This window comes from Candidatus Tisiphia endosymbiont of Mystacides longicornis (assembly GCF_964031095.1).
Taxonomy (GTDB): Bacteria; Pseudomonadota; Alphaproteobacteria; order Rickettsiales; family Rickettsiaceae; genus Tisiphia.
In genome coordinates this window covers 1614803-1672473 of sequence record NZ_OZ035004.1, presented here as the reverse complement: position 1 = coordinate 1672473, position 57671 = coordinate 1614803, and the positions used below count along the sequence as shown (strand labels likewise).

The window sequence follows — 57671 nt, the reverse complement described above, 5'->3', positions numbered from 1 at the left end:
CCATCTGTACTTTCCCCCCACTGATAGCTTTTGGTTCTGCAAGACCTATATTGTATTCCCACCAATGTTTTGCTACCCATGGTGTTAATTGGGAATTCTCTCTATGTATGCAAGGTTCCCCACTACACCTAGTATTGATAGTATCCTTACTTCCTCTATTCCAGCTACTTCTATACAATCCAACAAAAAAGCAATTTTCATTGTCTAAATCCACGAAGCTGCTAATTGGTATATCTCCTGCAGCCCGAGCACTCCTATGATGAACTACATTAGAATTCTCTGTATCAAAATTATCTGCGTTAGAGTTATCTGGAGTATTAAATGTAACATGGCGGTATGCATGGGCAGCATGTGATGTTGCTAACAAAGTAGCAAAGAAGATATGTCCTTTAGGAATAGATGAAAAAGCATTAGCAACAGTAGTAACCCAGCTATTATCTGGATTAGAATTATCTGGATTAGAATGGTCAGTAACAAATCCAAAATTTTTGGCTGCCTCTAGTTGTTTTCCTTCTAGGGCTTCTTTGCCGTATTCTGCCATAGTTTCTGCCAGATGAAGGAATTGTAATGTAGTAGATAAATTTGCAAAGTTCTTATCATCATCATAATATTGGCTATTTAAGCACTCAGGATCTTCTGAATCACGATAATAATCAATCAGTATTGTTTTTGACATAAAAATTTATTTCCTATTTAATAATATTGGTTAATATTTTTTTTAACAAGATAGTTAATATAAACTATCGAAATTGATAAAATAGCTTTTTCATAAAGAAGTCAAGATTTAATTTTAAAATTGTTTGATAAAAATAAAATAGTGAAATCTGGTTTTTTTGCCATTCTTGCTTCTCCTTGTCATTCTCGCCCACTATTGTCATTCCTGCGTAGGCGGGAATCTAGACCCCTGCTTACGCATAAGCGTTAGTTTAAGAAAACAATAATTGAGAAATCGTCATTGCGAGTAAGACCTTAGGTCGACGAAGCAATCCATAAAAGTAACCAAAAATGGATTGCCACGCCACCTACGGTGGCTCGCAATGACGAAAAAGTGATCTAAAACCCGTTCTACCTTCTAACTTTCAACAGTTGTGGTATAGCATTCTACGCAGGGATGATATAAAATATAAATATTTTTCAAATTAAATTGCATGAAAAGCTTAGTGTTAGGTATTTTTAGTGTATACTCAAAATGGAAGTTAATGGTTATAGCTATCCCGAATAGTATTACTTAGTCATTGCGAGGAGCCACTTTAGTGGCAACGAAGCAATCCAGGAAAGTGATTAGAAATGGATTGCCACGCTCACATACGTTCGCTCGCAATGACAGCATAATACTAGTCGAGTTAGCTATAAAACAAATTTGGAGTGGTTAGTATGAATTATGATTATCTTAAAGAAATATCTGTTGGAGAGGATGTTTATAAAATTTTTGATATAAATAAGGCGGCAAGTGATATTGGGCTTGAGTTAAAGCGTTTACCTTATAGTTTAAGGATATTATTTGAAAATGTTCTGCGTCTAACTGGTAGCCAAGAGAAGTTGTTGCTATTTAAAGAATGGCTTAAAGCAAGGAAATCCGAGGCTGAGATACCATTTATGCCAGCTAGGGTACTGATGCAGGATTTTACTGGTGTTCCGGCTATTGTTGATTTAGCTGCTATGCGTGATGCTATGAAAAAACTAGGGAAGAATCCATTAAAGATTAATCCTTTGATACCTGTTGATCTGGTAATAGATCATTCGGTACAAGTCGATTATTATGGAACAAGTGAAGCTTTTGATAAAAATGTTACAATGGAAGTAGCTCGGAATATAGAGCGTTATGAGTTTTTAAAATGGGGGCAGGAAGTATTTGATAATTTTAAAGTAGTACCCCCGGGAACAGGTATTTGTCATCAGGTTAATTTGGAATATTTAGCTAATGTTGTGTGGACTAAACAACAAGAAGGGGGAACTTTTGCTTATCCGGATACATTGGTTGGTACAGATAGTCATACTACGATGATTAATGGTCTGGCAGTTCTTGGTTGGGGAGTAGGGGGGATTGAAGCTGAGGCGGCAATGCTTGGTCAGCCTCTATCAATGATTATACCTGAGGTAATTGGCTTTAAATTGACTGGCTCTTTAAATGGGATGATTACCGCTACAGATTTGGTGCTAACCATTACCCAAATGTTAAGGAAGAAAAATGTCGTTGGCAAATTTGTCGAATTTTATGGAGATGGATTGGACTTTTTAACATTGGCAGATAGGGCAACTATTTCAAATATGGCTCCTGAATATGGTGCTACTTGTGGCTTCTTTCCAATTGACAATGAGACTATCAAATATCTTAACTTGACGGCTAGAGAGCCAAATCGCATAAAATTAGTAGAGCAATATGCTAAGCTACAGTCATTATGGTACGAATCGACAATTATTCCAGAATATACTGAGACATTAGAGTTGGATTTATCTACTATCGAAGCTTCTTTAGCAGGACCAAGACGTCCGCAAGATCGAGTTAACCTAAGAAATGCCGCTAGTAATTTTAACAGTGAACTAGCTTCTTTAACCAAAGGTGATGTTAATATTGATAAAAAATACCCTGTGACTGATGAATATGCAATTAGTCATGGTGATGTCGTAATAGCGGCAATTACTAGCTGTACCAATACTTCCAATCCTAATGTAATGGTTGCTGCTGGCTTGCTGGCTAAAAAAGCAGTAGAACTTGGATTAGTGAAAAAGCCATGGGTTAAGACCTCATTGGCTCCTGGTTCAAAAATAGTGACAGAATATCTGAAGAAAAGTGGGCTTGATCAATATCTCAATGATTTAGGTTTTAATCTTGTTGGCTATGGTTGTACTACATGTATCGGTAATTCTGGGTCACTGTTGCCGGAAATAGAAGAGACTATTACCAAAAACAATCTGGTTGTTGCTTCGGTATTATCTGGTAACAGAAATTTTGAGGGTAGGGTACATCCTCTAACCATAGCTAGTTATCTTGCCTCTCCGCCGCTAGTTATTGCTTATGCTATCACCGGTACTATCAACATTAATCTTGAGACGGATGTGATAGGAAAAAGTTGTGATGGTAAGGATGTTTATCTTAAGGATATTTGGCCTACTCAACATTCGATACAGAAAATAATTGAGGAATCTATTGACTGTAAAATGTTTAAGGAGAAATATAGTGATATATTCTTAGGTGATAAGGAATGGCAAAATATTAAGGTAACTAAAAGTGATACTTATAATTGGAATAAAAATAGCACTTATATCAATAATCCACCTTATTTTGAAGGTATCGAGCATATATCGAGTGAATTGGAGGATATAGAATCTGCTAGGATATTAGCCATCTTTGGCAATTCTATTACTACTGATCATATATCGCCAGCCGGAAATATTAGTAAAACAAGCCCTGCTGCTAAATATTTAACCGAGCAGGGTATTTTACCAGCAGATTTTAACTCTTATGGATCACGGCGTGGCAATCATCAAGTAATGATGCGTGGGACTTTTGCCAATAATAGAATTAAAAATGCTATGTGTCCTGGAATTGATGGGGGGATAACGATCAATCAACGGAATGGTCAACAAATGAGTATTTATGACGCTTCTCAGGATTATAAGGCTCATTCTATCCCTTTAGTAATTTTTGCAGGTAAAGAATATGGCTCTGGTTCGTCGAGAGATTGGGCAGCAAAAGGTACTAGTTTACTAGGAGTAAAAGCGGTAATTGCTGAAAGTTTTGAAAGAATTCATCGGTCAAATTTAGTTGGTATGGGTGTGTTACCGCTTGTACTCACTTCTACTACGGTAAGTGATTTAAAACTTGATGGTTCTGAATATATTGCAATTACCGGCTTAAGTAATAAAGTAGAGCCTTATGCACAACTTCGTTGTATTATAAGTAGAAAAAATGGTATAGTTGAAACTTTTGAAGTAATATTACAAGTTTTTACAGAAAATGAGATAGATTATATCAAATATGGTAGTATAATGCACTTAGTTGTTAAGAATTTTGGTTTTCTTGGCAATGATGGCGGTTTATGATGAATAAATACTACTAGTTAGCTATAAATTTAAAGGGGGTTTTATGCAAGTATCAGTATCAGGTCAACATATTTCTATTGGCAATTCTTTGCAAGATTATGTAAAAAGCCGTACTACGCAAGTAGCAGCAAAGTACTTTTCTACTATAATTAATGCAAACGTACATTTCTCTAAACAAGGATTTCAACTGGTTTGCGATATTGTAGTGAATGATGGTACCGGCAGACATATAATATTGAAAGGTAATGCTGCTTCAGATGACATATATTCAGCATTTGATGCTGCTCTTTCTCGACTTGAAAAGCAGCTTAGAAAGTACAAATCTAAACTCAAAGATCGTCATGATAGAATTAAAATATCCGAAGCGGCACCTAAAGCAGTCAAGTATATTATCACGCCCCATGAACATGAAGACGAAGATAATGTACCAGCCTCTGATAATCCTGTAATTATCGCAGAAAAATCTGTAGAAATATTAATTTTATTAGTAAGTGAAGCCGTTATGAAAATGGATCTTGAAAACCTGCCTGCTTTAATGTTTCAAAATAGTAATACTAATCGTATTAATATAGTTTATTACCGTCGAGATGGCAATATATCTTGGATAGATTCAAAATAGACTAATTTAAATTTATTCAGTAAATTTAGGCTGGGTAATTAAAAGTCGTATGTGGTCAACGTCTATAGTCAATTGATGAGAAGTTGGTGGCGTCGTCACACTCCATCACTCCTGCTACCCAATTCTCTTGAATTGGCTATATCCGTCATTGCGAGGAAGACCGTAGGTCGACGAAGCAATCCATAAAAGTAACCAAAAATGGATTGCTTCGTTGACCTTACGGTCTCCTCGCAATGACGCTTGGTGATCAGGTTTTTTTATTCATCACAAAAAAATAGCAAAAAAATCGTGAATGCTCACATCTAAACTACAACTGTAGTACTAGGAAACCAATAAAATAAATAACCACCATAATATTATTCTTTTTTTAATTGTTTATTTGCTAAATTGAGTAATTTTTGATCAAAAGAAAGAATGGGTAAATCTGTAGTAACTGCTTTAGCTAGAAGAATACAATCAACTATATGCAAATTATATTTTAAATAATAATCTAAAGCTAATAAAAAATAGTTCTTATCACTTTGAATTCCTTTATAAGTTAGCATCTCAGATAAGGTTAAAGTTATTTTATCCCTGGGAACTTTGTATACTTGCAGCAAAACTGCATAACTTTATCTAATTTTTTTGTTAGTATGAATTTTTTATACATTTGGGTTTCATACTATGCAAATACCATCGATTACTATTGAGCAAGTAGCTCAGCAATTTAAAGCTTGGCGTCAAACTAAAACTAATAAGTTTGATCCTATACCAAACCATCTAAAGGAATTAGTTCACCAATTACTCCATCATTATTCTTACCAAGAGATAGCTAAACATCTTAATATTAATAAAGCAACAATTAGTTCAACTAAAAAAGCCCATGAACCTACCATCAAAACTTCTTCTGTCTCAACTTCAAATCAATCCCTACAACAAAATATTAATTTTCTCCCATTTCAACTAGTAAATTCTATAGATACCGATCCTGTAGCTGCTCCCAAGCAAAATCACTATACTTGTCACATTATTAAACCAAATGGTACCAAGCTTATTATCCAAACACTAGAGCCAAAAACTATAATTCAGACATTTTTATGCTGCAACTAACCCCGGCGTCAGTTATTTTTGTTGCCACTATTGCCATCGATTTTCGCAAGGGTATCGATGGCTTAATCGCTGTTTGTAGACAAAAACTTTCTTCTGACCCTCTTAATGGTTCCTTGTTTTTATTCTATAATAAAAACAGAACTGCCATTAAAATTTTGTCCTTTGACGGTCAAGGCTTTTGGCTATGCTCTAAACGCCTATCCAAAGGTAAATTTACGGCAAAACTTTTCCCATCTGATAATTCATCTTACCAAATTTGTTATAGAACCTTACACATTCTTATTCATAATGGCGATCCTAGTTCTGCCAAATTCTCTAATGATTGGCTTCCTGTCGTTTAAGCTGCTGTCTCGATTAATTCCGTATTATTCATATATCTTGCATAGGCAAAAGGCGTATAATCCTCAGGATGCTTCTTTGCTTTGCTACTATGCTCTTGTAGCCAATTTAAATATTTAAAGGCATTGATCTCGTTCTCACTACAAGTCTTTACTATACTATACAGACCACTATGTATCTCAGCACTATTGATTGTTTTAAAGAATAATGAATTCTTCCTTTGTAAAATAATGGTACGCAGTGATCTCTCAGCCCAATTATTATCAAGATTGCTAACTGGGATTTTTAAAAATTGGGTCAAACCTTCTTTATTATTTATCCAATATTTCATAGCTTGTCCAAGCCTACTATTAGGCTCAACTTTCTTGTCGTTAAATAATTCGTCTATTTTGTTATATATGTTTTCTATATATTTACTGCTATGTTCCTGATGATACCCAAGTTTCTCTTCAGGACTCATCTCTTTACATTGATGTTCATTGTGGTAAATCCCACGTGTTTGTTTGAGAAAATATCCGCATTCTTCAGGGTAATATAGTTCATTTTCTGTAAATTTTCTCTGACCATGTGACAAACAATTGATCATCACTATTATTGCCAGTAATTCTTTATCTGCTTCTGATAATACCGGGTTATTATTGTTACTTGCGTCAGTCATTAATTGGATAGAATCTGTTCTATTCTTACGATTCTTTAGTACGTTACCTATATTTTCTCCACCATGCCTATTACCGGTAAAATATAAAACTATTACCTCATTATTTGCAGTCTTAGCACATATTGTAGTAGTATAACAGCTGCGTCCTTTCTTATTTTGAGTACGTAATTTTTTATTGGCTATAGTAATTTCTAAAATCCTAGCTCTAGTATCATCAAGGTTCAGTGAACTACATTCGGCAGCCATTTCCAATAATACCCCGTAAATTTCAGCTCCACCACCTTCTTGCCAAACATCTAAATATTGTTGCCAGAGCGAGCTGTATGCTATAGGAACCCCGCTTAAACTCTGTAGCCTAGATAAACGGTAGAAAGGAGTACCATAGGTCTTTTGTAACACTATTGCACTTCTGCTACTATTTGTCCATTTGTTGATATTTTTATTGTTCATAACTGTATAATCGCAAGCATTACAGCGTAACGTTTTCTTTACATATCTGTTGACTGTAATTGGAGCATTACCTGTAAATTGTAGCAATTTTCTAGCTTCACTATTATATAGTTTGCCATTATAGCAGTGAGGACAGCTATCACCACTACAAAAATTCTCAGGAGTTAAATAGCTGGTATTCGCATCCTTATAATCATCAAACCCATATTTACCTTGCCAATTACTACGATCTATCTTTTTGGGCTTATCGCACTCTCCTTCATTACCACCATTCCCGTTATCAGATTCACCTGGCGGTTCTTTTAATGAATCTGAACTATCTTTTTTTTGTGATCTGCCTTAAAACCAATCAGCATTTCCTTAAGCTTATTTATACTGATATTTGATGATGCTAGCTTGTCTATTAGCTCGTTACAAAATTTCACAAGCTCTACTATCGTTTGCTGTTCATCTCCCGTTAATGAACTTTCCTTGACATGCTGTATTAGTTCTTCTCGTTCTTCAGCACTTAAGGTCGCTACTTTTGGTTTTTTCATTTGATTAATTATCATTATTATTAATATTTCAAATATTATAATATGACTGCTACTTTTTCAACTAGTTTTTTTATTAATCTGTTTTTTATTAATCGGTGATATTTGCATAGTAGAAATCCAAATTTATACAATAAATTCATACTAGCAAAGAAATTAGATAGTGTTACGCAGTTTTGCTGCAAGTATACGGAACTTTATAGAAAGAAGATAAGACAAATATTACTTCCGTAAATACTGTTTGTTCAATTATAAGAGTAATATGACCGGTTTTAGCTTGTTCAAATATTTCTTTGGTTTTACTAAACATTTCTGGATTATCGGCAATAAGATAACGAAGGATAAAGTTGCTATCACAAATATATTTCACTTCACTACCTTATTAGCTTCTTTAGAATAGGTATTATCAAGCCATGCTTGTTGTCTGATTTCATCAAATGAAGGCTCTGAATCTTTCCGATAAATAGAAAGAGCTCCCCCAAGGTCACAGACAGGGGATAATATTAATTGATTATTATCATTAACCTCTAAGGTAACAATGTTAGATTTTAAAATATCTCTAACTTTCTTTGGTAAGACAATCTGCCCCTTAGAACTAATAGTAAACGTATTAATATACATTTGGATAATACCTAAATAGTTAATTTATATAATATTTTATTATAGTAAAATAAATTACTAAATACAAGTATTTTCATATAAAGTAAGATAGATTATAAAAGTACACAACTTGTGCAAAATTAATATTAAATTGTTTTCATATTTAGATCAGTTAATTTCTTACTTATAGATTTAAGGATGTATTTAGTAATTATTACTAAATAGTCAATTGATGAGAAGTTGGTGATTTCTTTACCCTGTCATTCCCGCGTAGGCGGGAATCTAGACCCCTGCTTACGCAGGGGTGACAGTACTAATGATTGTGAACTAACTCCTCGCAATGACATCTTAAACTTTTAAGCTATTTCCCTTATGATTTTTAAATTGCCCTGAAATCAGCTCGTTTGTTTTTTTTATTTGACAATTTGCTATAAATGTGTATTATGCGATAACTTTCATGGAACTTAGGTTTTAAATAATAACTATAGGTTGTGGTGTCTGGTTTACTCAATAACGCATAACAAATCACATTAATTCGGTAACTATATGAATGAACTTACAAAAAATGATCCAAATTTTCAATTAATTGAAGACATAAGAACAACTATTTATAAAATTGGTAAAAGAGGGTCAATTGAAGAACTGAAGCTGCTGTTACAAAAGGATACTACAGGAGCCTCTTATAAGTGTTTCTTTGGTACGGAGGATCAGGACACTTCTTGGGATAATCCTAAGGGGAATAATCTACTTTTATTAACAATAGCTGCTGCGGCAAGCTCTTTAGAAGAAGGTAATAAAGAGATTGCAAGGCAGTTGACTGGTATTATATTAAAGGACGCTCAAGACAAATTACAAAAAGAAGAGTTTGCTGAATTTATTAATTTTCGTTATGGTAATGGTACTCCGGAAGCTTATAATAACTACAGCATAGATTATGATAACACTCCCTTAACTTTAGCCATTAAAGTGGGGCTTCTCTCTGTCGCTAGTGAATTAGTAAAATTGCAGGCTAAAGTTAACGTTTCTTGTGGTTATGCTAATTTTTCACCGCTACATTTAGCGGTTTTACATTATGCAGTAAACCCGACTGATTCTTCAAATAAAAAGTTAATTGAAGAGTTAGTAAATAATGGGGCATATATTACTGCTAAAGATGAATATGGGCATACTGCAAAGGACTTGCTTGAATATGAAGGCTTGGGAATAGAAGATTTTCATTTATTCACTGTTAACGACCAAGATCTTAAAAAAGAGCTCAACCCAGAAGTTGGGCGAAAATATTCTTTTAAGGAGTTAGCAAAAAATGAACTTGTAGTAGAGTTTTTTGCAGATAAAAAATTTGATAAATTTAAAGCTAATTGGACTAATACAAATTTATTCAAGCAATTCTTAAACGAAAACCGAGAAGAAAACGGTAATAAATATATTATTGCTAGAAATGGTATTGATGAAGGAGATACTTCAGCAAATGCTTCAGAAGATAATTTTGCTGCTGCAGTGTTACACGTCCTTGGTTTTGATACTGATCCTATTATAAGAAAATTAGTTAATAATTTCTCCAATGTTCTTTATGGGATATACGATCTTAATGATGCGATTAATGGTGTTTTAGATAATCTTCCGCATCGTTCATTTGTTGATCTTTCTAATAATTCTGATAGTCTAGAGATAAACGAATTGGCTAAGTTGTTGGGTGACGTATCTGAACACTAGATATGCTTATTATCAAGGTAATCTTTTTTCAAATTTGCGGGGTATATGAATCGTTTAATATTATTAATTTTGTTTAGTATTTCTTTTTGTTTAATTGGACAAAGAGTTCTGGCTGCTGAAATAAGAATAGGGGTGCTAAAGCAGGACGTAAATTTTCGCTATGAAAAAGGCATTGCCATTAATCTCGAGTATTTATTTAGTGAAAAATACAAATTTTGGGGTGGTTATCCTCATATAGGAGCGGATATTAGCACTGGTAGATATACAAGTAGTTTTTATAGTGGGCTTACTTGGCATTTTGATATGACAGAATTTATATTTTGTGAGCTAAGCCTTGGAGGGGCGTTTCATAATGGGGAATTGAAAAAATCACCAAAACAACGAGCCTTGAAAAAACGTCCATTAGGATCAAGGCTGTTATTTAGAGAAAGTCTTAGTTTAGGGGTAAAGCTTAATGAAATACATGCAATTTCACTAATTCTTGACCATATTTCTAATGCTGATATTGTAGGGCCTAATGCAGGGTTGACTAATTTAGGCATACGATATGACTATAAATTTTAAGCAAGGCAATCCAAAATAATCATTTTCTTGGATTGTTTTGTTGCTAAAGTGAATTAACTTGAATTGGCACGTTATAAATCCGATTTAGCATCAGCGTCATTGCGAGGAGCCACTTTAGTGGCGACGAAGCAATCTAAAAAAACGATTAAAATGGATTGCTTCGGGCTATGTTTCCTCGCAATGACAGCATGATGGGTGCTTATTCGGCGTTAATTCACTATACAAGTATCCTCACAATGATGTTAGCTCTAAAATATAATGGAGTGGAAAAATGAAAGATATTACTACTGATTATTCAGAGTTAAAGGTAGAGAGTATAAGGGATCATTTGGTTGAGCGTGTTGAATCACTGCCCATAGACCCGCCTGATACTAAAAAAGCTCTTATACAAAATATACTCAACACCCCTAAAAGCTCTGTCAACCCAAAAGATACTTTGCAGAAAGCTGCTGTAATAATAGACATAATGGCAAAAGTTGTATTACCGCATTCGAGTGATTTTCTACAAGGTGCCCATATAATAGTTGAAGATAATGGGAGTATGTATGATAAATTAAAAGATCTAGGGCTGGTTAAAGAACGTTTTTCTTCTCACCATAGGGGCAATAAGGCTGAGTCCGATGCGTCAATTCAAGCTGGCGAAATATTTAGAGAATTTTTAGTTGGCAAAACAAAAGATGGTAAGACATGGTTTCAGTTAGAAGCTCATTCTATCGGTGGGATTAAAAATTTTGTAAAACACATGGTAGATTATATAACTTACGTATTAACTGGTAAAAATGTCGGACAATACGGTTTATCAGAGCATGTAGATAGTAATCCTATTGTATTGGATGCTAAACAAGTTAATCAAAAAACTAAAAAACAAGCCTCTCTCACAACTAGCAATTTTGTAAAAAAAATAGAAGAAGAGCGGCATAGAACTAAATCAGGACTATCAAAAAATACGGTTGAACGTTAGTCTGATAACTAACCTGATTGTATAGTCAATTAAACTCGTCATTGTGAGCGAATGTATGTGAGCCTGTCACCCCTGCTTTGGTACGGGGTCTAGTACTACAGTTGTAGATTGAATGTGAGTGTTCACGGAAAAAAGGTTAAAGTATAAGATGTCATTGCGAGGAGGTTGCCAGACCGACGAAGCAATCCAGGAAAGTGATTAAAAATGGATTGCTTCGTTGACCTTACGGTCTCCTCGCAATGACGTTAGTTTATTATGGATATATGTGGTTATTTTGTTTTGCTGCTTTGAGGGTATTCTTCAGCAAGAAAGCAACGGTCATTGGTCCAACGCCGCCTGGAACTGGTGATATATATCGTACTTTATCTACAACATTTGGAAAATCAACGTCTCCAACCATTTTGTCACTATTGGCAAGTTTACTAATACCAACGTCAATCACTATAGATTGTCGGTTAAAGTATTCTTCTGTTAATGTTAAAGGTGAGCCGATAGCTGATATTACTATGTCGGCACGGGAAGTTATAGAATGTAAGTTTTGAGTTTTTGAGTGACATAAAGTAACAGTGCAATCTTCTCTAAGTAATAAAGCTGATAATGGTTTTCCGACAATATTAGAACGTCCTATAACTACAACATTCTTGCCAGCTAAATTTTTCTCAACTTGTTTAAGTAACTCAATGCAGCCAAGAGCTGTGCAAGGTATAAAGCTGTTACCTAAGTTACTATAGTCAATTGATGAGAAGTTGGGGACGTTGTCGCTCAATGCTCGCCTATTACTTATAGGCGTCGCTCCATCGTTCCTAGCCCCAAATTCTCCTGAATTGACTATATGTAGATAACCAACATTTATGGGGTGAAAACCATCAACATCTTTGCTAGGATCAATAGCAGATAAGATTAAATTTTTATTGATATGCTTAGGTAAGGGGAGTTGTACGATAATTCCAGAGATATTTGAATTATTATTAAGTATATTGATTTCATTCAGTAGATGGTCAATTTGAACTTCATTCGGCAAATTTATTTGCAAAGCATTCATACCAATTTTTGTTGCTGCTTTGAGCTTATTTCTTACATATATACTACTAGCTGGATTATCGCCCACTAATATAATAGCAAGAGTTGGTATCAAATTATGTTGTTTCTTGAGTAAATTGATTTCTATCTTTAGTTTAGATAATATTTGTTCTGCAAAATATTTACCGTTGATTATATTACCGTATTCATTCACTATTTATTTGCTCTCTATTTATGTTAGGCGATGCACAAAAGGTTCTGCAGCATTATTGCACATATAGTCAATTGATGAGAAGTTGGTGACGTCGTCGCTCAATGCTCACCTATTACTTATAGGCGTCGCTCCATCGTTCCTGCTACCCAATTCCCCTGAATTGACTATAGGCGTTAGTTTAAGAAAATAATAATTGAAAAACCGTCATTGCGAGGAGACCTTAAGGTCGACGAAGCAATCCAGAAAAGTGATTAAAAATGGATTGCCACGTCACCTACGGTGGCTCGCTAATAGACGACTTATAATTGCTTCAGCCACTAAAGTGCCTCCTCGCAATTTGACTATAATCCTATTCTTTAGAGGTTTTTTCTTCTTGTTGGGGTAAAAATTTTGCTTGCTCAATATTCTTGTCTAATTCCACTTGGCTACAAATTCCAAGTAATACTGGATCACGTGGGCGAATATTCTTCATGTTCCAGTGACTACGATCACGAATAGCATCTATGGTAGATTTGGTAGTACCAACTAACTTAACAATTTGATTATCTAAAATTTCTGGACAATTTTTAAGTATCCAATATATCGCATCTGGTTTATCTTGACGTCTAGCAATAGGAGTGTACTTAGATTGTTGTTTTTTCTTAGTATTTATCAAATCATATGCAGCATTAACAGAAATCCTTAAACTACTAGTTGAATCTTTTGTACAACGTATGATTTCTTCTTTGGTTAATTGTCCGCCAGCGATTGGGTCTAACCCCTTAATACCGTGAGATACTTCGCCATCAGCAATGCCTTTAATTTCAAACTCATGAATTCCACAAAAATCAGCTATCTGCTTAAATGTTAATGCAGTATTATCAATTAACCAAATAGCAGTTGCTCTAGGCAGTATAGGTAATTTTTGTTGTGAACTCATAGTAAACTAATATAATATTAATATGTGATTTTCTAAAAAATATAATCTCTTCTAGCTGATAAGTCAACAATAGACTTTTAAATCGCCCTGATATAGTCAATTCAGGGGGATTTGGTGCTAGGAACGATGGAGCGACGCCTATAAGTAATAGGCGAGTGACGACGTCACCAACTTCCCATCAATTGACTATACCTAAAACCTAAAACCAACGCCTATGGCAATCATTAACGGATTAAACTTTACCTTAGAGGAGATAGCTTTTCTTACTAAAGGAGATTTATACTCAACCGTGGTATTAAGAAAATACTTTTTTACATCTAAGTTAACAAATGTATCATCCTTAGCATATAAATCGACTCCAAGCTGTAACACAGCACCATGACCATTTCTGACCGTACACCCTTTAGAGCTATTAACAAAATAAGCTCCATGGTAACCAACACCAATATAAGGTCTGATAGCACCAAAAGGAGCTATATGGTATTGTCCTGTAACAGTTAATGGAATCATATAAAGAGCTCTTCTTTTGGCAACTTCTTCTGGATTGGTGCCATAATTATAAGCCACATTCTTTAAATTGCTATTTTTATTACGTAATACATCGAAACCTAAAGATAACTCTGCGGCAACATAATTAGCAAAAAATACTGAGGTGGAAGCCTCTATACCATAACCATTTTCGGCAAAGGTACCAATCGATACTGGGTCTTTGACAGTAGCCTTAGGAAAATCTGTTTGCTTTGCACTAGATTTTATACCAATTGCTCTCATCCTAAATACTAAACCACCATCATTCTCATAATAATTAGCATTATAGTCAGCACCATAATCATTATCAGCTGAATCATTATTAGCAAAGCTAGAAATACTAGCACAACTTACCAACAGAAATATCCCTAATTTTCTTGCAACTTTTATCATAACTACTAAACCTTCTCTTGCTTTAAATATATTGCTGTACTATATATATTCTTCTTATCTGAAAATCAAATGATAATAAGATTTTTTAAAATTGTCTAACAATGATGATACTATAACACTAAATATAAGAAACACTAAGTATAAAAAACAAATAAACTAAAAAATTTTAGGTCTATATGAATAATAAATTAAACACTTATTTTATTGGTATTGGTTGGTTTGTATTAAGTATGCTTACTAGTGTAACTAATGATATAACGGCAAAATATCTTGGATTCAGGTTACATAGCTTTGAGGTAGCTTTTTTTCGCTTTCTCTTTAGTGCATTAATTCTTGTACCGTTTATTTTTTATTACGGGAAACAAACTCTAATTACTGATCGTCCTTTTGTCCATATTGCAAGAGGAGTTTTGTTATTTTTTGGTATGACATCTTGGACTTATGGTTTACAGCTTGCACCAGTTACTACTGCTACAATTGTTAGCCTGGCTATACCTTTGTTTACCTTGGTTTTGGCAGTATTCTTCTTAAATGAAAATATTATTTGGCAAAGATGGGCAGCAACTTTATTCGGCTTTATTGGCATTGTTGTTACTCTGAAACCGCATGCTAGTGATTTTAATCCACAAATATTGATTTTTGTATTAGCTGCTATATCTTTTGCCATGTTAGATATTATCAACAAGAAATTTGTAGTAAAAGAATCAATGATTAGCATGTTATTTTATTCTGCTCTAGTAACCTCTTTAGTATCAATACCACCATCAATAATGTATTGGAAAACCCCTAATGTTTCAGAATTTATTTTGCTATTTGTCCTAGGAGCAGGAGGTAGTTTGATTTTATTCTTTCTATTAAAGGCTTTTGCTCTAGTTGATGCTACTGCCATCGCCCCTTATAGATATTTAGAGTTAATCATTTCAGCATTAGCCGGATATCTTGTTTTTAATGAAATTCCTGAAAGTAGTACTTTATATGGAGCATTGATAGTAATTCCTGCAACATTATTTATAATATATTCTGAGAAAGATAATATAACCCAAGATGATAAAATATCGCATGAATAAACGTAAATTAGTTTTTGCAAGCGGTATAGCAAATGCATTTGAATGGTATGATTACGCTCTATTTAGTCTTTTTGCCCCTATAATAGGGGCAAAATTCTTCCCTGGATCAAACCCTAGCTCGTCTTTACTACATGCTTTTGAGGCATTTGCTCTTGGTTATCTAATGAGGCCAATAGGTGGGGTGTTTTTTGGAGTGATTGGAGATCGGTTTGGTAGAAGAACTGCTTTAAGTGCATCTATATTTTGTATGTCTTTGCCAACAGCTTTAATTGGTATGTTACCAACTTATGACGAGATAGGTATTACCGCAACTATATTGATGATTTTAGTTCGAATGTTGCAAGGTTTATCAATGGGCGGGGCACTTACTGGCTCAATTTCATTTGTTATTGAACATGCAGGTGTAGCCTATCGTGGGTTTAGTAGTAGCGTATCAATGTCCAGTATTTGTATTGGTTTATTGTTTGGTTCAGGAATTTCACAATGCATACAAAGCTTTTTATCAGCAGAGCAATTTGATGATTGGGGGTGGAGAATACCATTTTTATTAGGAATTTTTATTTTATTTGCTGGACTTTATATCAAGAAATATACAAGTGAAACTCCTAGTTTTCAAAGTATGAAGGAAGATGGTGGAATATTAAAGTCTCCTCTAAAAAAAGTTGTCTCTGTCTATTGGTTTGATATGATAATATCCATCTTTATCAATTCCACAGGCTCAGTACTATTTTATTTACAAGCTACTTATCTCATGTCATTTTTGAAGATAAATCGTAATTTTACTAATGATGAAGTTAATAACTTAGCTAATTATTGTTATATAATCATGGCAATTGTTACTTTATGTTCTGGCTATTTGTCGGACATAATTGGTCGCAAGAAAATTTTTGTGTTCAATTTATTGGTAATTATTTTAGTTATCCCATTTTTGATACAGGCAATTGAAACTGGCGATTTTTGTGTTATAATTATATCTCAAATAGTATTATCAATTTTAGCTGCCTGTTATATTGGTCCTGAACCTGCACTGCAAGCTGAATTTTATCCAACCAATGTCAGAAATACGGCTTTATCATTATCTTATAATATAGCAACTAGTATTTTTGGTGGTACAACGCCTTTAGTGATAGCATATCTTGTACAGGAAACTGGTACAATTACTTCGTCTATTTATTACATAATTGCTTGTGCTATTTTAAGTTTAATAGCTCTGTATTTTTATAAGGATCGTTCAACGGCGTAATATAGCTAATCCGACAGTTTCCTAACGTTACGTTAAATTCACAGCTGTCATGGCTCAGAGCCACTTTAGTGGCAATAGACCTTATATCTTGAAAATGTGATATAAGGTCTATTGAAGCAATCCCAAAAAAACGATTAGAATAGATTGCTTCGAAGGCTTACACCTCCTCACAGTGACGAATGATTAGAATTGTTGTTTAAGCATTTAGACACTTGATTAATTATTTTTAAATATTGATTATAAAATAAATCACTATTGATATTAGTCGCTTGCCAATTCTCACTTTCAACCTCCACTACTTCTACTTTAAAATTTTTATAAAGAGCAACATCTTGCTCTGTACTTAGTAATAAACATTTACTATTGGACATGCTTAATAAATGCTCAAGATTACTGATATATCTCAGGCTTTTCTGATCAGAGCTATATAATCTTGCAACATTTTTTTGGCTATTATTAAAAAAATATTCTAGACTGTCACTAAGTAAGATAACGTCTGTTAAAGACGTTAATCTTTGATGTTTGATTTTCGTAAGCTCCTCTATTTGTTTTTTTGCTTCTTCAAGATTTTGGTAAATAGCTGAACTAATCTCAGGAAATCGTTGAGATAATACCTGAAATAATTGTTCTAATAATAGTTTTACATTGTCTAAATCAAGCCAAATATGCCAATTATCATAAGAATTATTACTAATAACTCTTAACCCATTAAAATTACTAATTTTAATGACATTTTTACTATGACCATTCATTAATTTGCCAGCAAAGCCATCAAATTGCTCATCTATATAAAATACAATATCTGCATTTTTAACTTTTTTAAGATCACTAGGTCTTAAATTATAATGATGCGGACAATCATTGTTATTGGCAATAGCAACAATTTCTGCCTGGTCTTTCACTAACATCGCTATAATGCTTGCTAGTGGGGTGATACTAGTAACAATTTTCACCTTACTTCTACTGGCAAAAGCTCCATAATTAAATAATATGATAATTATAGCAATAAAAATGCTAGCACTAATATTAATTTTCATTTTTTTTTAATTTTTTATGATGAATAAATAATTTGTTCACTAACAGACTTTAGTTTACTACTATAAACACTGATTTTTATCTGTATAGTCAATTGATGAGAAGTTGGGAACGTTTGTCGCTCAATGCTCGCCTATTACTTATAGGCGTCGTTCCATCGTTCCTAGCCCCAAATTCTCCTGAATTGACTATAAAATGATCATGTGTAAATAACAACAACATATTATTATCAATATTATCCTTAAGAGGAGAACAGGTGATCAAATCATAAACTTGTAAGTCTATTTTGATTGGTAAATTACTGTCATTAAGTAGCGTAAATATACGATCCATAGTCTTCTCATCAAGTGAGCCATAAATTACTAAGTCAATATCGGAGTTAGGACGGTAAAGACCAGTAGCACGTGAACCAAATAAACCAACACGATCGATTTTCTCTGAGAAGGGCAACAAAATACTACGCAGTGTATTTAATTGTTTTGCACTTAATCCATGGTTAGACATCTTTACCTTCTATATTCTGCTGCAAGTTCCAACATTTTTAGATTCATGCTCTCTAATTCAGGATAATAATTTTTTTCAATATCTATAATAATCTTCTCAAATTTTTTGAAGTCATAAGTATGTGACATTTTATTACGAGAATCTAGAGCATCCATCCATATTTCACCATTGTTGATTAAGTTAGCAGCTATTGATGCTTTAATTACAGCAGCTGGGGTAACGGTTTCCAGTACAACACCTTTATATTCCAGATAATCTTTAAGCACTTTCCATGTCAATTCCCATGTATATTCGAAACGTTGAATAATTCCTTCTTGTTCTAACTGGCTTACCTTACGTTCTCGCATTATATATATAGCCTCACGTAATAAAGCAAAAGCACGTTTAAAATTATCAAAACGATATAACCAACGAGGTTTTTCTAAGTTACTAAGTATAGTCATATTAACTCTGTATCTAATAGCTTAATTCTTTTGAAGTTTTTATTTTAGACATGTTCAATCTTCTCAACAATTTCTTCCAAGTTATCTTTTGGTTGATTTCTTTCTGCCCACGATAATGCTTTATCTATTTTAGTCAAGGTATTTCCTTGATATAACCACTTTTCTGAGGTTGGAATAAATTCTCCTGTCTTAATGATCCATGTACCATTATCTAATTGTTCGATTAATACCATTTGTCCTGCAAATACTTTGCCAAGCGATAGTTGACCGTTGTTACCTATTACTTTCACTTGTTGATTTTGATTCATAGCATTTTCCTAATTTAGTGCCTTAAGAATTTATTGTATGATAATTATTCTAATTCTTCAAATCATTTGAGTATAATTCAAGTAATTGATGCTTATTAAGCGTAAAATCACTTTCTATCCAGGATTTTTTTAATTTACCTATCACTGTGCCAATATCTTTACCATGAATATTTATTTTCTGTAAATCATGCCCATTTACTGGAAATATTGGTCGTGGTTTGGATTTATATGTATCTAGAAATTTATTTGCTGTAGCTCTGTTTAATTTGCTTAATGATAGCAAGATATTTATACATTGTAGATAATTAGCAGGATAATCTGCAGTTTCCCACCAAATTTCTCGTAATGTAAATTCGTTGATTTCTTGATTTATAAACCTATATATAGTAATGATTTTGTTTGCTTGTTGCCGAGAAAATTTTAAATTTAATAAATCACTTAGTGATAAGTTCTTTATGTGGTAGAATAAAAGTGAATATCTAGCGTAAGGCTCTAAGGAATCGCAATTAATTGCTTCCATCAAAGGTTTTTTATCAAACTTACTAACTGGTAATATTATTTGCAATATGCCATTATCAAACATTTGCTGCAAAATATTTGGACTATTATCTGAGATAATCAATTTGTCCATCTCCCATTTTACCCGTTCTTTTGATAATAATTTAAGATTTTCTCGCAATTTAATACAAGCATCTAACCCATTAAGGTCTAATTGTCTTGCATAATAGCAGGAAAAACGAAAAAAACGTAAGATACGTAAAAAATCTTCCTGAATTCGTGCAAATGCTTGTCCGATAAATATTACTTTTGATTGTTGTAAATCATCTATTCCACCAAAATAATCATAAATTTTATGCTCAAATGGACAATAACTTAGTGCATTAATAGTAAAATCTCTTCTAGCAGCATCCTCCATAAAATCGTCAGTAAAAACAACTTCCGTGTGCCGACCATCACATTTCATGTCTTTTCTAAGTGTAGTAATCTCAAATGTTTCATTATTTAATAAAGCTGTAACTGTACCGTATTTTATGCCAGTTGGGATAACCTTAATGTTGGCTGCTGATAAAATATCTGTTACTTGCTGCGGTAATAAATTGGTTGCTATATCAATATCATAATTGACAACATTAAGGATAGCATCACGAACAGCTCCCCCGACAACCCTTGCCACTCCACCACCTAGTCTAATTATTGACAAAATTTCTTTGTAATAATTGGATTGAATAGATAATTCTCTTGTTATAATATTCATTATAGTTCCACTATTGTCATTCTCGCTTCGGTGTGGAATCTAGACCCCTGCTTACGCATGGGTGGCAGAAAAATGGATTGCATTGTCGGCTTCTCCTTCTCGCAATGGCATTAGTTTGTAGTCAATTTAATCACAAAATTTGGTATTACTCCCTGCTCAGTTGCGGCAATTTGCAGATGCTGTAGTTTTTTTTCAATAGTAGGATGTTGGTTGTGAAACTTTGTCGTATTACCTGTTAATACTAAAGCAGAGTCAATTCCCAGGTTATTCGCTCCTAAAATATCAGTAAAGAAAGTATCGCCTATCATCAGAATCCGGTTCAATGGGACACCGGGTAGTTGGTTTAATACGGTATGATATATTTCTAGATGTGGCTTACCGCTGTAAATTACCTTTCCACCAAATTGCTTTATTTTTTCAGCAAAATATCCAGAACAATATCTTTGTACACCCTGTTGCATAATTCCAAGATCTGGGTTAGCACATATAGTAATTATGTTTCTTTTTACTACAGTTTTAAATAAATCATCAAACTCATCTAAATTTAAATTTTTTCCTGCATCGCGATGGAGCGTTAACAAAAAGATATTAGCTTCATCTATGTTTGTAGTAATAGGTGTCTGCAATTCATTCAGCAAATCATTGTCATCTTGACCAAGATGATAAACCACAGGGGTTTTGATACCAAATCTTTTATCACTTTCTAGTATCATATTGATGGCTACTTCACCAGAGCTAAAAACCATTTTTTCCGTTGTGTTAATACCCCAAATCTTATTAATCTTGTTAAATAAGAAAGCTCTGCTGCGTGGAGCATTAGTAACAAAAAAAACCTTCTTTTGCTGTTTAATTATTTTGTTAATATTGTCAACTACCCCAGGGTAAATCTTATTGCCTTCTACTACCACTCCCCAAAGATCAAATAAAAAAACATCATAATCATCCATTGTAGATGGAACGTCTCTAAAAGTTAGTTTTGTCATTATTGTGTACACTCTATATGAAATTTTTATAGCCTCGCTATTAGCAACGAAGCAGTTGTAAGTTAAAAGTATGATATAATAGATATTAAAGTCAATGTAAATAATGATTTATACTGCTTTTAATGGGGCGTTCAGCAATAGCCATAATAATGACTATTGCTTTGCGAGCGTGAGCAACCTTGTATAGTAAATTCAGGGGAGTTTGGTGCTAGGAACGATGGAGCGACGCCTATAAGTAATAGGCGAGCATTGAGCGACGATGTCACCAACTTCCCATCAATTGACTATAGCAATTGGTTTTAAGACCGAATGGATCTTGGTACTCTTCAAACCCCCGAGACCTTTTTATAGTTGATTGGGATGCTTTTGCACGCCCACTTACAATCGTAAACATTAAATATATCGAGAGATATATGCTATTATATAATAATTTTATTAGTCTTGATACAGGAAAATTCAATTTTGTTGTTGCTATAGTCAATATATATGCTGCTTAATGATTCCATCATTTGACAAAGTGCTGCAAAGCTGTTAAGCTATTCTTTGAGTATAACCACGAATAAGCATGGAAAAACACTAAATTACGTAAATCCTTTAGATCAAGAGCAATTTAATTACTAATACTTCAAAAATGCTGATTATTGATAATCAAAAAATATTAAACGAATTTTGTCGGCAGTTATTGGATTGTAAGACTATAAGTGTTGATACTGAATTTTTGCGTAAGAATACTTATTTTGCTCAGCTTAGCATAATACAAATCATGACTAGTAGTCACAAAGTGATAATTGACACTTTATGTGATTTGGATCTTTCGCCTCTTAACGAAATATTTTTGAACGAGAAAATTCTTAAAATATTTCACGCTCCTAGAGAGGATTTTGAGATATTTTATCATTTATTTAAGAAATTGCCAAGAAATGTTTTTGACATACAAATTGCTGCTGGTATTTGTGATTTTGGTAAACATTTAAGTTATTCGGATATATGCAGTAAAATTTGCTTCGTTCATATTGATAAAACTTACCAAAGATCTGATTGGTTAAAACGTCCCATTAGTGCTAATCTGCTAGATTATGCTATTAAAGATGTTGAATATTTAGAACCGATTTACAAAATATTACAATCAATAATCCAAGATAATAATCTGCAAAATGAATATGACGAGCAAATAAAATCTTTGCTTAATATTGAAAATTATATTGTTGATACAAAAAAGGCTTGGCAAAAAGTCAGATTCCATAATCATTCAGAGTTTTTTATTAATAAAATGAAAATTATGGCAGCTTATCGGGAAGAACAAGCAAGTACCATAGATTTACCAAGGAGACATTTTATTAGTGATGAGGAATTAGTAAAGATTTGTCAACATTTACCTACCAGTAACAAAGATTTTGAAAATCTTAAACTAAATGGTCGCTACCTTAGTAAGCAAAAATATAGAACTCAATTAGCAGATCTGTGTCTTGCAATACAAGAATTAGGTGAATAAAGACACTTTATTTATATTAATTGTAAAATAAAATTGCTATTTTCTCAAAGGTTGACTAAAACAGAAATCTTATATATTCTGGCTTTATTGCATGGCAATGTTTAGTATAGTTTTTTTTAAAACCATTTCTGTCTTACTGAGTGTAGTAATTGGTTTCCTAGCAGGAAGATATTCTAAAGTTGAAAGAGATAGTATAGCTTCGTTGTTATTCTATTTTATATCTCCTATTGTTTTTTTTGCTATTCCTGCCAGTACTACTTTAACTTTATCATCATTAAGCGTTACTGTAGTTATTTTTTTTATTGCTACTTCCTTATCAATATTTTCCTACTATTTTTTTGGACGATATTGGTCTGATCATACACGAAACATTATAGCATTATCTGCCGGTACCGCTAATGGTGGTTATTTTATGTTACCAATAGCTGCTGCTCTCTTTGATGATTATGTTTTAAGTATCTATATGATGGCAGTTATAGGTGTAAATATTTTTGAATGCTCGGTGGGATTTTATATTTGTGCCAGAAGTTTTGCCAATAGTAGTGAAAGTATCTTGAAAGTTGTAAAGCTACCAATTTTAAATGGTTTTTTACTTGGTTGTTTATTTAGTTTCGCTGGCTTTACTTTACCTGATTTTTTAGATGATTTTATATATAATATGCGAGGGTCATTTTCTATACTTGGTATGGTTATGGTTGGTTTAGCTCTTTCAACTTTGCAAAAATTTGAAATAGACATAAAGTTTACTGTTGCCACTTTTATGGCAAAATTTCTATTTTATCCAATAGGAATTAACTTATTTATCCTTTTAGATAAATTTGTTTTAGGATGGTATGATGAGAATTATTACAATGCTTTTAGGCTTCTTGCCACTGCCCCTATGGCAGCCAATCTGATTGTTATAGCAAGTCTACAAAAATTCCATCCAGAAAAAGTTGCTACTACAGTATTCCTTTCCCTAATTTTTAGTGTAATATATATACCATTTATGGTAAGTATATTTTTAAGCGATTTGAATTAATTAGAATAGATGATACAAAAATTCATCCAAGTTGGACCGTATATTAATTGGTTTGGCTCACAATATATCCCATCTCATAAGCTGGCTTATCTTGAATTTGGCAACCCTAATAATAAAAATGTCATAGTCTGTGCCCATGGCTTGACTAGAAATGCTCATGATTTTGATAAAATTGCTATGGCATTAAGTGATAAATTTCGAGTAATTGCTATAGATTATCCAGGGCGTGGAAATAGTGATGTTTTTAAAAAGAAAGAGCATTATAACTATCCAGTATATATAAAAGATACAGTACTGTTTCTAAGGAAGTTAGGTATTAAGAACTGTATTTGGCTTGGTAGTTCCATGGGCGGAATAATTGGTATGGTTCTAGCTAGTCGATATAACAAACTTATCAAAGCCATGATTGTCAATGATATAGGTCCTTTTATTCCGTCATCCCCTTTAGTTAAAATTGGTCTATATGCAGGTCAAGTACCCTTATTTGTTGATTTAGCTAGTGCCAAGCAACATTTAAAGCTAATATATAGCCAATTTGGTATTAGTAGTGAGGAAGATTGGGATTATCTTACCAAATATAGTTTTATAAAGACTCAAGATGGAAAATATAAAATGAATTATGATCCTAACATAGTACATGGTATGAGTGCTAATACGAGTAAGCAAAAAAATGTTGATATGTGGGCTATATGGAATAAAATTATTTGTAAATTATTGGTTATCCATGGAGCTAAGTCTGATATTTTACAACAATCTACTATTGAGCAAATGAAAAAAAATAAAGAGCTGGAACTTTTTGTTGTTGATTATGCTGGTCATGTACCTTCGTTAATGACTAGTGATCAAATTAACTATATAAAATTCTGGTTAGATGGCTTGGCTAGATAATTTTTGACAAGGATATTAATTATGACTATTTCTACTAAAGTACTTATTATAGGTTCAGGTCCTGCTGGCTTAAGTGCGGCAATCTATACAGCTAGGGCAGCACTAAATCCGATATTATTACATGGTATGCAGCCAGGTGGGCAGCTAACCATTACGACAGATGTTGAAAATTATCCAGGTTTTGCTGATCCGGTGCAAGGTCCTTGGTTAATGGAGCAAATGACTCAGCAGGCAAAAAATGTTGGGGCAGAAATTATCTACGATTATGTAGAAAAGGTAGATTTATCAAAAAAACCCTTAGTGGTGACCACTGGATCTGGTATAATTTACTGGGCGGATAGTCTTATAATATGTACCGGGGCGGAAGCAAAATGGCTTAATATTCCTTCCGAAGGACAATTCAAAGGATATGGGGTCTCAGCTTGTGCCACTTGCGATGGTTTCTTTTTCAAAAATCAGCACGTATTAGTTATTGGTGGAGGTAATAGTGCTGTTGAAGAGGCATTATATTTAACCAATCATGCATGTCAGGTGACTATTGTGCATCGCGGGGATAGTTTTAGAGCCGAGAAAATTTTACAAGACAGATTATTTAAAAATCCTAAAATATCTGTCGTTTGGAATCATAGACTGGTTGAAGTTATCGGTACTGATAATCCTAAATCAGTTACCTCAGCTAGGCTAGAAAATACCCAAACAGGTGAGGTTAGCTCAATTGACTGTACTGGTATATTCATAGCGATTGGGCATATGCCAAATACTAGTTTGTTCAAAGGACAACTAGATATAGATAGTGATAATTATATTATTACTAAACCAAATTCAACGGAAACCAGTATTAGAGGTGTTTTTGCCGCTGGAGATGTACAAGATAAAATTTTTAGACAAGCAGTTACTGCTGCTGGTACTGGATGTATGGCAGCTTTAGAAGCAGAAAAGTTTTTAAACCATTAAATTTATGGCTCGTAGTAAAGCGATTGATAAAGCAGATAAGTTAAACGGCTCGAATGAGTCAGGTATAGTCATGCCTGTTGCTCGAACTTTACCGGAAAACGTTCAAGCTGAGCAAATGTTAATAGGAGCAATTTTAGTTAACCATGATTACTACAATATTGTTTCAGAATTCCTAAGACCAAATCATTTTTTTGAGCCACTACATCAAAAAATCTATAATTCTATTGAAGTTATTACAGAAAAAGGCTTAATCGCTACTCCAGTAACGCTTAGAAGCATGTTAGAAAAAGATGAATTATTTCAGCAATTAGGTGGTAGTGACTATTTAAATAAATTAGTCACTCTGTCAATGATGGTAATTAATCCACTAGATTACGGAAAAATAATCTATGATTTGGCAATAAGGCGTAATTTAATTCAGATAGGGGAAGAGGTAGTTAATAATGCTTATGATGCTTCTTTAGAATATGATTCAAGTCAGCAAATAGAACATGCAGAAGGTAAGCTTTATAACCTTGCTAGTGAAGGAGTGAATGATAAGAGCTTTGTTAAAATTGGGCTATCTCTCTCAGAGTCTCTAGCTAGTATTAACAGAGCCATGAAGAATTCTAATCATGTAATAGGTATTTCTACCGGCTTAATTGATTTGGATCATAAATTATCAGGTTTTCAGAACTCAGACTTAGTTATCATTGCTGGACGTCCATCAATGGGGAAAACAGCTTTTGCTATGAATCTTGCGATAAATACTTGTAAGGCTATACATCTGAAAAATAACGGACAAGAAAAAGAAGGGCAATCAGTAGGGTTTTTCTCTCTTGAAATGTCATCTGAGCAGCTTACTACTCGTCTTCTTTCGATGCATACTGAAATTGACTCATCGGCTCTTCAATCAGGTCATGTGACGGAAGAGAATTATAATCGATTACGCAAGGAAGTTATCACTCTTTCTGAATTACCATTTTTTATTGATGATACACCAGCTTTATCCATTGCGGCCATTCGTACTAGGGCTAGAAAAATGAAGCGTAAGCATAATCTTGGTATATTATTTATCGATTATTTGCAATTAATTAGAGGAATAAACAAGTCAGATAATAGAGTAAATGAAATTTCGGAAATTACTCAAGGATTAAAAGCGATAGCCAAAGAATTAAACATTCCAGTAATTGCTTTATCACAATTATCTAGAGCTGTTGAACTTAGAGAAGATAAAAAGCCGATGTTGTCTGACTTGCGGGAATCTGGATCTATTGAACAAGATTCTGATATAGTAATGTTTATCTATCGAGAAGAATATTATTTGACCCGTAAAGAACCTTCGGCGGGTGATGCAAAACACGCAGAGTGGTTAAGTAAGTTAAATCAGGTATATAATGTTGCGGATATTCTAATAGCAAAACATCGTAATGGTCCTGTTGGCAATGTTCAGCTTCACTATAACAATCGATATTCAAAATTTAGTAATTTAGAAAAAAAATTACATGGACAGCAAGTATCCAATGATCTTTGAGCATTGGTATTATTTTTTATTTTGAATTTAACTATTAATAATAATTAATTAGGTTAAATTATACGTATGATGTAAAAAATTTATCTCCAATATTCTATTCGCTAGGATAGCTTGCTTGTGCTATTATTTACTTAATAAAGTTTATAATATATTTCTAATATGACAGTAGAATTTTTTGATAATATATCAACCAAAGAAACTAATATTGTTAAAAATAACAATAAACCACTGAGAATGAGGATAGGTACCGATAATTTTGAGACGTTATTGCTAAATAGTGATGTATTTGTTGATAAAAGCCTAATGATCAAAGAATTATTGGAAGATAGTGGAGAAGTAATCCTAATCACCAGACCAAGGCGGTGGGGTAAGAGCTTGAATATGAACATGCTCCAGAAATTTTTTGAGATAGAGGTGGATGAGAGAGGTATGCCTTTACCTGAAGAGGATAGAGTAAATAACAAGCTATTTACAGGTGGTACAGTAGATTTAGGCATTAAAGGAAAAAGGACTTTAGAACCTTTAAAGATTAACGGTAATGAATTTGCCATGATTCAACAAGGTCAATTTCCAGTCATCTCTATAAATCTTAAAGATGTTAAAGGCAGTAACTACCAGGAAATTGAGAATGGAATAAAAAATCAAGTAACTAATCTGTTTACAAACCATCGATACTTAAAGCGTTATATAACAACAGATGAAAATTTACTAGATGAGGCACAAAAGGAAAAGTTAAATCGATATTTTACAGGAAAGCTTGATAAGGAAGACTTAAAAGATAGTTTACGGGTTTTGAGTGAAGTATTGTACAAACATTTTGGTCAAAAAGTTTATATATTGATCGATGAATATGACACACCGATCAATAGTTCGTACATTAAATTTGGTAACAAGCCAGAAGAGTTTGAACAGGTACTTGAAATGTTTCGCGGGATGTTTGGCAGTAGTTTAAAAACTAATCCTTATTTAGAAAAAGGGGTAATTACTGGTATATTACGGGTTGCTAAAGCTAATTTATTTTCGGATTTGAATAATGTTAGTGAGTATAGCTTGCTTGATGAAGAATTTTCTAAGTTCTATGGTTTTACTCAAGCAGAAGTTGATGAATTGTTAGCAAAAGTACCAACAGCAACTAATCCTGAAAAAATTAAAGCTTGGTATAATGGCTATAGTTTTGGTGGGGAGATCATCTATAATCCATGGTCAATTATGCAATGTTTGGCTCATAAAGGCAAACTTGATCATTATTGGCTTGATAGCGGTGGCACTGGGCTTGTTGATAAAGCATTGTTATCAGATGAGATGCAGGAAGATTTACAGAGCTTAGCTGCCGGAAAGGCTATTATCTCACCGATTGTCAAACAAATTAGTTTTGCTGATATCAACAAACCAGTAGGATTATTTAGCTTGTTGTTATTTAGCGGTTATTTAAACCCTGTTGCTAAAAAACCAGAAGAAGATATTTACGAATTGTCGGTACCAAATAAAGAGGTACGATATATATATAATGCCAGAATGCTCCAATGGGTAACTGATCAGTTACAAATTGATCATTTTCGATATTATTCTTTTGCTACTTTGTTGCCGGCAGGTAAAATAGAACAGTTTAAAGAAAGATTGCAAGAATTATTGTTAAATGCTACTAGTTTTTATCAAACAGGCGAGAAAAAAGCTGAGCTATTTTATAGTGGTTTTATGCTAGGTTTGATTAATACCTTAGCTTCTGACTACATAATAGACAGTGAAAGAGAAACCGGTAGCGGTAGGGCGGATATTGTGCTACTACCCAAGATAGGTAAAAGTGACAATGCTATTATTATTGAATATAAAATATGTAAATCTCCTGATATTTTAGAATCTGTTGCCAGAGAAGGGCTAGAGCAAATAGCAAAAAAACGATATGAGGCTAAAATAAAAGAATACTCTCATGTTCAGAAAATCATCAAAATCGCTATGGCTTTTTGCGGTAAGGAAGTGGCTCTAGAATATCAGAATGATAAAATTTAATAGTGGTGATTATATATTTTCCCCTATATCAACCAGGATTACATAAACAGGAACAGCAGGGAAATGCCTTTTTAATCTTTCAATATCGTAAACAAGCTGTTCTCCATAAGAAACACCTGTTGACATTTGTTGTTGTAAACTATAGTCAATTTAGGAGGATTGGGTGCTATGGCTATGGGCAATCTATTTCAGTATTTTTGGATTGCTTCGTCGCTACTAAAGTAGCTCCTCGCAATGACATATAAGCCTATAACTCGTCATTGCGAGCGAACGTATGTGAGCGTGGCAATCCATGAAGTCATATATTGCTTCGTTGACTTACGGTCTTCCTCGCAAATAGACGTTGACCACATACAACTTTTAAACTGCCATGATTACCTCTAAAATCTCTTCCAACGAAGTATGTAAAAAATACCTGAATAAAAATATTTTTTATAAAACACTTAGTGTACATTATAATTAGTATATACTCAAATCATTAGAGTAAACATGACCCAATTTTTTAACTATAACCCAGATAATAAGGTAGCCGTTCTTGCTCTTAAGGTTAAAGCTAATGCAAAGGCAGATAAGATAGGTGAGTTTATGATAATTAATGATAAACATTATCTAAAATTATTTATAAAATCAGTTCCAGAGGATGGTAAGGCTAACCATTCTATTATCAATTTTCTATCTAAAAAATGGAAAATTAATAAAAATAATTTTGAGATAATATTAGGTTGGACTAATAGCTTAAAATTATTAGCAATAAAAAATATTGAATTAGACTATTTAAATTTGCATTTAAAACACTATATTAATAACATTAAATAGTATTATAGGACTTGACTATGACCCAAGAAAAAAAGAAGTTTGACGCTGAAGTTGGTAAGATTTTGAACTTAATGATCCATTCTCTTTATACTAATAAAGAGATTTTTATGCGTGAGTTAATATCGAATGCTTCTGATGCTTGTGATAAATTAAGGTATTTAGCACAAAGTGACGCAAAACTTATTGCAGATGATCCTACCTTTAAAATTACTGTGAGAATTGATAAAGATAAAAAGCAGATTATTATTAGAGATAATGGTATTGGTATGAACCGAGAAGATTTGATCGATAATCTAGGAACTATTGCAAAATCTGGTACAGGAAATTTCTTAAACAACATGTCTGGAGATGCTAAAAAAGACAGTATGTTGATAGGGCAATTTGGCGTTGGGTTTTATTCAGCTTTTATGGTTGCTGATAATATTACTGTTACCTCAAGAAAAGCAGGAGAAGAGAAATCTTATGTTTGGCAGTCAGATGGTCTTGGAGAATATATGGTTGATGATTTTGACCATGATTTTACCAGGGGAACTGAGGTGGTTATTCACGTTAAGCCAGAAGAAGATAGTTACATTGATCACTTTAGATTGAAGCATATAGTTAAAAGCTATTCTGATCATATAGCCATACCTATATATTTTATTGATGAATCAACTAATAATGAAATACAACTTAACTCAGCTTCAGCATTATGGACAAGACCTAAATCTGATTTGACTTTTGAGCAATATAAAGAATTTTATAAAGCTTTGTCTTATTCGATGGATGATCCTTGGTTAACTATTCATAATAAAAATGAAGGTACGGTTGAATTTACTAATTTGTTATTTATTCCATCAACTAAGACTTTCGATTTATTTCACCCTGATCGTAAGAGGAGAGTGAAATTATACATCAAGAGAGTTTTTATTTCTGATGAGAATGTAGATTTAATACCTTCTTACCTAAGATTCCTAAGAGGGGTAGTAGATTCAGAGGATTTACCTCTTAATATTAGTCGTGAATCTTTGCAGCATAATAGTACTTTAGAGAAGATTAAGTCAGCAATAACCAAAAGAGTTTTAGGTGAACTCAAAAAGAAAAAAGATGAGTCTATAGAGGAATATAGCAATTTTTGGAGCAATTTTGGTGCTGCTTTAAAAGAAGGATTGTGTGAGGCAACTAGTGATCATGATAAATTGCTTGAGACCTGTATATTTAAAAGTAGTCTTTTAAGTAAAATGATTAGCCTTGACGATTATATTAGTAACTTTAAAGAAGGACAGAATACTATATATTATCTTAGCGGCGATGATTCAGCAAAATTACTTTCTAGCCCTCAAATAGAAGGATTCTTAAGTAAAAATATAGATGTACTTCTGTTTACTGATACAGTTGATGATTTTTGGGTTAATGTTAATAGTAGCTATAAGGGTTATGCAATTAAATCCGTTACTAGGAGTGATATTGATTTAGAAAAATCTGAGCAAAAAACTGAAGAGACAAAAGAAGACAAGGACGAGTACGCTAAATTAACAGAATATTTTAAAGAAATATTAGGTAATTTAGTAAAAGATGTAAGGATTTCTAAAAAACTTACTCTAAGCCCTGCTTGTCTGGTAGTTGGTGATGGAGCTATGGATATTCGTATGGAAAGATTTTTAATTGAGCAAAAACAGTTAATGGCATCATCGGCTAAAATACTTGAGTTAAATCCTAAGCATAAAATTATTGAGAAAATTAACGCTGGTATAATCTCAAATAGTAGAGACTATGCTAACGAGGAGTTGGTGAAATTAATGTATGATCAAGCATGTATTCTAGAAGGTGAGCCAGTCAATGATACTGGTGAATTTGCAAAAAGACTCAATGATATTGTACAAAAAGCTATATTATAAACCACCTGACGCACGGCATTTAAAAGTCATATAGAAAATAGCTTGGCGTCATTGCGAGAAGCAACTTTTAGTGGCGACGAAGCAATCTAATGAATGTGGATTGCCACGACCACTACGTGGTCTCGCAACGACGTCTTGTACTTTTTTGGAATTTTTAAATTGTTATGGGGTTTATGCGTAAGGTAAGTTATAAACTATGCGGAGGCTTTTCTATTTTTAATAGTAATAATTTTGATTGTAATCTAGGTAATGAATATGTTAATATTAATTAAATTTTCCTGAAACCTTTTATTAGCAAAATATAATGAATAAATATTTGATACTATTAATATTATTAATAATGCCTCTTAATTCATTTGCCCAGAATCAAATAGCTAACCAGCTATCTAATTTTGTTGCACCAGTTACTTACTTTGTTAATCATGTCAAACAATTAAATCTACTTAAGAATAATTTAATTAAATATCGACAAGCAAGTATTATAGGCACCAGCGGCATGGGAAAAACCCAACTTGCGTATACTTGCAGCAAAACTGCATAACTTTATCTAATTTTTTTGTTAGTATGAATTTTTTATACATTTGGGTTTCATACTATGCAAATACCATCGATTACTATTGAGCAAGTAGCTCAGCAATTTAAAGCTTGGCGTCAAACTAAAACTAATAAGTTTGATCCTATACCAAACCATCTAAAGGAATTAGTTCACCAATTACTCCATCATTATTCTTACCAAGAGATAGCTAAACATCTTAATATTAATAAAGCAACAATTAGTTCAACTAAAAAAGCCCATGAACCTACCATCAAAACTTCTTCTGTCTCAACTTCAAATCAATCCCTACAACAAAATATTAATTTTCTCCCATTTCAACTAGTAAATTCTATAGATACCGATCCTGTAGCTGCTCCCAAGCAAAATCACTATACTTGTCACATTATTAAACCAAATGGTACCAAGCTTATTATCCAAACACTAGAGCCAAAAACTATAATTCAGACATTTTTATGCTGCAACTAACCCCGGCGTCAGTTATTTTTGTTGCCACTATTGCCATCGATTTTCGCAAGGGTATCGATGGCTTAATCGCTGTTTGTAGACAAAAACTTTCTTCTGACCCTCTTAATGGTTCCTTGTTTTTATTCTATAATAAAAACAGAACTGCCATTAAAATTTTGTCCTTTGACGGTCAAGGCTTTTGGCTATGCTCTAAACGCCTATCCAAAGGTAAATTTACGGCAAAACTTTTCCCATCTGATAATTCATCTTACCAAATTTGTTATAGAACCTTACACATTCTTATTCATAATGGCGATCCTAGTTCTGCCAAATTCTCTAATGATTGGCTTCCTGTCGTTTAAGCTGCTGTCTCGATTAATTCCGTATTATTCATATATCTTGCATAGGCAAAAGGCGTATAATCCTCAGGATGCTTCTTTGCTTTGCTACTATGCTCTTGTAGCCAATTTAAATATTTAAAGGCATTGATCTCGTTCTCACTACAAGTCTTTACTATACTATACAGACCACTATGTATCTCAGCACTATTGATTGTTTTAAAGAATAATGAATTCTTCCTTTGTAAAATAATGGTACGCAGTGATCTCTCAGCCCAATTATTATCAAGATTGCTAACTGGGATTTTTAAAAATTGGGTCAAACCTTCTTTATTATTTATCCAATATTTCATAGCTTGTCCAAGCCTACTATTAGGCTCAACTTTCTTGTCGTTAAATAATTCGTCTATTTTGTTATATATGTTTTCTATATATTTACTGCTATGTTCCTGATGATACCCAAGTTTCTCTTCAGGACTCATCTCTTTACATTGATGTTCATTGTGGTAAATCCCACGTGTTTGTTTGAGAAAATATCCGCATTCTTCAGGGTAATATAGTTCATTTTCTGTAAATTTTCTCTGACCATGTGACAAACAATTGATCATCACTATTATTGCCAGTAATTCTTTATCTGCTTCTGATAATACCGGGTTATTATTGTTACTTGCGTCAGTCATTAATTGGATAGAATCTGTTCTATTCTTACGATTCTTTAGTACGTTACCTATATTTTCTCCACCATGCCTATTACCGGTAAAATATAAAACTATTACCTCATTATTTGCAGTCTTAGCACATATTGTAGTAGTATAACAGCTGCGTCCTTTCTTATTTTGAGTACGTAATTTTTTATTGGCTATAGTAATTTCTAAAATCCTAGCTCTAGTATCATCAAGGTTCAGTGAACTACATTCGGCAGCCATTTCCAATAATACCCCGTAAATTTCAGCTCCACCACCTTCTTGCCAAACATCTAAATATTGTTGCCAGAGCGAGCTGTATGCTATAGGAACCCCGCTTAAACTCTGTAGCCTAGATAAACGGTAGAAAGGAGTACCATAGGTCTTTTGTAACACTATTGCACTTCTGCTACTATTTGTCCATTTGTTGATATTTTTATTGTTCATAACTGTATAATCGCAAGCATTACAGCGTAACGTTTTCTTTACATATCTGTTGACTGTAATTGGAGCATTACCTGTAAATTGTAGCAATTTTCTAGCTTCACTATTATATAGTTTGCCATTATAGCAGTGAGGACAGCTATCACCACTACAAAAATTCTCAGGAGTTAAATAGCTGGTATTCGCATCCTTATAATCATCAAACCCATATTTACCTTGCCAATTACTACGATCTATCTTTTTGGGCTTATCGCACTCTCCTTCATTACCACCATTCCCGTTATCAGATTCACCTGGCGGTTCTTTTAATGAATCTGAACTATCTTTTTTTTGTGATCTGCCTTAAAACCAATCAGCATTTCCTTAAGCTTATTTATACTGATATTTGATGATGCTAGCTTGTCTATTAGCTCGTTACAAAATTTCACAAGCTCTACTATCGTTTGCTGTTCATCTCCCGTTAATGAACTTTCCTTGACATGCTGTATTAGTTCTTCTCGTTCTTCAGCACTTAAGGTCGCTACTTTTGGTTTTTTCATTTGATTAATTATCATTATTATTAATATTTCAAATATTATAATATGACTGCTACTTTTTCAACTAGTTTTTTTATTAATCTGTTTTTTATTAATCGGTGATATTTGCATAGTAGAAATCCAAATTTATACAATAAATTCATACTAGCAAAGAAATTAGATAGTGTTACGCAGTTTTGCTGCAAGTATACAAAAGTTTTAAGGATATTAAGTCTATAGAGGGTGGTAGCATATTTTTAGTAGTTACTCATGTACCACCAAACAAGAACATTCAGAATATCCAAAAATCTATAGATAACATATTAACATATAACCAAGGAGCAACAAAGAAATGTAAGGAACTGATTAGTAAGCTCAAAGATGGTAATTCAATACATCTATTCTATAAACCAACTGAAGAAGGTGAGTTAACTGTACCTGACTTACTTGCAGAAATAGACAAATCATCCACATATTCTGACGCTAATAGTGAGATGGTCGACATAGCTATTTCAAAGAAAGCTATGGAGTGTTCATCGCATCTGTTAAATACTGCGAGTAATAATTTTAACCAACTATTAGAGGTGATAGTGAAGGCTATTGCTGATGCCACTAACTGCTTAAATGTTAATCCACTCAATGCATTTTCCGAAAATTATGCGATTGTCAAAGATTTGGTTCCGTCATCAATTAATTACAATGAATTAAAGCAACATAGTGAAGGTGAATATTTTCCAGAGTTGGAGTTATTATCAAGATTGCAAAAAGTGCTTAACTATAATCAAATAGATAAGATACCAGATGCCTTAATGATTTTCCAGATAGCAGTAGAACTTTTTGCTGAATATGCTGACTTTGATAATTCTCAGCTTCAGCATCAGATACAAGATTACGGTTATTGCTTACAGCAGCAATATGAATATGTGAAATTCTTCGCTAATGTCTGTGGAGCTAATTTGCCTGATCATGCAAAAATTGCAGAGTTAATAACAGCTTGCCATGCTAAGGTATAGTTAAACCCATAAAATTAGGTGACAAAGAACATAGTAATAATTTCAAATAATTTGCTGGTTTCTGTTACCTTATTTTTAATCCATCGTTTCATATTAGCCCAAAACTTCTCTATGGGATTTAAGTCTGGTGAATATGGCGGTAAAAAAATAAGCTTGCAACCAACTGATTCTATTAATTCCTTTGTTTTCTTTGATTTATGGAAACTAGCATTATCCATCACTACAACTTGTCCTGCTTTTAACTCTTTAATTAAAAACTTCTCAACCCAATTATTAAATAACTCTGTATTGCACGTTCCATTAAAAACAAAAGGAGCTATTGATTGATTGTTTACCAAGCCAGCTATGATATTAGTTCTTTGATAGTGTTTCCCACTCTTCTTTCCAATCAGTAATTCTCCTGTTTTACTCCAGCCTCTATCTTGGCAAATACCTGTATCTATACCGCTTTCATCAATATGCACTATTTGCCCTTTATCATATTTATTGATCTCTTCTAAATATTCAGCTCGTCTGTCTACACTTGACTCCATGTAGGTAAAGGTTTTTTTTTATAACTAAAACCTAGCTGTTTTAATATCCTTCCAGTTTGAGACCTCGCAATTCCAAACTCTTTACCAATATCTTGTAATCTCATATTTGGATTATTTCTTACAAAATTTGCTAACTTTTGCTTATCAACTTTACTTTTAAAACCTACTCTAGCTTTTGCTAATATCGTTCCTTCCTTTCTCTTCCTTACGTTCCAGCGACTAATTGTATTTTTATGTATATCGAATATCTTGGCAGCCGCTCTTTGACTATTACCTTTTTCTATATAACTTATTACTTTTTTTCTTAAATCTTTACTATATGGGCTTGTTGACATTTTTTCTCTTATTTATACCATATAATGTCATCTAATTCAACGGGTTTAACTATAACAGAAAATCTTGAGTATCAAGTTAGTAGTTTGAATATTGATGAAAACCAATCTGACCCAGAATATTATCATAAAGCTATAAAATATCTAGAAAATTATCAAGACTCTCCTGCTTGCAAGAATCTTAAGGCTATAGCCTATAGTTGCTTAGCTAGTATTGCTGAGCATGATGGTGCCAATGAATCTGCATTGGCTTACTATGCAAAAGCTATAGATGCCAATAGCCATCTACCAAAAATATATGAAGAATTGGGGCAACTATTTTTTAACAAGGGTGAATATGCTAAGGCGATTGACTGCTATAAAGTAGTTAATAATGAGTTTAAGATAAAAGCCTGTTTTAAAGCATGGTTAAAACAAGATCAAGAGAATCCCGATATAATGCTAAAACAAGCTGAGTATTTTGAGTCTATAGGTTTATTTGAAAAAGCTAAAACATATTATCACCATGCATTCAGCCTAAGTCATGATAAGAATTTTAAGGTTGCGGCTTACAATAAAATTGCTAATATTATGCTTAATGCCGCTGCTCAAGGGCAAGATTTTGCCACCAAAGCACAGGAGCAGGATTTTTACAATTATTACTTGGTAGATGAAGAATTCACCAAAAATTTACTTGGCGAGGTAGTATGTGATATCAATTGAAATAATTAACGCGGTATATTAATCCACTCTCTATACATAATTGATTTTACTAAAGTTACATTTTTACTAAGTTGATTCCAGGCATAGCAAGCATTAGCAACGATATCTTCGTATACACCGTAACATTGATTAGATAGGAAGTGATTTTTGATCCACTGCCAAATTTGTTCCATCGCATTTAATTCCGGTGCGTATGGCTGAAGCGGTACCAAGGTAATGTTACTTGGAATAATTAATTTTTTCGCTGCATGCCACCCGGCATTATCTGTTAATAATGCAACATGCCTACCAGAATCAATAGTCAAAGAAAATTCATCTAAGAACTTATTCATTGAATCAGTATTGGTATATGGTAAAATTAACGCAAAAGATTCGCCCGTATCATGGCAAGCAGCTCCATAGATGTATGTTGAGATAAATTGTTGTTGCTTACTTTCCTAGGTCTGCTCCCACGTTTAGCCCATATGCGACTTAAACTACCTTGCTGCCCAATTCTAGTTTCATCCTGTGACCAAATGTCAACCTTACTCCAATCAATATCTTTTGGTAATAATACTTTTAGCATATTGGCGAAGTTTTTTTATATGTATTTTGAGTTGCTTGATTAGATTTTGGGTGTACTGAACGAGAAGTAATCCAGCTAAAACCAAGTCGATGTATAGTGTTATAAACTGTTTTTAAACTACATTTAATACCATATGTTTCAAATAACATATTATGTAATTCCTTTCCTGTTATATAACCACCTGTCTTACTTTCACTCAACATATTTATTTTATCAGACAAAAAAGATTCTTGTAAGCTATTGAATTTTTTAAACGCACCACTCCTATGCGATTCAAATAATCCATCAAAGCTAGAGTTTCTAAATCTTCTAAGCCAAGATTGTACTGTTTTCCAGTGCGATCCAACTATTATCGATACAGTTTTCAATGACTTGCCTGATTGCAGGTGATGCATTGCTAATAAGCGTATGCGATTTCTTCCGTGCGACTCGTTTTTCATTAGGTATATGAAATCATGCTCATGAAAACCTTTTGGTAATATTAATGTTCTTGCCATTTTACTACCTGCTCAAGTTTATATTCCCATATTATAATATACCTCCTTAACTATTTCAATTGGTATAAGCTCGGTTCTTAGAGGACTTGCTCTCAGCAATGGGAGTGGGTTACTCGCCTATATAGTTTTGGTTATGTGGCAAAAATGTTATAAAAATTAGTTGATTTCTTTTTTATTAGCTATTAACCTATAATTTCAATAATTAGTTTTTAGGAAAATTTGATGTCTATAGATGTTCTTGTTGTTGATGATGAAGCAGATATTAGAGATTTAGTCTCAGATATTTTAAAAGAAGAAGGATTTACTACCAAGACTGCTGCTAATAGTATTCAGGCTTTTAAAATACTCCAAGAAAGAACACCAGCAGCAATTATTTTAGATATTTGGTTACAGGGTAGTGAGCTTGATGGGCTTGGAATTTTGGAGATAGTAAAAAAACGTTATCCTCTAATGCCTGTGATAGTTATTAGCGGGCATGGTAATATTGAAACTGCAGTAAATGCTATCAAAATGGGTGCCTATGATTATCTAGAAAAACCATTTAGTCATGATAAGCTATTGATCTTATTAAAAAGAGCCTGTGAAACAACTAAGTTAAAGCGTGAGAATCTTGATCTAAAATCAAAAGTTATTGATAAAACTGAACTTATAGGTAACTCTCATATTACAGGCAAACTTAAGTCTGATATTGAAAAAGCCGCTTTGGCGACTAGTAGAGTATTTATTCAAGGGCAAATTGGCAGCGGTAAAGAACTAGCTGCTCGATTAATTCATAAAAAATCAAAAAGGGCTAATACACCTTTCGTAACCTTTAGTCCAGTAGGTATGGAGCCTGACCGTGTTCATCAAGAATTATTTAAAGGAATAGATAACCAGGATATTAGACGTCCTTCGATATTAGAAATAGCAAATAATGGCACTCTGTACATAGATGAAATTAGTGGTTTACCAATTTCGGCACAAGTACAATTACTTAAATTTTTGCAAGACCAAATGTTTCATAAGCCAGGAAGTAAAGCAATAAAACTAGATATACGGGTTATTGCTGCAACTTCTAAGATTGTACAAGAAGAGATAAGTAAAGGTGAACTCCTGGAGGATTTATATCATCGATTAAATGTTATTTCCCTAAAAATTCCATCTTTATATGATAGAAAAGATGATATGTCTGCATTAGTGAAGTATTTTGTTAAACAACTTTCTAAGTTTTCTGGTTTAAAAACACGTGAATTTTCTGATGAAACAATTGCAGCTTTTCAAGTTTATAGTTGGCCAGGTAATATAAGGCAATTACGTAATGTAATAGAGTGGACTTTAATTATGAATCCGCTATCTTCAAATAGTAATCAAACGATCAAACCAACAACGATCAAACCAACTATGATACCACCAGAAATTTTAGTTACTGATTCTAGTTCTGCAAAGCAGGAAGATAATGTTGATATAATGATCATGCCGCTCCGAGAGGCAAGAGAGATTTTTGAAAGGCAGTATTTAGCTGCTCAGATGAATCGATTTAATAATAACATTTCTAAAACCTCAGCCTTTGTAGGTATGGAACGTTCAGCATTACATCGTAAATTGAAATTGCTCAATTTACATATTCCTAGTAATAAATTTAATGACGAGGATTTTTATGACAATTATGAATAAAACAACTTTACCAACTATCATAGCTAATAACTATCTTGTAATTGCTAAAGTAATGCTGGGGGTAGCCGCTCTATTTGCTGGCTCACAAATCGTTATTCCTCTTAAACCAGTGCCGATATCCATGCAAACTGTGGTGATTTGTATTATTGCTGTTACTTATAGCCCAAGACTTAGTTTTGCTACGGTTTTAGCTTATATTACAATTGGCGTGGCAGGGCTACCAATGTTTGCAAAGCTATCAAGTGGTTTACATATTTTGTTTGGTGCAACAGGTGGTTATCTGATAGGATATTTAATCGCTACTCCTGTGATGAGTATACTTAACAGTAAGTTTTCTGAAAGATTTACTGGAACATACTCACGTTATTTGAGTATATTTTGTACTTGTCTTATAGGACACCTTATAATTTACTTTTGGGGAGTTAGTTGGTTAGCAACATTTATAGGAATTAAACAAGCTATTTATAGTGGATTTATAATATTTATACCGAGTGGCTTAGTAAAGATGCTAATATTTTCTTCTACATATTCTTATGTAAAAGGCAGAAAGAATACTATTTTATGATTCAAATAACAAGGTCATTGCGAGGAGGCACTTTAGTAACGACAAAGCAATCTAGGACAACTTGTAGCACAATAAATAACCTGGATTGCTTCGTCGCAGTTTTGCTACTTCTCGCAATGACGGTTACCTCTATATCACGTAGGCAGGAACCTGTAATATCGCATGGTGGTGTAAAATTCTTTATTGTAACTTTGCTTTTAGTTCTTACCGGATGTTCAGATTCTTCAAGAGATGCAGATGGTTTGTTATCTAATAGTCAAAGTCTCATTATTAGAAATTATATAGCAGAGCAAAATAAAAATAAGGTACCAGTAAATATTAAAAATAAATTTGGCTCAAACCTTAGGGGGTTAAAGTTAGTAGGTGTTAAACTAACAAATGAGGATCTTTCTGGTGTTGACTTAAGTTTTTGTGAAATATCACGAGTAGATTTTTCAGGAACAAATTTTGAGAATGCAATTTTAACAAAATCTATAATTCAAGAAAGTGATCTTTCTAATACTATATTAAAAAATATATCAGCTTATGGTGCAGATTTTCAAGCATCGATGTTTGAGAATACTCATTTGAGAAATAGTAATCTTATTCAATCAAATCTTGAGGACACTGACTTTGTCAAAGCTAATTTAGAAAATATTAATTTTGAAAATGCAAATCTTACTAGAGCTGTATTTGATGAGGCTATGATCAGTAATTCTAATTTTCAAAAAAGTAATTTAGCAAAAGGTAGTTTTAAAAAAGCAGTTATCTCAAATTCTATTTTTTATGGTACAGATTTACGGCAAATATTAGCTAATTACCTAAATATGACTAATTGTTATTGTGAATCTGTGGATCTAACTGGGGTGGACTTTACTGGAGCGGTGATTAGCAATTCAGATTTTACTCATGCTATTATTAATCAAGCTCAATTAAAAAATATAAAGCTTACTAACTCGTTATTTTCTTTCTCTTCCTTTCAATCTGCAGATTTTGCCAATGCAATTATTGAGAATTGTAATTTAAAAAATACCAATTTGAATAATGTGCAATTGAATCAAGTACAAATTCAAAATAGTGTGATGGATAATGCTCATTTTAATGATGCTATTATAAAGGAGCTATCAATAAAGAACTGCCATAGCATTTTGCTCAAGTTAAATAAAATTAATATCACTAATGCTGATATTGAGAATAGCAATTTTACCAGCGTATCATTGAATAATAGCTATGTCAAGCAAGCAACTATTATTAACTCTGATTTGACCAATAGTGAATTAATAAACTCTAATTTCTCTGCTACTAAATTTAATACGGTAAATTTTACTAAAGCACTGATACAAAATACTGTATTAAATGGGATAAAATTTATTGATAGCCATTTTTATCAGATAGCTATCATAAATTCAGATTTATCAGAAGTCATTTTTGATAATTCGCCAATCATAAATTCTCAATTAAATAATGTGAGATATAAAGATAATAATTTCATTAATTCAGATTTTAACAGAAATATTGTATTAAATGGTCAGGACTTTTATAAATTTAAATCAGTAAATACTATCTACTCTGTAAAAGATTTAGAACAGGTGAAAGACTTATCAAATATCAATTTACAAGGTTTAAATTTGTCAGGTTTGGCATTTAACCAAACTATTTTCTCAGGCTCCGTTCTTAAAGGTATCGATTTATCTAATGCTATAATTCATAGCTGTATATTACAGAATACTGATCTAACTATGGCCAATCTAAGTAATGCAGATTTTAGCAAATCATCTCTTATTGGGAGCAATTTAGAATCTGCTAAACTTTATAATACAAATTTTAATGATACTGATTTAACAAATGTTAATTTTATTAGAGCTTTTGTTAGTAAAATATCTTTAATTAATGCAAAGCTTGAAGGTACTAAAGGGCTTGAGGATAAAGAACCGTAGCAAAAATATATAATAACTACAAACTTAAGAAGGTTTGTCATTATCAGAAGAAGTGGTAGGATCAATTCTGCCAACCATTTCATCTAGTGATACTTGGAAATAGTCTGCTAAGGCTACTACGATTTGGCTATTTAAAGTTTTTTGCTCCCGGCTTCCGCAAGAAAATGTTGAAAGATGGGAAGAGAGGATATGGAGGAACCATAAAGCTGGGAAATGATTTTTTCAGGAGGTCTGTTGTGCCTAGTGAATAATTTGTTATTAGCTTTGGTTTTTGTTATGCTATAACTATATTATTACATATTAATTCTACAATTATCTACATGTACATACGTCGTAAAAAAACACCAAATAGTCCAAGGCAATCAATACAAGTGGTTGAAGGATACCAAGATAGCAAAGGTAATATCAAACAACGTATTGTCCGGCATTTAGGGGTATTCTTCGATGATGTAGAAGAAGCCAAATTAGTTGCATTAGCAGAGGATTTAATTGTAAAAATTAAAGCTATAGTCAATTGATGAAAAGTTGGTGACGTCGTCACTCGTCGCCCGCCTATTACTTATAGGCGTCGCTCCATCGTTCTTAGTGCCAAATTCCCCTGAATTGACTATAGTATATGGTCAACATCATTGCGAGTAAGACCGTAGGTAGACTAGGTAATCCACAAAAGTAACCAAAAATCTCTTCGTCGACTCACGTCTCCTCACAATGACACCGGTTATTTTTTGCAACTTTTAAACTGCCATGATGACCTTTAAAACCTTTTCCTTTTCTAACTTTCAACAGTTGTGGAGGCTTATCCCCGACAGTCTCCTAGCCTTAACGAATTGATAAGGGCGGAGATTAAGATTATAAACCAATATCAACTTTTATAGTTTCTATTTTTTCAAGTTCTCTTTTTATATTAGTCTTTATTTCTTCGATTTTACGATATTTTTTTGCTATCTCCTGTTGTTTTGGTAAATCAAATTCACCTGCTGTAGTAATTGGAATTTTGACTTCAATATTTCTTGTTCTTTCTATGGTTGGCTTATATTCCCAATTAAAGTTATTTTTATCTAATGCTTTTTGTAATTCAAACGATAGATATAAACAATCAAGATTATCACATTTTGGGATATACAATCTTGCATCTCCATTTATGCTAAATTTATGTTTTGACCTATAAAAAACTGTGCCAGCATATCCATTAGTAGTAATCTGGATAGATTCCACCTCATGATCAAAATGATTTATATAACCTAAAACACCATCTTGTTTGGTGTTTGCTGAGTAGACAGGATACGAACCTTCATGTTCTTTAATATAAGTCTTAGTGTATTTTGCTATTCCCTTTTTTATATTAAAAATATCCTCTATTTTGATACTTTGGCAACGTCCGATTTCATTATCAAATTTATAAAGAACGCTATCTTGCAATGATTTACTAAATTCATTACAGATCATTCCTAAATCCCTAATTATATCGCTAAATTCACCAATTGAAACCATTTGGTTTGTTTCTCCAATAGCTAATTCAATTTTTTCTTCTTTACTCCACCATCTTTCTACAGACCAATTTTTACCACTGTCAAATTCATTTATCAAAACTATCTTACATCTCTTATCATGATTAAGATTTGCAAAATACTTCTTATTACCCTTAAAAGCGTTATACAAATTAACAGCTTCTTTTAAGTCATCTTGCTCAATATCAAATCTATTTACATCTCTGCTTTCACCAATTTCACTAACTAAATAGGTGAATACTGGATCAGTCTGAATATCAGAAATATCGAATTTTTTTGTAATCGCTAAAATATAAGTCTTTTTGGTTGTTGTAAAAAATGTCTTTAATGGCAAAGAAATAATTGCATCAATATAGCAACTATCTAAAATATATTGCCTCAAATTTTTATCGTTCTGTCTATTAAAAATTCCATCAGGAATAACTATAAAAGCCTTACCACCTTTCTTAAGAGCTTTTATAATCCACTCCATGAAAAGCCCCTCAATACCCATGGCATTTATCTTATAATAATTTTTTAACGTAGTATTTTTAGCTATCTCTTCTTTTAAATTACTACTACCACTTGTTACATAAGGTGGGTTTGTTAAAATTAAGTCATATTTTTCTTCTTCTGCTTCTGAAAGCGTACCAAGTATCGAGTTTGTTTTTAAAATAAAACTCTCATTAAATATTTTGGCAAATTCCCTAGTTAATCCAATATTATCTTTTATCAGTTCACAAAAATAAATAAGCATATTGGCTTTTGCTAAAATGATGGTTTTCTGCTCATCTTTATCAAAACCCTTATCAAAACCAACTATTTTAACTTTTTGTATTATTTTATTGTTTTCAACTTTAAAGAGCTTATCAAGATCGTTCTTTATAAATTCTAATGGAAATTTTCCCACTCCGCAGGCTGGATCACAAATAGTCATTCCTTCTTTTAGCTCCCCTTCTGCCATTTCATTGATAGCACGGACAACTTTAATCGGAGTAAAGAACTGCCCCCAATTCTTTTTACTGATACTTTCTTTTAAAAAACTCTCGAATAACTTACTTTTAAAATCATGGTCAATATGTTCAAGTTTTCCATAATTTTTAAATTTTTGTAGAACTTTTTTAAAGACTATTCCGTAACCATCAACAGCTTTTTGTTCTTTGCTGATAAATATGCTACCATTTATTATGGTGGTCTTGTCTAAAGCATTTTCAGGAAACAGCTCTTTTATTTGTGGTCTGATAATATTTGCATAATGTTGTAAAACTGTATTAGTTTCATTGCCTTCTTCATACATCCCAAGTAAAGTGTAAAAATTATAAGTACCTTGCAATATTTTTAAATCACTTAAATATTTGAATATAAATAATTCAACAAATGTGTATAAGCAATTATCAGGGGTTGCACCGCTAACACTCCAAACATCTTGCCATATTTGTTTTGCTAAATCTGTTGGATTGACTAGTTCTTTTGGTAAAATTCTATCATTTTTCTCATTTATTGATTGTATTGTTTCATTGATAACTTTTGGTAAGTTTATATCTTTAGAATCAAAAGGATATTTAAAATCATTAGCTTCTTCGGTTTTCACGGTATTACCAGTAGCAACATTAAACCATACCGTCTCTTTGGTATCAGTTGCAATAATTAATTTTGTTTTTAGTTTTTTGGCAACCTCAATTTCTTGCAGAATGGCATTATTTTTTTTATCCTTGGTATTAAAATGTTCAGGTGATTTAAATTCCACAATAGCAATAACTTCTTTTTGTTTGGTGATAATGGCATCAACTCTCTTGTTTGATACATTCCCATAGTCTATACTTCTTATTATATCAGATTTTTTTAAAGCACTAATAGTTGTTGAACCAATATTATAAAAATTCCAAGTCCCTATTTTTTCAGGATTCTTGATTAAATCTCGTTGCAGAAGTTCTTCGCTCATAATTAAATCATCCAATTATTCAATAACAATTTAAAAGCCGCGTTATTGTTCCTTTAATTATATCCAAAACAAAACCCATCAACAATAGATACTTAAGATATTTGTCAAAAAGATAATTGCTGGTGCTGTTAGCTTATTTATGCTACACTTTCTTAAAGCAAATATTTATAGTAATTCTCAAATATAATATAATAATATGACCTTTAAACTTTCTGATCTTAATACAACAGTTAAAGATATTAGTACCATTCAAGGTAAAAATAAGCCGCCAAGAATGCTAGTAGGTACGGATGAGTTCTATGACTTGGTTGTTAATAGTGATGTATTTGTTGATAAAAGTCTAATGATTCAAGAATTACTAGAGGACAATGGTAAGGTTATCCTAATCACCAGACCAAGACGTTGGGGTAAGAGCTTGAATATGAACATGCTCCAGAAATTTTTTGAGATAGAGGTGGATAAGAGAGGTACGCCTTTACCTGAAGAAGATAGAGTTAATCGCATTCTCTTTACCGGTGGGGAAATCAATTTAGGTATTAAAGGAAAAAGGACTTTAGAGCCTTTAAAGATTAACGGCAATGAATATGCCATGACTCAACAAGGTCAATTTCCGGTGATTTTGCTCAATCTTAAAGATGTAAAAGGTAGTAGTTATCAAGAAATAGAACTAGGTATAAAGGATCAAATTATAGAATTATTTGCAAGTCATCATTACTTAAATCATCATGTAACAGAAGATACAGGACTATTAAATAATGCCCAAAAAGAAAAACTAAGGAGATATTTTGATGGGAAACTTGAGAGAAATGACTTAAAAGATAGTTTACGGGTTTTGAGTGAAGTGCTGTACAAACATTTTGGTCAAAAAGTTTACATATTGATCGATGAATACGACACGCCGATCAATAGTTCATACATTAAGTTTGGTAACAAGCCAGAAGAATTTGAACAGGTACTTGAAATGTTTCGCGGGATGTTTGGCAGTAGTTTAAAAACTAATCCTTACTTAGAAAAAGGCGTAATAACCGGCATATTACGGGTTGCTAAGGCTAATTTATTTTCGGATTTGAATAATGTTCGTGAATATACTCTGCTAGATGAAAAATTTGCTAAATTTTATGGTTTCACTCAAGCAGAGGTTGATGAGTTATTAACCAAAGTACCACTTGACACAAGTCCTGAACAAATTAAAGCTTGGTATAATGGCTATAGTTTTGGCGGAGAAATCATCTATAATCCATGGTCAATTATGTTATGCCTAGATACTAGAGGTAAGCTTGATCATTATTGGCTTGATAGCGGTGGCACTGGGCTTGTTGATAAAGCATTGTTATCAGATGAAATACAAATTGATATCCAACAATTAGCTAGCGGTAAAAGTATCATCGCACCTATTACCAAACAAATCAGTTTCAGCGATATTAATACGCGAAGTGGGTTATTTAGTTTGTTATTATTTAGTGGTTATTTAAACCCAACAGCTATCGAACCTGCAAAAGATATCTACGAATTATCAGTGCCTAATAAGGAAGTAGAATATATATATGAAACCAGGCTATTACAATGGGTGAGTAGCAAGTTACAAATGGATAGTTCTTTATATTATTCTTTTGCTAGTTTATTGCCGGCAGGCAAAATAGAAGAATTTAAAGAGAAATTACAAGAGTTATTACTAAATGCTACTAGTTTTCATCAAACTGGCGAGAAAAAAGCCGAGCTATTTTATAGCGGCTTTATGCTAGGTTTAATTAACACTTTATCTCCTGGCTATGTCATAGATAGTGAGAGAGAAACAGGCAGTGGTAGAGCTGATATTATATTGCTACCTAAGGCTGGGAAGCAGAATAATGCTATTATTATTGAATATAAAATATGCAAATCTCCTGATATTTTAGAATCTGTTGCCAGAGAAGGGCTAGAGCAAATAGCGAAAAAACGATATGAGGCTAAAATAAAAGAGTACTCCCATGTTCAAAAAATCATCAAAATTGCTATGGCTTTTTGTGGCAAGGAAGTAGCACTAGAATATCAGATTGATGTGGTGAATCTTTAAACTATTTAATATATAAATACAAGAATCCTAAATAATAACAATAAATTAATATTTCTTTAGGTTTTTGTAATATATACGGTGATATTAAATCTTCCAGGAGGAGTCAATAATGCTTTCTAAGCAAAATTCCTATATATTACAAAAATCTGAGGAAATAAGTTATACTTTATTGTACTAAAATTGTTGTGATTATTTTGTTATTTTATTAAAAAATTAACAATTTTCTTAACTTTTTTATTTGCACAAGTTATAACTTTCATTCATCGTATTAAAAATAGCTGTCAAAATGGTTTGTCATTTATTGATTTAATATTTTGGTCTGTTTCCTATATCTTTAGCCTTACATATAAGGTTTATTTGTAAAGATTATAGGTTTTTACTTTACAAGTTTATAAAATATCGCTATGAAGTTAGCAATTATATCCAGAGTAAGAAAATTGGATTAAACTACTAGAAATTATTTAGAATAATTTAATATTAATTAAATTTATGAGGTAAATGATTATGGCTACACTTAAAGAAATTATCGAAGCCCTGCAAGTAGGCGATGATCTTAAAGAAATAGATTTGAGATTCAGCCAGATAGGAGATGAGGAGGCGAAGGCATTAGCCCAAGCCTTAAAAAATAATAAAACTGTGATAATAGATTTGGGTGCCAACCAGATAGGTGATGAGGGGGTGAAGGCACTAGCACAAGCCTTACAAAACAATAATACTGTGACGACAATAAATTTGGATAACAACCAGATAGGCAATGAGGGGGCGAAAGAACTAGCACAAGCCTTAAATCATAATAAAACTGTGACAACAATAAGGTTGGGTGACAACAAAATAGGCGATGAGGGCGCGAAGGCACTAGTCCTCGCCTTAGAGAAAAATGATACTGTAATGCAACTAAGTTTAAATAACAACAATATAAGCGATAATTTAGTTAACCAAATATATGATATTATATATGTAAACAACATGTATGCTACTATAGATGTAAACGAAAATGTAAGTAATCTTGACCATTCAGTGACAAGCATAAAATTTAAGCACAACAAGAATCAGATAGGAGATAAGGAAGCAAATGTAATAGCCAAAGTCTTAGATAAAAATAAAACTGTGACGACAATATATTCGGAAAATCAGATAGGCGATGCGGGGGTGAAGACGATAGCACAAGCCTTACAAAACAATAGCACTGTGACGATACTAGCGTTACGATGCCAGATAGGCGATGAGGGGGCGATAGCACTAGCACAAGCCTTACAAAATAATAAAACTTTGAAAAAGCTAAATTTGGGGTGGAACCGGGTAAGCGATGAGTTATTAGAGGATATAAATAAACTATTAGAGAGAAACAAATTACAAGCAGAAGAATTATCTAAGAAGATCGAACAAGGAGTAGATTTTGAAGATAATATAAAAGCAGAAGAGAAACAAGAAAACTTCGAAAAAATACAACAGCGTGAAAAACTAGAGACTGTTATGCTACTAAAATTACAGAAAATGCAACAATCACAACAAATAGAACATAGTTCAGGAACAAAAATTATTAGTAATCATAATCTTAAGTTGTTATTGTCTAACGTAAGTAATTCCGCTGAATTGTATGAAGCATTAGAGAGTTTGTTAATTGGAGATATTGAACCTCTATCAGAAGGGGTTTAGGAATTTATTACAAAAACCTAAAGAAATATTAAACTGATTGTTATTATTTAGGTTTTTGTATTTATTAGAGATTAGTGTTAAACCATAGACAATTTGCCCAATTTTTTGTTGTGGATATCTAGTACTACAGTTGTAGATTGAATGTGAGTGTTCACGGAAAAAAGGTTAAAGTATAAGATGTCATTGCGAGGAGGTTGCCAGACCGACGAAGCAATCCAGGAAAGTGATTAGAAATGGATTGCTTCGTTGACCTTACGGTCTCCTCGCAATGACGCTTGGTGATAAGGTTTTTATTCATCACAAAAAAATCGTGAATGCTCACATCTAAACTACAACTGTAGTACTAGGTTCTGTTGACAAAATTTTTAACGTAACCATATTAAAGCTCCAACGAAATTTAGAAAAGCTAAAAAAGTGGTTGGGGCTTTATCAGACCTAGAAAATAACCCCTTATTTTCTAAGCTTTCTACAAACGCACTACTATCATATCCTTTATCGCCTATCACCGTCGTATTCTGAACATCTTTAGTAAGATTTTCAGCCTGAGTGATATCATTTCTTTAACCAGTAGCTAGTATAAACTTCAGTGGCATCAACGAGGGCATAAATTTTAGTACTAAAACCACCTTTACTTCTATGCAAAATATAGCAAAATTGAAGAATGGTGAAACCGAAGGGATTCGAACCCCCGACCTAGTGATTAGGAATCACTCGCTCTATCCTGCTGAGCTACGGCTTCTCTTGTTACTATTTTAAAGAATAAGTATTATATCAAAATTTTTAACAGTTGCAAGCATGCGATATGAAATCGAATGGATTGACAGGCTTATTATTAAGCCAAATTTCAAAATGCAAATGCTCTCCCGTACTGTTACCACTATTACCTTGCACTCCGATAATCTGACCTTTGGTAACAATATCTCCTTCTTTTACGTGCATTTTTTTTAAGTGAGCATATTTGGTAATAAATTTATCTGAATGTTTTATTTCTATTAAATTTCCATAAGAACTTTTTCGCTTTACGGTAATAATTGTTCCATTAGCAGAGGCATAAATGGAAAAGTCTTGGTATCCTTTTAAGTCTATTCCGCAATGAAATTTTTTTTGTTTCTTCCTAGGATGTTTACGCATGCCATAGTGACTAGTAACCTTTACATTATATTGTGGTAACATTATAGGAATAGCAGTAGTTAGCTTATCTAATTGTGCCAGCTCTTTAAGATTATAAGAACTATTTTTATTACTAGCTTTTTGAACAAGTTGTAATTGTTCTGGGGATAAAAACTTATACTTACAATTTAATTTTATCAGCAAATCTTTGATCTTAGTTGATTTAATCATTGCCTGGTTATTAATTGCTTGGCTATTAATATTCTTAGAGCCAATAGCTTTAAATTTTTGCAAAAAAGCCTTGTTATATTTGTCATTATTAATAACAAGACCAAAATTTTTTGCATAAATGCAGTCATTTTTACTTAGTGCTGCTAAATTATATTGTATAATTAAAGTGCCGTGATTCAGTTTGTAATCTTTTTGTAATTGCTGTGCCGTGACGTTTAAAAATGTCTTATTGACAGATGAGGTGCTACATCCTTGTAGGAATAATATTATAGTTAATAATAATATACAGGACTTAAGCATCTATATCCTTATAAGATTTGTTTACATAACCTAAGAAACGATTGCTTTTTATACCAAAGATAAACAGGTATTCCGCTTAATACAAATGAGATAGCTTTTATTGTAACATTTAATGGTGTTTCATAAATAATCCATAGGCAAAAGGCAATTGATCCTAGGGCAATTAACCATTGATATGTTGAAGATTTTTCTGATTTTGTTAGTAGTAATTTTAAAAAAGCTACGCTACAGGCTAGATATACAAATAAAAAAGAGATAACGGAAAAATCAATTATTTCGGTAATTTGTTCTGATAAATCTTCATTGGTTGTACTAATCAATAATAATAATATTCCAATACAACTTATGATTAAACTCCAAATTGGAGCACCATTTTTATTTTGTTTAGCAAAAAAAGATGGCATTAAACCGTCTTGGGCAAGTCCCAAAGCAATTTGTCCACTGATTAGTACCCAAGCATTTAACGTTCCAATACAAATAATTGAAGCAATCAAAGAAATAAGTAGATGCCACTGACCACCAAAAATTATTTGGGTGGCATCTACATAAGGAGCTTTAGAATGTATTAAGTCTTCTGGTGGGATTAAACCAATTATTCCAACACTATTAATGAGATATAAAATAGCAACACAAAGCGTACCTATTACTACAGCTCTTGGTATTGTTTTTGATGGATTCATTACCGAACCAGCTTGAGCAGTTGCTGATTCTAAACCAATGAAGCCCCAGAATGTTAATAATGTTACCTTACCAAGAATTTGAGAAAAAGTTAAATTAGTTATTTGCTTATCCATAACAAAATTATTACTATCAAACTGATATAATGCCGCAATTGGTACTACTATTAATGGAATGAATTTTAGAATTGCTAGTATAAACTCAGCTCGCCCTGCTACTTCCACACCTTTAAGGTTTAGCAACATAATAGCAAATAACAATAATATCTGCAAAATTAAGATCACAAAACTATTATTCACCCCAATTAAAGGTGTTAAATATGTAATAGCTGAAATAACAACTACAGCCGTACTAACCCATGAAATAACCCAATAAGTCCAGCCGGTAAAAAATGCTACATCATTACCAAAAGCCTTTTTTAAATAAACATGGGGTCCACCTGTTTGTGGGAATCGGCAACAAAGTATAGCAAATAACAGTGCTAAAATTATAGCACCGCAGGAGGATACTACTCCTCCAACTAAACTAAAAATACCGTATGGTGCTAAACTTGCTGGTAATATTAAGACACTGGTGCCAATTTGACTACCAATAACTAAAGCAAAAACTGACCAAAAACCGAGCTTTTGTGACATATAATCCTGAACTGTATGTATAAACCCTGAACTGATTTCATGGGGTAATAATCACAAATTGTACATAAAAAAATAAAAACTTGAAAATTGATAAATCAATTACTCAAGTTTTTGTAAGCTATATACTAAATAACACTATTGAGTACTGGTGACCCCTACGGGACTCGAACCCGTGTTTTCACCGTGAAAGGGTAACGTCCTAACCACTAGACGAAGGGGCCATAAACTCTTTAAGCTCGTCTATTAACTCTTTAATTTGCAAGGAGTATATTCGAATGATTTAAGAACTAGTATCGTTCAGTTTATACAGTATTCACGAAATATTGCAAGTATGATTTTATCGTTTCTTTGTCTTTTTTCCCTCAGTAGGTTTATTGAACCTACCAATATTCTTTACAAATTTCTGTAGCCCGTTTAATTCTGTACCGTAAGTTTTCGTATATTCTCCCATTATATTTATATCATCTTTATGCGAATCATTAAGTACTAAAACCTCCTCAATTACATCTTTTTTATTAAAAGCAATTTTTATTATTTTTTGTTCAATTACTTTTGGCTCAAACCAGGCTCTCCTAGCTAAAGAACGTTGAACATAATACCAAGTATTAGGAGTATAATCGGGTATAATTGTTGGCGTACCAACTAAATCTTCTACTTCCGATTTGTTAAGCTTTTTTTCTTCAAGTGTAGTTAATAAATTATCATCAATATACTGCCCCCTTGATTCTATAGTTTTACAACTACACAATGTGAGTAATATAGATGAAATAAGAAAAGTTTGAATTATAATGAATTTCATAAATTTTATGTTTAAAATACCTAGATTTTGTAATGGAAGTATAATATACTGCTATATCGATTTGACAAATACTTTTTATTCTAAAGTGTAATTTTTAAGAGGCTATATGGCAGTTCCAAAAAAGAAGACATCAAAATCAAGACGCAATATGAGGCGTTCTCACCTTGCACTTGGTAAAATTAATGTAGTAATAGATTCTCAAACAGGAGAATATAAGCTTCCTCATCACATATCTTTAGCTGATGGCACATATAATGGTCGTCAGGTTATTGTCCAGAAGCGAGAAAAAGATGAAGAAGTAGCATAAACCACAATGACTTGTAAAATTCTGGGGTGTGGTGCCTATTTGCCGAAGCGTATTCTCAGTAATGCAGAATTATCGCTATCAGTTGATACTAACGATGAATGGATTCATTCAAGAACCGGTATATTACAAAGACATATCGCGGCTGATGATGAATATACATCACATTTAGCTATTAAAGCTAGCCAAAATGCTATAGATGATGCTGGATTAAATCCAGCATCTATAGATTTGATAATTACCTGTACCACTACTCCGGATAATAGCTTTCCTTCTACCGCCTCTAAGTTACAAGGTTATCTAGGGCTTGGTAATGTACCTTCATTTGACCTACAGGCGGTATGCTCGGGGTTTATATATGGTTTACATGTTGCCGACTCTTTGATCAAATCTAGAAAATATAAAACCATATTATTAGTTGGTGCTGAAAAAATGTCATCTCTAATGGACTGGAGCGATAGAGCTACTTGTATTTTATTTGGTGATGGTGCCGGTGCGGTAATTTTGCAATATAGTGATGATAACTCCGGTATAATAGATAGTAATATCTATTCGGATGGTCGTTATCACGATATTCTTTACACTGATGGTGGTGTAAGTAGTAATGGCAAAACCGGTAAAATAAAAATGAAAGGACAGGAAGTTTTTAGACATGCAGTAGAAAAGATGAGTAAGATAGCTGAAGAAATATTGCATAATAATAATTTTACCATAGATGATGTTAATCATTTTATTCCACATCAGGCAAATGTAAGAATTATAGATGCCGTTGTAGATCGACTAAAAATCGATCCGAGTAAAGTAGTAAAAACGGTTGCAAAACATGCTAATTGTTCGGCTGCTTCAATTCCTTTAGCTCTTGCTTCTCTAAAATCTTATGGCAATATTAAAAAAGGCGATCTATTGCTTTTTACGGCTATTGGTGCTGGAGTAACTTGGGGTTCGGCTCTAATCAGATGGTAAAAACAACAATCTTCTGGTTATCGCAGGCATCCTTCTAGGCTCTGTGAACAAAATTTAAATTGTTTAGATTTTGACTCTTTTTAGCTGCAAATTATAAGATTTTTTTAAAATAGAACTAACTATTCCGGCAAAAATCTTATTAATTTTCGCTTAAAAACACTCAAAATCTAAACAATTAAAGTTTTGTTCACAGAGCCTAGGAACCTACTTGTTATTTTTCTCTACGATTTTTAAGCTTCGGTGCGGAATCTAAGACCCCTACTTTCGCAAGGGTGACATCTAACTTTTTCGTCATTCCCGCTTCGGTGCGGAATCTATAACTCGATAATCAAGTTTTTTTGCAGATTTGAATAAAATATAGGATAATGGTTGTCATCCCTGCGAAAGTAGGTATCTAAAAATGCCCTGAGGTATTATAGATTCCCGCTTACGCGGGAATGATGGTATGGACGAGTGAAGCGAAATATGCTTTACTTGTACGGAGTCAGCTGAAAAATAGTTTTCAGCTGCTCCAAATTAAATAATAATTTAATTAATAGGTCCATACCATGATAAATAATAGCATAAAAAATACTATAATAGGAATAGATTTAGCAAAAAATAGTATGCACTTGGTGCAAGTCGATCAAAATGGCAAAAAAATAGGTTACCAAAAAGTTACAAGAGATGAGTTAATAGCCTATTTAAGCAATCTCGATAAAAGTTCATTGGTAGCTATGGAAGCATGTGGAGGAGCTAATTATTGGTCACAGGAAATTGCTAAGCTTGGTTTGCAAGTCAAACTAATGAAAACAAAAGATGTAAAAGTTTATGCTACATCGAAACAGAAAAATGATTATAACGATGCGTTAGCAATATGCAAAGCGGCTCGTGATCCAGAATTAAAAACTGTGCTACTAAAAAGCAAGGAGGAACAAGATATAAAATTCTTGCATAAAATTAGAAGTAATACGATCAGAGATCGTGTGCAAAAAACTAATTCTACAATATCAAGTTTATGTGAATATGGCTATAATACAAAATTAAGTAAAAATAAATTTTGCAAATCATGTAGGCTGGAGGTAGAGTTAGCGTATAGTAAAGGTTATATAAATTCTGGGATAAGGTCAATTTTACTTTTAGAATGTAAAGAAATTGAGGATTTATGTGACAAAGAAAAAACTTTAGAAAAGCTGATTATCAGCAATAATAAGCAAAGTGAGAAAGCTACTAGGTTGCAGACAATTTTTGGCATTGGAGCAATCAATGCTAGTTGTTTGAGTGTAGCCCCAATGGAAAGTTATCCAACCCCGAGGGATTTTGCTGCTTCGCTTGGTTTGGTACCAAAGCAACATAGCTCAGGAGATAAGATAGTTTTAGGAGGGATTACCAAACAAGGAGATAGATATGCCAGAACTATGTTGATTCAAGCCGCAAGGACAATAGCAATAAGAGCAAAAAGTGATAAGGAATCAAAAGATAAACTAGTGCAGTGGGCAGTGAAGAAATTTGCTGAAAATAAATCATATAATATTATATGTGTTGGTTTAGCAAATAAGTTATACCAAATCACTATCTATTTAATAATATAGATGCTATAGTGTGTTATTTAAGATAGTATAGTGTTAATTAAGATGTCTAGAGGGTCACGGCGGTCTGATGAATAAAAGTTAATGATATTGTAATAATAAAGTTTTTGCAAAAAGTATAGAAATGACGTAAGAATCTCTAAATAAGATAATTATTTTTAGGGATATTGATGTTAAAAGAAAAAGAATTTGTCAAGAGTTTTGCAGAACATTTTTGCGATATTAAAGAACATAGACAAGAGAGTAAAATAGCCTATCCGTTAATAGAATTATTGTTTTTAGCGGTAGTAGCGGTTGCAGCAAGGGCAGAGAGTTGGGAAGAAATTGAAGAATTTGGTAAAGCTCATATTGATACTTTAAGAGAATATTTACCCTTTAAAAATGGCACTCCTAGTGATTGTACTATTAGAAGTTTTATTACTAGATGTGATTCTAAGCAATTAAATAATGTGTTAATAAAATATTTTAATCATGATTTAAACGAGAAACATTATGCAATAGATGGTAAGACGCTTAGAGGTTCAAAATGTAAAGATAGTAGAGCATTGCATTTTTTAAATGTCTATGCAGTTGAATCAGGGGTCACTTTATTTGGTCAAGCAATTGATAGCAAAGACAATGAAATCACAGCTATTCCAGAAGCAATAGAATGTTTAGATATTAAAAATGCAATAGTTACTATTGATGCCATGGGGTGTCAAAAAAACATAGCCAAACAGATTGTAGAAAAAGAAGCTGACTATATTTTAGGGTTAAAGATGAATCATCCTGGATTGTATAATGAGGTTGAAAAGTTCTTTGAGTCAGATGTAGCTAGGTTTCTAGAAACAGATGTAGCAGAAACTTATGATAAAGGACATGGTAGAGTTGAAGAAAGAAAATGCTGTGTAATACGTGATGTTAAAAAAATATTTGGTTATGAGCAATGGGCTGGTTTGAATTGTGTTATTCAAGTAAAAAGAAAAGTAGTTGAAAAAAATAAAGTATCAGAATCAGTAAATTATTATATTAGTAGTTCTAATAATTCCGCTGAAGCGATGTTAAAAAGCATAAGGTCTCATTGGGGAATTGAATCTATGCATTGGGTACTCGATGTGGTATTTAATGAAGATGCGAGCAGCATACGTCAAGGCAATGCT

Annotated in this window: 58 protein-coding genes, 2 tRNA genes and 3 pseudogenes (2 of these 63 running past the window's edge); 33 read left to right on the top strand and 30 right to left on the bottom strand. The window is 32.8% G+C overall.

Going from position 1 to position 57671, the window contains the following annotated elements; all coding sequences use genetic code 11:
• Positions 1 to 676, bottom strand: the 5' end (the start) of a protein-coding gene (locus tag ACQH6S_RS08530; RefSeq protein WP_425360163.1) for a hypothetical protein. The gene continues 779 nt to the left of window position 1, outside the view; the window shows 676 of its 1455 coding nt (coding positions 1-676); the start codon lies at positions 674 to 676; its stop codon lies off the left edge, out of view.
• Between the two features lie 698 nt (positions 677 to 1374).
• Between ACQH6S_RS08530 and acnA the strand changes: the two genes are divergently transcribed.
• Entirely contained in the window at positions 1375 to 4044 is a 2670-nt protein-coding gene (gene acnA, locus ACQH6S_RS08525) for an aconitate hydratase AcnA (RefSeq protein ID WP_425360164.1), read from the top strand.
• A gap of 43 nt (positions 4045 to 4087) precedes the next feature.
• Positions 4088 to 4663, top strand: coding sequence for a ribosome hibernation-promoting factor, HPF/YfiA family (hpf, locus tag ACQH6S_RS08520; RefSeq protein ID WP_425364528.1), 576 nt, complete (start codon positions 4088 to 4090; stop codon positions 4661 to 4663).
• 356 nt (positions 4664 to 5019) lie between these two features.
• Here the strand turns inward: hpf and ACQH6S_RS08515 are convergent, their stop codons facing one another.
• A complete protein-coding gene (locus ACQH6S_RS08515) occupies positions 5020 to 5262 on the bottom strand; it encodes a PIN domain-containing protein (RefSeq protein ID WP_425364527.1) in 243 nt (80 codons plus the stop codon).
• A gap of 64 nt (positions 5263 to 5326) precedes the next feature.
• Between ACQH6S_RS08515 and ACQH6S_RS08510 the strand changes: the two genes are divergently transcribed.
• Together ACQH6S_RS08510 and tnpB (ACQH6S_RS08505) are read left to right on the top strand one after the other, a co-directional pair.
• On the top strand, positions 5327 to 5752 hold the full coding sequence (locus tag ACQH6S_RS08510; RefSeq protein ID WP_341758053.1) for a hypothetical protein: 426 nt from the start codon (positions 5327 to 5329) through the stop codon (positions 5750 to 5752).
• Complete coding sequence (gene tnpB, locus ACQH6S_RS08505; protein WP_341752109.1) at positions 5740 to 6093, top strand: IS66 family insertion sequence element accessory protein TnpB; 354 nt, start codon at positions 5740 to 5742, stop codon at positions 6091 to 6093. The genes ACQH6S_RS08510 and tnpB (ACQH6S_RS08505) overlap by 13 nt, the downstream gene beginning before the upstream one ends.
• Here the strand turns inward: tnpB (ACQH6S_RS08505) and ACQH6S_RS08500 are convergent.
• From ACQH6S_RS08500 to ACQH6S_RS08485, 4 genes are all read right to left on the bottom strand, one after another.
• The gene (locus ACQH6S_RS08500) at positions 6090 to 7199 is read right to left on the bottom strand and encodes an IS66 family transposase (RefSeq protein ID WP_425364395.1); all 1110 of its coding nucleotides are present in this window, start codon (positions 7197 to 7199) and stop codon (positions 6090 to 6092) included. The genes tnpB (ACQH6S_RS08505) and ACQH6S_RS08500 overlap by 4 nt on opposite strands.
• Before the next feature lie 302 nt (positions 7200 to 7501).
• Positions 7502 to 7750 carry a hypothetical protein gene (locus ACQH6S_RS08495; protein ID WP_341758049.1) on the bottom strand — a complete coding sequence of 83 codons (249 nt, stop codon included), beginning with the start codon at positions 7748 to 7750 and terminating at the stop codon, positions 7502 to 7504.
• Positions 7751 to 7898: 148 nt separating this feature from the next.
• Complete coding sequence (locus tag ACQH6S_RS08490) at positions 7899 to 8042, bottom strand: hypothetical protein (RefSeq protein WP_425364526.1); 144 nt, start codon at positions 8040 to 8042, stop codon at positions 7899 to 7901.
• A gap of 56 nt (positions 8043 to 8098) precedes the next feature.
• Positions 8099 to 8353 carry an AbrB/MazE/SpoVT family DNA-binding domain-containing protein gene (locus ACQH6S_RS08485; protein WP_094649821.1) on the bottom strand — a complete coding sequence of 85 codons (255 nt, stop codon included), beginning with the start codon at positions 8351 to 8353 and terminating at the stop codon, positions 8099 to 8101.
• A 525-nt stretch (positions 8354 to 8878) separates the two neighbouring features.
• On the opposite strand from ACQH6S_RS08485, the gene ACQH6S_RS08480 reads away from it, so the two are divergent.
• The 3 genes from ACQH6S_RS08480 to ACQH6S_RS08470 all read left to right on the top strand — a co-directional run bounded on the left by ACQH6S_RS08480 (position 8879) and on the right by ACQH6S_RS08470 (position 11570).
• Positions 8879 to 10045: a hypothetical protein gene (locus ACQH6S_RS08480; protein WP_425360165.1), complete on the top strand. Its 1167-nt coding sequence runs from the start codon at positions 8879 to 8881 to the stop codon at positions 10043 to 10045.
• A 45-nt stretch (positions 10046 to 10090) separates the two neighbouring features.
• A complete protein-coding gene (locus ACQH6S_RS08475; protein ID WP_250310975.1) occupies positions 10091 to 10609 on the top strand; it encodes an acyloxyacyl hydrolase in 519 nt (172 codons plus the stop codon).
• A gap of 271 nt (positions 10610 to 10880) precedes the next feature.
• The gene (locus tag ACQH6S_RS08470; protein WP_425360166.1) at positions 10881 to 11570 is read left to right on the top strand and encodes a hypothetical protein; all 690 of its coding nucleotides are present in this window, start codon (positions 10881 to 10883) and stop codon (positions 11568 to 11570) included.
• Positions 11571 to 11823: 253 nt separating this feature from the next.
• Here ACQH6S_RS08470 and ACQH6S_RS08465 read toward each other — a convergent pair.
• From ACQH6S_RS08465 to ACQH6S_RS08450, 4 genes and pseudogenes are all read right to left on the bottom strand, one after another.
• Positions 11824 to 12297: pseudogene (locus tag ACQH6S_RS08465) on the bottom strand (bifunctional methylenetetrahydrofolate dehydrogenase/methenyltetrahydrofolate cyclohydrolase); the annotation flags it as partial.
• A 105-nt stretch (positions 12298 to 12402) separates the two neighbouring features.
• Positions 12403 to 12804, bottom strand: a pseudogene (locus ACQH6S_RS08460) (tetrahydrofolate dehydrogenase/cyclohydrolase catalytic domain-containing protein); the annotation flags it as partial.
• Between the two features lie 349 nt (positions 12805 to 13153).
• The gene (locus ACQH6S_RS08455; protein ID WP_094649041.1) at positions 13154 to 13723 is read right to left on the bottom strand and encodes a cell cycle transcriptional regulator TrcR; all 570 of its coding nucleotides are present in this window, start codon (positions 13721 to 13723) and stop codon (positions 13154 to 13156) included.
• A 192-nt stretch (positions 13724 to 13915) separates the two neighbouring features.
• Entirely contained in the window at positions 13916 to 14644 is a 729-nt protein-coding gene (locus ACQH6S_RS08450) for an OmpW family outer membrane protein (protein ID WP_425360167.1), read from the bottom strand.
• A 176-nt stretch (positions 14645 to 14820) separates the two neighbouring features.
• On the opposite strand from ACQH6S_RS08450, the gene ACQH6S_RS08445 reads away from it, so the two are divergent.
• Together ACQH6S_RS08445 and ACQH6S_RS08440 are read left to right on the top strand one after the other, a co-directional pair.
• A complete protein-coding gene (locus ACQH6S_RS08445; protein WP_094649043.1) occupies positions 14821 to 15711 on the top strand; it encodes a DMT family transporter in 891 nt (296 codons plus the stop codon).
• Positions 15704 to 16954, top strand: coding sequence for an MFS transporter (locus tag ACQH6S_RS08440; protein ID WP_425360892.1), 1251 nt, complete (start codon positions 15704 to 15706; stop codon positions 16952 to 16954). Before ACQH6S_RS08445 ends, ACQH6S_RS08440 begins: the two co-directional genes overlap by 8 nt.
• Before the next feature lie 167 nt (positions 16955 to 17121).
• On the opposite strand, the gene ACQH6S_RS08435 is transcribed toward ACQH6S_RS08440, so the two are convergent.
• The 6 genes from ACQH6S_RS08435 to ACQH6S_RS08410 form a co-directional block, all read right to left on the bottom strand.
• Entirely contained in the window at positions 17122 to 17991 is an 870-nt protein-coding gene (locus tag ACQH6S_RS08435; RefSeq protein ID WP_425360168.1) for a metal ABC transporter substrate-binding protein, read from the bottom strand.
• A gap of 88 nt (positions 17992 to 18079) precedes the next feature.
• Entirely contained in the window at positions 18080 to 18493 is a 414-nt protein-coding gene (locus ACQH6S_RS08430; protein WP_425360169.1) for a nucleotidyltransferase domain-containing protein, read from the bottom strand.
• Between the two features lie 2 nt (positions 18494 to 18495).
• A complete protein-coding gene (locus ACQH6S_RS08425) occupies positions 18496 to 18936 on the bottom strand; it encodes a nucleotidyltransferase substrate binding protein (RefSeq protein ID WP_094649046.1) in 441 nt (146 codons plus the stop codon).
• A gap of 44 nt (positions 18937 to 18980) precedes the next feature.
• On the bottom strand, positions 18981 to 19244 hold the full coding sequence (locus ACQH6S_RS08420; RefSeq protein WP_425360170.1) for a hypothetical protein: 264 nt from the start codon (positions 19242 to 19244) through the stop codon (positions 18981 to 18983).
• Positions 19245 to 19293: 49 nt separating this feature from the next.
• Positions 19294 to 20499, bottom strand: coding sequence for a CCA tRNA nucleotidyltransferase (locus tag ACQH6S_RS08415; RefSeq protein ID WP_425360171.1), 1206 nt, complete (start codon positions 20497 to 20499; stop codon positions 19294 to 19296).
• 110 nt (positions 20500 to 20609) lie between these two features.
• Positions 20610 to 21482: a TIGR01459 family HAD-type hydrolase gene (locus ACQH6S_RS08410; protein ID WP_094649048.1), complete on the bottom strand. Its 873-nt coding sequence runs from the start codon at positions 21480 to 21482 to the stop codon at positions 20610 to 20612.
• 156 nt (positions 21483 to 21638) lie between these two features.
• On the opposite strand from ACQH6S_RS08410, the gene ACQH6S_RS08405 reads away from it, so the two are divergent.
• The 12 genes from ACQH6S_RS08405 to tnpB (ACQH6S_RS08350) all read left to right on the top strand — a co-directional run bounded on the left by ACQH6S_RS08405 (position 21639) and on the right by tnpB (ACQH6S_RS08350) (position 33412).
• Entirely contained in the window at positions 21639 to 21785 is a 147-nt protein-coding gene (locus ACQH6S_RS08405) for a palindromic element RPE2 domain-containing protein (RefSeq protein ID WP_094649049.1), read from the top strand.
• 328 nt (positions 21786 to 22113) lie between these two features.
• Positions 22114 to 22974, top strand: coding sequence for a ribonuclease D (locus tag ACQH6S_RS08400; protein ID WP_425360172.1), 861 nt, complete (start codon positions 22114 to 22116; stop codon positions 22972 to 22974).
• A gap of 91 nt (positions 22975 to 23065) precedes the next feature.
• The gene (locus ACQH6S_RS08395; RefSeq protein WP_094649051.1) at positions 23066 to 23995 is read left to right on the top strand and encodes an AEC family transporter; all 930 of its coding nucleotides are present in this window, start codon (positions 23066 to 23068) and stop codon (positions 23993 to 23995) included.
• Between the two features lie 9 nt (positions 23996 to 24004).
• Positions 24005 to 24883 carry an alpha/beta fold hydrolase gene (locus tag ACQH6S_RS08390; RefSeq protein WP_425360173.1) on the top strand — a complete coding sequence of 293 codons (879 nt, stop codon included), beginning with the start codon at positions 24005 to 24007 and terminating at the stop codon, positions 24881 to 24883.
• Positions 24884 to 24904: 21 nt separating this feature from the next.
• Positions 24905 to 25837 (top strand): thioredoxin-disulfide reductase, encoded by a 933-nt coding sequence (gene trxB / locus ACQH6S_RS08385; protein ID WP_425360174.1) that lies wholly within the window; start codon positions 24905 to 24907, stop codon positions 25835 to 25837.
• A gap of 4 nt (positions 25838 to 25841) precedes the next feature.
• Positions 25842 to 27350, top strand: a complete 1509-nt coding sequence (locus ACQH6S_RS08380; protein ID WP_425360175.1) for a replicative DNA helicase — start codon at positions 25842 to 25844, stop codon at positions 27348 to 27350.
• A gap of 159 nt (positions 27351 to 27509) precedes the next feature.
• Positions 27510 to 29357, top strand: a complete 1848-nt coding sequence (locus ACQH6S_RS08375; protein WP_425364525.1) for an AAA family ATPase — start codon at positions 27510 to 27512, stop codon at positions 29355 to 29357.
• 489 nt (positions 29358 to 29846) lie between these two features.
• Entirely contained in the window at positions 29847 to 30173 is a 327-nt protein-coding gene (locus tag ACQH6S_RS08370) for an A1G_07140 family DUF167 domain protein (RefSeq protein WP_375333717.1), read from the top strand.
• 17 nt (positions 30174 to 30190) lie between these two features.
• A complete protein-coding gene (htpG, locus tag ACQH6S_RS08365; protein ID WP_375333716.1) occupies positions 30191 to 32050 on the top strand; it encodes a molecular chaperone HtpG in 1860 nt (619 codons plus the stop codon).
• 304 nt (positions 32051 to 32354) lie between these two features.
• Positions 32355 to 32591, top strand: a complete 237-nt coding sequence (locus tag ACQH6S_RS08360; RefSeq protein WP_425364524.1) for a hypothetical protein — start codon at positions 32355 to 32357, stop codon at positions 32589 to 32591.
• A gap of 54 nt (positions 32592 to 32645) precedes the next feature.
• Positions 32646 to 33071 carry a hypothetical protein gene (locus ACQH6S_RS08355; protein WP_341758053.1) on the top strand — a complete coding sequence of 142 codons (426 nt, stop codon included), beginning with the start codon at positions 32646 to 32648 and terminating at the stop codon, positions 33069 to 33071.
• Positions 33059 to 33412: an IS66 family insertion sequence element accessory protein TnpB gene (tnpB, locus tag ACQH6S_RS08350; protein WP_341752109.1), complete on the top strand. Its 354-nt coding sequence runs from the start codon at positions 33059 to 33061 to the stop codon at positions 33410 to 33412. The genes ACQH6S_RS08355 and tnpB (ACQH6S_RS08350) overlap by 13 nt, the downstream gene beginning before the upstream one ends.
• On the opposite strand, the gene ACQH6S_RS08345 is transcribed toward tnpB (ACQH6S_RS08350), so the two are convergent.
• On the bottom strand, positions 33409 to 34518 hold the full coding sequence (locus ACQH6S_RS08345; protein ID WP_425364395.1) for an IS66 family transposase: 1110 nt from the start codon (positions 34516 to 34518) through the stop codon (positions 33409 to 33411). The genes tnpB (ACQH6S_RS08350) and ACQH6S_RS08345 overlap by 4 nt on opposite strands.
• Positions 34519 to 34820: 302 nt before the next feature.
• Positions 34821 to 35069, bottom strand: a complete 249-nt coding sequence (locus ACQH6S_RS08340; RefSeq protein ID WP_341758049.1) for a hypothetical protein — start codon at positions 35067 to 35069, stop codon at positions 34821 to 34823.
• Positions 35070 to 35227: 158 nt separating this feature from the next.
• Here ACQH6S_RS08340 and ACQH6S_RS08335 point away from each other — a divergent pair, with 158 nt between their 5' ends.
• On the top strand, positions 35228 to 36043 hold the full coding sequence (locus tag ACQH6S_RS08335) for a hypothetical protein (protein WP_425364523.1): 816 nt from the start codon (positions 35228 to 35230) through the stop codon (positions 36041 to 36043).
• 14 nt (positions 36044 to 36057) lie between these two features.
• Here ACQH6S_RS08335 and ACQH6S_RS08330 read toward each other — a convergent pair whose 3' ends face one another.
• Complete coding sequence (locus ACQH6S_RS08330; RefSeq protein WP_425360021.1) at positions 36058 to 36576, bottom strand: IS630 family transposase; 519 nt, start codon at positions 36574 to 36576, stop codon at positions 36058 to 36060.
• A complete protein-coding gene (locus tag ACQH6S_RS08325) occupies positions 36561 to 36911 on the bottom strand; it encodes an IS630 transposase-related protein (protein WP_425360020.1) in 351 nt (116 codons plus the stop codon). Before ACQH6S_RS08325 ends, ACQH6S_RS08330 begins: the two co-directional genes overlap by 16 nt.
• 24 nt (positions 36912 to 36935) lie before the next feature.
• On the opposite strand from ACQH6S_RS08325, the gene ACQH6S_RS08320 reads away from it, so the two are divergent.
• On the top strand, positions 36936 to 37610 hold the full coding sequence (locus ACQH6S_RS08320; protein WP_425364522.1) for a tetratricopeptide repeat protein: 675 nt from the start codon (positions 36936 to 36938) through the stop codon (positions 37608 to 37610).
• 5 nt (positions 37611 to 37615) lie between these two features.
• Here the strand turns inward: ACQH6S_RS08320 and ACQH6S_RS08315 are convergent, their stop codons facing one another.
• Genes ACQH6S_RS08315 through ACQH6S_RS08305 form a run of 3 tightly spaced genes read right to left on the bottom strand, consistent with a single transcriptional unit; the run spans position 37616 to position 38672 of the window.
• On the bottom strand, positions 37616 to 37969 hold the full coding sequence (locus ACQH6S_RS08315) for a transposase (protein WP_425360915.1): 354 nt from the start codon (positions 37967 to 37969) through the stop codon (positions 37616 to 37618).
• Complete coding sequence (locus tag ACQH6S_RS08310; protein ID WP_425360452.1) at positions 37969 to 38175, bottom strand: hypothetical protein; 207 nt, start codon at positions 38173 to 38175, stop codon at positions 37969 to 37971. The genes ACQH6S_RS08315 and ACQH6S_RS08310 overlap by 1 nt, the downstream gene beginning before the upstream one ends.
• Entirely contained in the window at positions 38169 to 38672 is a 504-nt protein-coding gene (locus tag ACQH6S_RS08305; RefSeq protein ID WP_425360451.1) for a helix-turn-helix domain-containing protein, read from the bottom strand. The genes ACQH6S_RS08310 and ACQH6S_RS08305 overlap by 7 nt, the downstream gene beginning before the upstream one ends.
• A 219-nt stretch (positions 38673 to 38891) precedes the next feature.
• Here ACQH6S_RS08305 and ACQH6S_RS08300 point away from each other — a divergent pair, with 219 nt between their 5' ends.
• From ACQH6S_RS08300 to ACQH6S_RS08285, 4 genes and pseudogenes are all read left to right on the top strand, one after another.
• Complete coding sequence (locus ACQH6S_RS08300) at positions 38892 to 40325, top strand: sigma-54-dependent transcriptional regulator (protein ID WP_425360450.1); 1434 nt, start codon at positions 38892 to 38894, stop codon at positions 40323 to 40325.
• Positions 40294 to 40890: a biotin transporter BioY gene (locus ACQH6S_RS08295; protein WP_425360449.1), complete on the top strand. Its 597-nt coding sequence runs from the start codon at positions 40294 to 40296 to the stop codon at positions 40888 to 40890. Before ACQH6S_RS08300 ends, ACQH6S_RS08295 begins: the two co-directional genes overlap by 32 nt.
• 116 nt (positions 40891 to 41006) lie before the next feature.
• On the top strand, positions 41007 to 42806 hold the full coding sequence (locus tag ACQH6S_RS08290; RefSeq protein ID WP_425360448.1) for a pentapeptide repeat-containing protein: 1800 nt from the start codon (positions 41007 to 41009) through the stop codon (positions 42804 to 42806).
• Positions 42807 to 43126: 320 nt separating this feature from the next.
• Positions 43127 to 43312: pseudogene (locus tag ACQH6S_RS08285) on the top strand (IS1634 family transposase); the annotation flags it as partial.
• 343 nt (positions 43313 to 43655) lie between these two features.
• Here the strand turns inward: ACQH6S_RS08285 and ACQH6S_RS08280 are convergent.
• Positions 43656 to 46235 carry an N-6 DNA methylase gene (locus ACQH6S_RS08280; RefSeq protein WP_425360446.1) on the bottom strand — a complete coding sequence of 860 codons (2580 nt, stop codon included), beginning with the start codon at positions 46233 to 46235 and terminating at the stop codon, positions 43656 to 43658.
• Positions 46236 to 46431: 196 nt separating this feature from the next.
• On the opposite strand from ACQH6S_RS08280, the gene ACQH6S_RS08275 reads away from it, so the two are divergent.
• Together ACQH6S_RS08275 and ACQH6S_RS08270 are read left to right on the top strand one after the other, a co-directional pair.
• Positions 46432 to 48288: an AAA family ATPase gene (locus ACQH6S_RS08275; RefSeq protein ID WP_425360445.1), complete on the top strand. Its 1857-nt coding sequence runs from the start codon at positions 46432 to 46434 to the stop codon at positions 48286 to 48288.
• Between the two features lie 504 nt (positions 48289 to 48792).
• Positions 48793 to 49944, top strand: coding sequence for a hypothetical protein (locus tag ACQH6S_RS08270; protein WP_425364521.1), 1152 nt, complete (start codon positions 48793 to 48795; stop codon positions 49942 to 49944).
• A gap of 365 nt (positions 49945 to 50309) precedes the next feature.
• On the opposite strand, the gene ACQH6S_RS08265 is transcribed toward ACQH6S_RS08270, so the two are convergent.
• The 6 genes from ACQH6S_RS08265 to ACQH6S_RS08240 form a co-directional block, all read right to left on the bottom strand.
• Positions 50310 to 50450 (bottom strand): hypothetical protein, encoded by a 141-nt coding sequence (locus tag ACQH6S_RS08265; RefSeq protein WP_341748759.1) that lies wholly within the window; start codon positions 50448 to 50450, stop codon positions 50310 to 50312.
• Positions 50451 to 50606: 156 nt separating this feature from the next.
• Positions 50607 to 50683: transfer RNA gene (locus tag ACQH6S_RS08260), tRNA-Arg, on the bottom strand.
• 41 nt (positions 50684 to 50724) lie between these two features.
• Positions 50725 to 51585, bottom strand: a complete 861-nt coding sequence (locus ACQH6S_RS08255) for a M23 family metallopeptidase (RefSeq protein ID WP_425360443.1) — start codon at positions 51583 to 51585, stop codon at positions 50725 to 50727.
• 8 nt (positions 51586 to 51593) lie between these two features.
• On the bottom strand, positions 51594 to 52898 hold the full coding sequence (locus tag ACQH6S_RS08250) for an APC family permease (protein ID WP_425360442.1): 1305 nt from the start codon (positions 52896 to 52898) through the stop codon (positions 51594 to 51596).
• A gap of 146 nt (positions 52899 to 53044) precedes the next feature.
• Positions 53045 to 53119: transfer RNA gene (locus ACQH6S_RS08245), tRNA-Glu, on the bottom strand.
• A 116-nt stretch (positions 53120 to 53235) separates the two neighbouring features.
• Positions 53236 to 53697, bottom strand: a complete 462-nt coding sequence (locus tag ACQH6S_RS08240; RefSeq protein WP_094649450.1) for an outer membrane protein assembly factor BamE — start codon at positions 53695 to 53697, stop codon at positions 53236 to 53238.
• A 106-nt stretch (positions 53698 to 53803) separates the two neighbouring features.
• Between ACQH6S_RS08240 and rpmF the strand changes: the two genes are divergently transcribed.
• The 4 genes from rpmF to ACQH6S_RS08220 all read left to right on the top strand — a co-directional run.
• Positions 53804 to 54004 (top strand): 50S ribosomal protein L32, encoded by a 201-nt coding sequence (gene rpmF / locus ACQH6S_RS08235; RefSeq protein ID WP_094649449.1) that lies wholly within the window; start codon positions 53804 to 53806, stop codon positions 54002 to 54004.
• Between the two features lie 6 nt (positions 54005 to 54010).
• Positions 54011 to 54964 (top strand): beta-ketoacyl-ACP synthase III, encoded by a 954-nt coding sequence (locus ACQH6S_RS08230; protein ID WP_094649448.1) that lies wholly within the window; start codon positions 54011 to 54013, stop codon positions 54962 to 54964.
• A gap of 548 nt (positions 54965 to 55512) precedes the next feature.
• The gene (locus ACQH6S_RS08225) at positions 55513 to 56535 is read left to right on the top strand and encodes an IS110 family transposase (protein WP_425364520.1); all 1023 of its coding nucleotides are present in this window, start codon (positions 55513 to 55515) and stop codon (positions 56533 to 56535) included.
• Positions 56536 to 56702: 167 nt separating this feature from the next.
• Positions 56703 to 57671, top strand: partial view of an ISAs1 family transposase gene (locus ACQH6S_RS08220; protein WP_425364493.1) — the 5' portion only. Its footprint extends 153 nt past the window's final position; only the first 969 of its 1122 coding nucleotides appear in the window; its start codon is at positions 56703 to 56705; its stop codon lies off the right edge, out of view.

Excerpts from the sequence above, each read along its gene's own strand:
- ACQH6S_RS08410 (WP_094649048.1), bottom strand. The coding sequence starts at position 21,482 with ATGACAAAACTAACTTTTAGAGACGTTCCATCTACAATGGATGATTAT.
- ACQH6S_RS08280 (WP_425360446.1), bottom strand. The coding sequence starts at position 46,235 with ATGAGCGAAGAACTTCTGCAACGAGATTTAATCAAGAATCCTGAAAAA.
- ACQH6S_RS08435 (WP_425360168.1), bottom strand. The coding sequence starts at position 17,991 with ATGAAAATTAATATTAGTGCTAGCATTTTTATTGCTATAATTATCATA.
- ACQH6S_RS08425 (WP_094649046.1), bottom strand. The coding sequence starts at position 18,936 with ATGACTATACTTAGTAACTTAGAAAAACCTCGTTGGTTATATCGTTTT.
- ACQH6S_RS08290 (WP_425360448.1), top strand. The coding sequence starts at position 41,007 with ATGACGGTTACCTCTATATCACGTAGGCAGGAACCTGTAATATCGCAT.
- ACQH6S_RS08255 (WP_425360443.1), bottom strand. The coding sequence starts at position 51,585 with ATGCTTAAGTCCTGTATATTATTATTAACTATAATATTATTCCTACAA.
- ACQH6S_RS08480 (WP_425360165.1), top strand. The coding sequence starts at position 8,879 with ATGAATGAACTTACAAAAAATGATCCAAATTTTCAATTAATTGAAGAC.
- ACQH6S_RS08470 (WP_425360166.1), top strand. The coding sequence starts at position 10,881 with ATGAAAGATATTACTACTGATTATTCAGAGTTAAAGGTAGAGAGTATA.
- ACQH6S_RS08330 (WP_425360021.1), bottom strand. The coding sequence starts at position 36,576 with ATGGAGTCAAGTGTAGACAGACGAGCTGAATATTTAGAAGAGATCAAT.
- htpG (WP_375333716.1), top strand. The coding sequence starts at position 30,191 with ATGACCCAAGAAAAAAAGAAGTTTGACGCTGAAGTTGGTAAGATTTTG.
- ACQH6S_RS08240 (WP_094649450.1), bottom strand. The coding sequence starts at position 53,697 with ATGAAATTCATTATAATTCAAACTTTTCTTATTTCATCTATATTACTC.
- ACQH6S_RS08230 (WP_094649448.1), top strand. The coding sequence starts at position 54,011 with ATGACTTGTAAAATTCTGGGGTGTGGTGCCTATTTGCCGAAGCGTATT.
- ACQH6S_RS08295 (WP_425360449.1), top strand. The coding sequence starts at position 40,294 with ATGACGAGGATTTTTATGACAATTATGAATAAAACAACTTTACCAACT.
- ACQH6S_RS08270 (WP_425364521.1), top strand. The coding sequence starts at position 48,793 with ATGGCTACACTTAAAGAAATTATCGAAGCCCTGCAAGTAGGCGATGAT.
- ACQH6S_RS08495 (WP_341758049.1), bottom strand. The coding sequence starts at position 7,750 with ATGATAATTAATCAAATGAAAAAACCAAAAGTAGCGACCTTAAGTGCT.
- ACQH6S_RS08345 (WP_425364395.1), bottom strand. The coding sequence starts at position 34,518 with ATGAACAATAAAAATATCAACAAATGGACAAATAGTAGCAGAAGTGCA.
- ACQH6S_RS08430 (WP_425360169.1), bottom strand. The coding sequence starts at position 18,493 with ATGTCTAACCATGGATTAAGTGCAAAACAATTAAATACACTGCGTAGT.
- ACQH6S_RS08275 (WP_425360445.1), top strand. The coding sequence starts at position 46,432 with ATGACCTTTAAACTTTCTGATCTTAATACAACAGTTAAAGATATTAGT.
- rpmF (WP_094649449.1), top strand. The coding sequence starts at position 53,804 with ATGGCAGTTCCAAAAAAGAAGACATCAAAATCAAGACGCAATATGAGG.
- ACQH6S_RS08320 (WP_425364522.1), top strand. The coding sequence starts at position 36,936 with ATGTCATCTAATTCAACGGGTTTAACTATAACAGAAAATCTTGAGTAT.
- ACQH6S_RS08415 (WP_425360171.1), bottom strand. The coding sequence starts at position 20,499 with ATGAATATTATAACAAGAGAATTATCTATTCAATCCAATTATTACAAA.
- ACQH6S_RS08490 (WP_425364526.1), bottom strand. The coding sequence starts at position 8,042 with ATGTTTAGTAAAACCAAAGAAATATTTGAACAAGCTAAAACCGGTCAT.
- acnA (WP_425360164.1), top strand. The coding sequence starts at position 1,375 with ATGAATTATGATTATCTTAAAGAAATATCTGTTGGAGAGGATGTTTAT.
- trxB (WP_425360174.1), top strand. The coding sequence starts at position 24,905 with ATGACTATTTCTACTAAAGTACTTATTATAGGTTCAGGTCCTGCTGGC.
- ACQH6S_RS08375 (WP_425364525.1), top strand. The coding sequence starts at position 27,510 with ATGACAGTAGAATTTTTTGATAATATATCAACCAAAGAAACTAATATT.
- ACQH6S_RS08250 (WP_425360442.1), bottom strand. The coding sequence starts at position 52,898 with ATGTCACAAAAGCTCGGTTTTTGGTCAGTTTTTGCTTTAGTTATTGGT.
- ACQH6S_RS08360 (WP_425364524.1), top strand. The coding sequence starts at position 32,355 with ATGAATAAATATTTGATACTATTAATATTATTAATAATGCCTCTTAAT.
- hpf (WP_425364528.1), top strand. The coding sequence starts at position 4,088 with ATGCAAGTATCAGTATCAGGTCAACATATTTCTATTGGCAATTCTTTG.
- tnpB (WP_341752109.1), top strand. The coding sequence starts at position 33,059 with ATGCTGCAACTAACCCCGGCGTCAGTTATTTTTGTTGCCACTATTGCC.
- ACQH6S_RS08340 (WP_341758049.1), bottom strand. The coding sequence starts at position 35,069 with ATGATAATTAATCAAATGAAAAAACCAAAAGTAGCGACCTTAAGTGCT.
- ACQH6S_RS08420 (WP_425360170.1), bottom strand. The coding sequence starts at position 19,244 with ATGAATCAAAATCAACAAGTGAAAGTAATAGGTAACAACGGTCAACTA.
- ACQH6S_RS08455 (WP_094649041.1), bottom strand. The coding sequence starts at position 13,723 with ATGAGTTCACAACAAAAATTACCTATACTGCCTAGAGCAACTGCTATT.
- ACQH6S_RS08485 (WP_094649821.1), bottom strand. The coding sequence starts at position 8,353 with ATGTATATTAATACGTTTACTATTAGTTCTAAGGGGCAGATTGTCTTA.
- ACQH6S_RS08310 (WP_425360452.1), bottom strand. The coding sequence starts at position 38,175 with ATGCTAAAAGTATTATTACCAAAAGATATTGATTGGAGTAAGGTTGAC.
- ACQH6S_RS08395 (WP_094649051.1), top strand. The coding sequence starts at position 23,066 with ATGGCAATGTTTAGTATAGTTTTTTTTAAAACCATTTCTGTCTTACTG.
- ACQH6S_RS08475 (WP_250310975.1), top strand. The coding sequence starts at position 10,091 with ATGAATCGTTTAATATTATTAATTTTGTTTAGTATTTCTTTTTGTTTA.
- ACQH6S_RS08400 (WP_425360172.1), top strand. The coding sequence starts at position 22,114 with ATGCTGATTATTGATAATCAAAAAATATTAAACGAATTTTGTCGGCAG.
- ACQH6S_RS08305 (WP_425360451.1), bottom strand. The coding sequence starts at position 38,672 with ATGGCAAGAACATTAATATTACCAAAAGGTTTTCATGAGCATGATTTC.
- ACQH6S_RS08380 (WP_425360175.1), top strand. The coding sequence starts at position 25,842 with ATGGCTCGTAGTAAAGCGATTGATAAAGCAGATAAGTTAAACGGCTCG.
- ACQH6S_RS08225 (WP_425364520.1), top strand. The coding sequence starts at position 55,513 with ATGATAAATAATAGCATAAAAAATACTATAATAGGAATAGATTTAGCA.
- ACQH6S_RS08325 (WP_425360020.1), bottom strand. The coding sequence starts at position 36,911 with ATGTCAACAAGCCCATATAGTAAAGATTTAAGAAAAAAAGTAATAAGT.
- ACQH6S_RS08390 (WP_425360173.1), top strand. The coding sequence starts at position 24,005 with ATGATACAAAAATTCATCCAAGTTGGACCGTATATTAATTGGTTTGGC.
- ACQH6S_RS08440 (WP_425360892.1), top strand. The coding sequence starts at position 15,704 with ATGAATAAACGTAAATTAGTTTTTGCAAGCGGTATAGCAAATGCATTT.
- ACQH6S_RS08500 (WP_425364395.1), bottom strand. The coding sequence starts at position 7,199 with ATGAACAATAAAAATATCAACAAATGGACAAATAGTAGCAGAAGTGCA.
- ACQH6S_RS08445 (WP_094649043.1), top strand. The coding sequence starts at position 14,821 with ATGAATAATAAATTAAACACTTATTTTATTGGTATTGGTTGGTTTGTA.
- ACQH6S_RS08355 (WP_341758053.1), top strand. The coding sequence starts at position 32,646 with ATGCAAATACCATCGATTACTATTGAGCAAGTAGCTCAGCAATTTAAA.
- ACQH6S_RS08510 (WP_341758053.1), top strand. The coding sequence starts at position 5,327 with ATGCAAATACCATCGATTACTATTGAGCAAGTAGCTCAGCAATTTAAA.
- ACQH6S_RS08450 (WP_425360167.1), bottom strand. The coding sequence starts at position 14,644 with ATGATAAAAGTTGCAAGAAAATTAGGGATATTTCTGTTGGTAAGTTGT.
- tnpB (WP_341752109.1), top strand. The coding sequence starts at position 5,740 with ATGCTGCAACTAACCCCGGCGTCAGTTATTTTTGTTGCCACTATTGCC.
- ACQH6S_RS08370 (WP_375333717.1), top strand. The coding sequence starts at position 29,847 with ATGACCCAATTTTTTAACTATAACCCAGATAATAAGGTAGCCGTTCTT.